This window comes from Luteimonas sp. TWI382 (genome assembly GCF_039674545.1).
Classification (GTDB): domain Bacteria; phylum Pseudomonadota; class Gammaproteobacteria; order Xanthomonadales; family Xanthomonadaceae; genus Luteimonas.
This window is the reverse complement of record NZ_JBDJNS010000013.1, coordinates 1-56,803: the sequence shown is the minus strand read 5'-3', so window position 1 is coordinate 56,803 and position 56,803 is coordinate 1. Positions and strand designations below refer to the sequence as shown.

Genomic DNA, 56,803 nt, shown 5'->3' with positions numbered 1-56,803 from the left:
CTGCTGCCGACGCCGCCGCTGCTGGCACCGACGCTGCTGCCGAGCACGCCGCCGACGCTGCCGACCACGCTGAGACCAAGGCCGAAGACGCCAAGGACGCAGCGCAGGAAGTCGCACCGTAATTCCACGTGGTGGCCCTCGCGCCACTGTGTCGAATTGCAGAAGGCCGCCGGGTGTCCCGGCGGCCTTTTTTCATGGTCGGGCACTGCCCGGCCTTGCCATCGCGCTCACATCGACGCATTCACGCTCCGTCTTCCGTACTTGCCCACAGGAGACCTGCCATGCGTTTCACTCTGTTGACCGCCACGACGATCGCCGCCCTGACGCTGGCCGCCTGCAACAACCACAGCGCCGATGCCGAGCGCGAGCGTGCCGAAGCCTCGGCTGCCGCCGACAATGCCGGCCGCGCAATCTCCGATGCCGCGTCGGCGACCGGCGAGGCCGCGCGCGAAGGCGCCGATGCCGCCGCTGCCGCCTCGTCGGACGCGATGCACCGCGCCCAGGTCGCCGCCGACGACGCCGCGGCGCGCTCCGAAGCCGCCGCCCGCGAGGCTGCCGCCGCCACGGGCCGCGCGACCCAGCGTGCCGGCGAAGCGATCGAGAACACCGGCGAGCGCATGGAAGAACGCGCCGACCGCTGAGTCCTGCGCGATGTCGTTCCCGGGCCCGCCGCAAGGCGGGCTTTTCGTTGGCGGATTGGCCACGCGTTCAAATGATGGAGGGACGCCCAGATCGATGCGTGCTGGCCAGCGCCTGCCGACGGACGGCCGATGAGTAAGCCAAATGCCGGCGCGCGCGCGCCGTCCACCAGGAGCGCCCGCGCCCTTGGCGGTGCGGAACACGCCCCGTAGCGGCCGATACTCGCGGTGGTTGTCGAGTGAACACGAGGCCGGCGCTCGCCCGTCGCCTGCGCCAAAGTGCGTGCTAGTCTCGGCCTTCCGCGTCGTCCCCCGGCGGCGCGGACCGGCCCGTTGGGTGCATCGGGCGGCCCCGTCCATCTCCGAGGTAACGCGCGACATGGCTATTTTTCCAAGTTCCGGTTCCGCCAAGAAGGATCCGCCCGCTCCCGGCAATGACGCCGCGCTTTCGCCTGCGCCGGTCCGCGACGTGACGCCCGCCGTCGCCGACTTCGCGACGCCGACCCCGATGCCACAGCCGCGCAGCGCGCCGGCGCCCGTTGCGAAGGAATCGATCATCGCGGCCGATCTGACGATCGAGGGCAAGATCGAGGGCTCGGGCGATGTCCGCATTGCGGGCCGCTTCAAGGGCGACGTCAACGTCCAGGGCACTCTGACGATCGAACATGGCGCCAAGCTCAACGGCGGCGTGCGCGCCAACCAGGTGCTGGTGTCGGGCGAACTCGACGGCAACATCGATTCGGCCTCGCTGGTCGAACTGCGCGCCTCGGCGGTGATGACCGGCGACCTCAAGGCCGGCTCGCTGACGGTGGCCGCCGGTTCGAAGATCCGCGGGCATGTCGAGTGCGGCTGGGGCGAGGTCAAGGGCGACGAACGCCGCGCCTCCCGCAGCCAGGATGCAGCGGCGTCCGATCGCGTCTGACATGGATCCCCGCACCGGTGCGGCAGGCGCGACCCGCGTCTGCCCGCACTGCAAGACCACGATCCTCGAAAGTTCGGCGCGCTGCCCGGCGTGCCGGCACTATCTGCGCTTCGATGCCGATGCCTCCACCAGCATCGGCACGCAGGACGCCACCACCGCGCTGCAGGTCGAGGGCACGATCCGGCACCCGCCCGAAGGTGGCGCCTGGGAGTACTCGGTGGTGCTGGTCATCCGCGACGAAGCCGGCAAGGAACTCAACCGCCAGGTCGTCGGCGTCGGCGCACTGTTCGCTGGCGACGAACGCAGCTTCAGCCTCGCCGTCGAAGTCGTGCCCACCCGCGACATGCGACGCAGCCCCAACCGCCGCGGCCGGCACTGACCCACGCGATCGAGCAGCACGCCGAATGTCCGAACCGTATTCGTTGTATGCTCGCCTGAGCTTCGCACCCGGCGCGTTCGAGGCGTTCCTGGCGGCCGCGCCTGCCCAGCCGTCTGCCTTCGGCGACTGGCAGACCTGGTTCGATCAGCATCGACTGGCCGGCGACGGGGCGCGTGCCGGCAGGCCTGCTCGCCGATGTGGATGCTGGTCGGGTCGCAGACATCATCGAGGCCTGGCAGCGCGACCCTGCCCTGGGAATGCCGCCGATGGCCTACGACGCCGCGACCGGCGTGTGCCGGATCGCGATGCTCAGCGCGTCGGAGAACGTCGAAGCGCTTGTGCGCATGCTCGCGCCGCTGCGCGGCGCTGCCGCATGGCACCGCGCCGAGGCCGACGACTTCATCGTGGTGCTGGACTTCCTTTGGGGCGGTGATCAGCTTGGCGCGTACGTGGCCCTGCGCGATGGCCGCAGCCAGCTTGGGACCACGGTGCCCCCGGCGCATCGCGCCGAGGCCATCGACTATCTCGAATGCACTTTGGAGGCGTTCGAGCAGGGCGCCTGATCCCGGCCCCGCCCGCGAGCACAGCCGTCGGATTCAACCGCAGCCATCACAGCCGCCGCAGCTCGCACCGCCGCGCGGTGAGGGCGCGATGCGCCGCCCCAGCGCCCGGATCCAGGCAGGCCGTCCCGGCCGCACCAGCGGCACCGCCAGCGCGATACGCAGGCGCCGTGCGGTCGCAGGCGCCTGCTTCTTCAGCACGATCCAGCCGCTGACCGCGACCAGCAGTGCGACCGCAGCGTACTGCAGCGCCAGTTGCAGGTCCGCGCTCACCCCGCCCCCAGCGCACGCGCCACTTGGTAGGTCAGCAGCGAGGCCAGATAGGCCAGCGCAAACAGGTAGCCGGCATTGATCGCCATCAGCCGCCACGAGCCGGTCTCGCGCCGGATCGTCGCCCAGGTCGAGATGCATTGCGGCGCATAGATGAACCACACCAGCAACGATAGACCGGTCGCCAATGACCAGCCGTCGGTGATGATCGGCGTCAGCGCCTGGGCTGCGGCGGCATCGTCGGCGGCCGATAGTGCATAGACGGTCGCCAGCGATGCGACGGCGACTTCGCGCGCGGCCAGGCCGGGGATCAGCGCGATGCAGATCTGCCAGTTGAAGCCGAGCGGCGCGAACACCAGCGCCAGCGCATGGCCGAGGCGGCCACCCAGGCTGTACTCGATCGCCGCCCCGGTGGCGCCGTCGGGCGGCGCCGGGAACGAGAGCAGGACCCACAGCAGCACGGTCAGCGCGAGGATGATCCCGCCCACACGCCGAAGGAAGATCATCGCGCGCTCCTTCAGGCCGATCGCCAGATCGCGCGGATGCGGCAGCCGGTAGGACGGCAGCTCCAGCAGCAGCGGATGCTCGCTGCGATCGCGGCGCCAGCGCTTCATCACGAACGACACCGCCAACGCGCTCAAAATGCCGGCCATGTACAGCGCGAACAGCACCAGCCCCTGCAGGTTGAGCGCTCCCCAGACCTGCCGTTGCGGAATGAACGCACCGATCAGCAACGCATAGACTGGCAGCCGCGCCGAGCACGTCATCAGCGGCGCGACCATGATCGTCGCCAGCCGGTCGCGCGGGTCCTGGATCGAGCGGGTGGCCATGATCCCGGGAATCGCGCACGCGAAGCTCGACAGCAGCGGGATGAACGATCGGCCCGACAGCCCGGCGCCCTTCATCAGCCGATCGAGCAGGAACGCTGCGCGCGGCAGGTAACCCGACTCCTCCAGCGCCAGGATGAAGAGAAACAGGATCAGGATCTGCGGCAGGAAGACGATCACGCCGCCCAAGCCCGCGATGATGCCGTCGGCGAGCAGGCTGGTCAGCGGACCGGGCGGCAAGGTCGCCGACACCCAGGCCCCCAGCGCGGAGGTGCCGGCATCGATCATGTCCATCAACGGCGTCGCCCAGGCGTAGACGGCCTGGAAGATCAGGAACATCACCAGTGCCAGCGCCAGCAGGCCGAATACCGGATGCAGCAGCCAGCGATCGAAGGCATCGTCGATCCGTGCGGTCCGGCGCGGCATGCTCACTGTGGCCGCCAGCAGCGCACGCACCTGGGCGTGCAGGTCGCCTTCGGCGTCGCCGCTCGAGGGCGGCCGCGGTCTTGCGACCGTGTCGGCCAGCCGCTGGCGCAGCGCCTGCGCGCCGTCGCGGTGGATGGCGACGGTTTCGACCACGGGCACGCCGAGTGCGGCCTCCAGCGCCGGGACATCGATGGCGATACCACGCCGTGCCGCGGCATCGGCCATGTTCAGCGCCACCACCATCGGCCGGCCCAGCGTCCGCAGCTCCAGCACGAAACGCAGGTGCAGCCGCAGATTGGTCGCATCGACCACGCAGACCAACACATCGGGGGCCGGCTCGCCTGGATAGAAGCCACGGCACAGGTCGCGGGTGATCTGCTCGTCCAGACTCGCCGGCTGCAGGCTGTAGGCGCCGGGCAGGTCGAGCAGCGCCCAGTGCGCGCCATCGGGGCCGCGCATCCGCCCCTCCTTGCGCTCGACGGTGACGCCGGCGTAGTTGGCGACCTTCTGTCGGCTGCCGGTCAGCAGGTTGAACAGTGCCGTCTTGCCGGCGTTCGGGCTGCCGACCAGGGCCAGCCGCGGGATGGCCGCCGTGGTCATGCCGCGTCGCCAGCGTGGACCTGGACGCGCGCGGCCTCGCTGCGACGCAGCGCGAAGCGGGTAAAGCCCACGCGCACCAGCAACGGGTCGCCGCCGAACGGCGCCAGCGCAACCACCTCGACCGACTCGCCGGGCACGAAGCCCAGTTCGCCCAGGCGGCGGGCGATCGGATCGTGACTGCCGACCGCCTGGACGGCATCGACGAGGCCCGGGGTGCGCGGCGGCAGCTGGCAGAGGTTCAAGGCAGGTCCGGTGCGAATGGGAATGGGTCGCGATTCTACTCCCGCGCGACCGCGACACAGGCGCCCGCCCCACCCTCCGTCATGCCTGGGTCTGTTTCGCCCGCGCAACGCAGTGCCCCGCACTCCGGCCGCGCTCGAGGCTCGGCCCACAGACGCCACGTCACGCGCCTGGGCGCAGGCGCGTGGCCCTGCGTCCGCGCGCCATCGTGCCCGGGCGCAGCGGTTAGACTGCGCGCTTTCGTTTCGAAAGGATCGCGCATGCTCCCCGATTCCGTCCGCGCCATCGTCACCGGTGGGGTCTCCGGCCTCGGCCTGGCCGTCGCCCATCGCATCGTCGCCGATGGCGGCCGTGTCGCGCTGCTGGACGTCAACGACGACAAGGGCGCCGAGGCGGTCGAGGCGCTGGGCGCCGATCGCGCACGCTACCTGCGCACCGACGTCACCGACGAGGCCGGGGTCGCGACCAACATCGAGGCCGCGCACGCGTTTCTGGGTGGCCTCAATGCCGCGGTGAACTGCGCCGGTATCCTCGGCGCCGGCCGCGTGCTCGGACGCGAGGCGCCGATGCCGCTGGAGACCTTCAGCCGCACGGTGATGGTCAATCTGGTCGGCAGCTTCAACGTCGCCAAGGCCGCGGCCGCGGTCATGCAGCACAACGCGCCCGGCGAGGACGGCGAGCGCGGCGCGATCGTCAACACCGCCAGCGTCGCCGCGTACGAAGGTCAGATCGGCCAGGCCGCCTATGCGGCGTCCAAGGGCGGTGTGGTGGGCATGACGCTGCCGATGGCGCGCGAACTCGCGCGTTTCGGCATCCGCGTCAACACGATCGCGCCGGGCATCTTCTGGACCCCCATGGTCGACGGCATGCCCGAGGCGGTGCAGCAGTCGCTGTCGGCCTCGATCCCGTTCCCCTCGCGCCTGGGCCGACCGGACGAATTCGCCGACCTCGTCGCCCACCTCCTGGCCAGCCGCTACCTCAACGGCGAGACCATCCGCCTCGACGGCGCGGTCCGGCTGGCGCCGAAGTAAGCGATGTCCGTTTCGTCGCCCGGCCTGGCCACGGGCCTGCTGCTCGCGCTGCTGTCGCTGGCGCCGGCCCATGCCGGCGACGCGGCGCCCGCCGATGCGGGCGCGCTCACCGGCCTGCTCGCCGCGCGCGGCTACGACACGATCCCGATGCGGCGCTATGGCGCGGCGCATCTCGCGGTCGAAGTCAGCATCAACGGGGTCGCCGGCACCTTCCTGATCGACACCGGCGCTGGGCGGACGGTCATCGACCGGGCGCGCCAAGCGCGCTTTGCCGGTGGACGCCAGGCCGATGCGTCAGGCGGGCTGCAGGCGACCGGCGCCGGTGCCGGCAACCTCGCCATCGAGACCCTGCCAGGCAGCCGACTGACGATCGGCGAGTACCGGGACGACGATTTCACCGCGCACTTTCTCGCACTCGACCACGTCACCACTGCCTTCTCGCAACGCGGGCTGCCGACGATCGACGGCGTGCTCGGCGCCGACGTCCTCGACCGCGGCCAGGCGGTGATCGATTACCCGAACCTGCGGCTGCACCTCCGCAATCCCGCCGCACCCGCGGCATCCGTCTCCCACTGAACAACGCAGACACCGATGAAAGCCTACGACGTCAAGAAAGGAAACGTGGTCGAACACAACGGCGGGGTCTACCAGATCCGCGACATCGAACGCAGCTCGCCGCAAGGCCGCGGCGGCAATGTGCGCTTCCGCTTCACCATGTACAGCGTGCCCGGCGGCAACAAGCTCGATGCGAGCTTCGACGGCGACGACGACCTGCGCGAGGTCGATCTGGCCCGGCGCCAGGCCAGTTTCTCGTACAAGGACGGCGACGCCTTCGTGTTCATGGATGACGAAGACTTCACCCCCTACACCCTCGACGCCGATGTCGTCGGCGACGGGGCGGGCTACATCACCGAAGGCCTGGGCGGCTGCTATGTCCAGGTCATCGACGATGCGCCGGTCGGCCTGCAACTGCCGCAGAGCGTGGCACTCGAAGTCGTCGACACCCCGCCCGAACTCAAGGGCGGCACCGCGACCAAGCGGCCCAAGCCCGCCAAGCTCAGCACCGGCATCGAGATCCAGGTACCCGAGTACATCGGCAACGGCGAGCGCGTCTGGGTCAACACCACGACCGGCGAGTTCGGCGGACGCGCGGACTGATTTTCCGGCTCGGGTCGCGCCGTTGGAAACGCCAGCGACCGAGGCGGCGAATGCTTCAGTCGAGTTGCAGCCCGCCCGCCTCGCGATGCAGTTCACGCAGGTGGGCGCCGAGCATGGCGAGATTGCGCTCAGTCGCCGCCAGGCGTCGTTGCGCGTCCGGCGGCAATGCCGCGCGCCCCTGGGTGTCCAGCGCGTCGCGCAGCGCCCGCAGGCGGTGGCCGAGCGCATCGGCCTGCACCCGCAGCGCCGCGCGCTCGGTCTGCTGGGGCAAGCCGTAGCCACTGTCGAGCAGTTGCGCCGGACGGCTGAGGCCGTCGCCGGCAGCGAGCAGGGCATGCAGGGTGTCGGCCGCGGCGTCCTGCTCTGCAGCCGCGAGATGCCAGCGGCGCTTGAGCATGTTGCGCAGCCGCAGCTCCAGCCGCCGCTGCGCGGCGTGCTCGAGCACCAGCAGCGCTGCGCCGTCACGCTGCCCTGCCGTTGCCAACCACGGCGCGCGCAGATCGGGATCGAGATCGAGCCAGGTGGCGACATCGCCGGTCGGCAATGGCTGCGCCGCCTGGGCGACCGCCAGCAGGGCCGCGTACTCGCGGTCCGCGGCCGGAAAGTAATACCCCTCACGCATGGCGCGATCGGGCGCATCGAGCACCGCGACGTCGGCGATGCCGTCGCGTACAAGCCTGCGCAGCAGGCCGTTGGGCGTGATGCTGCGCAGGCGCGGGCCGTCGAGCCGCGGCACGCCGGCATCGAGCAGTTTCCAGGTCTCCACCGCACAGTTGTTGCCGACGAACCGGTAGCGGCCGTCGTAGCTCCAGTGCACGCTGGCCGCGCGCTCGAGCAATGTCGCGATTTCGCCTGGCGACAAGTGCAGCGGAATCGACTGCAGCCCGCGCAGTTCGATCCTGGTGTACTCGTCGATCACTTGGTCGAGCGGCAGCACGAACAGCCGCGCCGGATAACGTCCCGTCAGCCCGCGCAGGCTGGAGATCTGCACATCGTCGACAAACGCCCGGAACGACAGCACGCGGTGGTGCGCCAGGTCGTAGCGGCAGTCGGGCCCGGGGGTGCGACCCGGCGCGCAGATCACCAGACGCAGCATGCTGTGGCCCCAGCGACTCATCGGCTGCGCGTTCCCCTCGGCGAACAGGTACTCGACCGACCAGACCCGTGCCGGATCGAGCTCCAGCAGCAGGTGGCCGTCCTCCTGCGCCTGCGACTCGGCCTCGATGAACGGCAACCCGCCAGCGCAGTCCGCGGCGGGCGGCGCCCAAGCGAAATGCGCGGTGAAGTACGCGTGCAGTGCGGGCCGTCGGCAGGCGTACTCGGGATCGAGCAGGAAGTGCTCGAGATTGACCGCGACGAATTCCGCCGCAGATGCGGTTTCGTAGGCGTCGGGCCGACGGTCGGTCATCGCATTGTGGCGCGCCCGCAGGCCCAGCCGCAGCGGGGCGCGCGGCCAGCCTGCAAGATCGCGTAGCCGCGGATCGCGCGACAGGCCGCCGTAACGGCTGCGGTCGTAGCGATGCGCGAGCTCGTGCACGAGCGCGGCGGACGCGGCCTGCGTCGCCTGGGCATCCAGGCCATCGGCGGCCACGGCATCGAGCAGCGCCCGGCGCAGCACGATGCGGTCGCCGATCGCACGCCCGTGCACCTGCGGCGGCAGGTCGTCGCGCCAGCTCAGCTGCACGTCGAGTCCCTCGGCGGCGCGCCAGGCCGGCGGCAGGCGCGCAAGTACCGTGTCGATCAGCCGGGCCGAGGCGGCCTGCGCGTCGGCATCGAGCGGCGGCGTGCCGGTTCCTGCGTCGATCCGCCAGGCCTGCGCATGCGCAGCGCCGGCGGCGAGCAACAGCGCGACGCCCACGGCCCGCAGGCGACGGCGCGAAACCATCGGCTCAGAGCGCGAGGATGGCCTGCGCCAGTTGCAGGTCGCTCGCCACCTGCGCATCGGGCCGCGTCTGCCGCAGGTGGCGCAATGCGGCCTCGAGACGGGCGCCACGGATCCGGCCGTCGCTGGCGACGAAGCCGGCAGCATCTTCGCGCGCCTGCAGCACGATCTTGTCCTTGCCCGAACTGCTGCCCGACGACGCCGAGCTGCCAGCGGACGTCGCACCGCCCGTCGTACCGGCGAAACTGCCGGCGAACGCCGACGTGGACAGAACGAGCAGCGCACAGGCGAGCGAGGATCGGGACATCAGGGGGCATCTCCATCAGGGAGGCCACACTCTACCCCGCCCTCACGCCGCCTTCATGGCAACGGCCGACCGACAGTCATGCATCGAACAGCTTGCCGGGATTGAGCACACCGTCCGGGTCGAGCGCACGGCGGATGCCGCGCATCACCGCGATCTCGGCCGCGCTGCGGGTCGATTCGAGATAGGGCTTCTTGACCAGCCCGATGCCGTGCTCGGCCGAGATGCTGCCGCCGTGCGCGTGCAGGGTGTCCGCGAGCAGTTTGGTCACGCGCTCGCATTGCGCGACGAACGCGTCGTTGGCGAGGTCGGCCGGCTTGAGCACGTTGATATGCAGGTTGCCATCGCCGATGTGGCCGAACCACACCACGTCGAACTGCGGGTACTCGCGCGCCAGCAGCGCCTGCGCCGTCTCGAGGAACGCCGGCATCGCCGAGATCCGCACCGAGACGTCGTTCTTGTAGGGCACGTGCGGTGCCAGGCTTTCGGTGATGCCCTCGCGCAACCGCCACAGCTGCGCGGCCTGCGCCTCGCTCTGACCGATCACGCCGTCCTCGACCCAACCCTGCTCGACGCAATGCTCGAACGCCGACAGCATGGCGACCTCGCCGGCCTCGCCTTCGCAGGCGAACTCGGCGACGACATAGAAGGGGTGCGCGGCCTCGAACGGCGCCTGCGCGCCATGCGCGACCACGTGGTGCAGGGCGCGATCGGTGAAGAACTCGAAGGCCTCCAGGGCCAGCCGCGCGCGCAGCGCCTGGAACACCTGCATCAGGCCCTCGAACGACGGCAGCGCCAGCAGCAGCGTGCGCGTGGCCGGCGGCGGCGCGGTCAGTTTCAGGCTGGCTTCGACGATGATGCCCAGCGTGCCCTCCGAGGCGATGGCCAGGTGCCGCAAGTCGTAGCCGCTGGAGTTCTTGACCAGCCCGCGGCCGAGATCGAGCAGCTCGCCGGTGCCGGTCACCAGTTTGAGACCGGCGATCCACTCGCGGGTGTTGCCGTAGCGCAGCACCCGGATGCCGCCGGCGTTGGTCGCGATGTTGCCACCGATCGTGCACGAGCCGCGCGCGGCGAAGTCGACCGGATAGGCCAGCCCATGGCCGCGCGCCGCCTCCTGCACCGCTTCGAGCGCGATGCCCGGCTGCACGGTCAGGATCCGGTCGACCGGGTCGAAGTCGAGCACGCGGTTCATCCGTTGCAGGCTCAACACCAGTTCGCCATGAGCGGCGACCGCGCCGCCCGACAGCCCGGTCCGGCCGCCCGAGGGCACGATCGCCACGCCTTCGTCGCGCGCCCAGCGCACCGTGGCCTGGACCTCGGCGATATCGGCCGGCAGCGCGACCGCCAGCGGCGCGGGGGTCCAGCGCCGCGTCCAGTCGACGCCGAAATAGGCCAGATCGGCCGGATCGGTCCGCACCTGCAGGGTCGGGACGGCGGCTTGCAGCCGGGCGATGCGGGCATCGGACATGGTGTGAAGGAATCGCGGTACGGCGGGCCAGCCTGCCAGCCGCGCCTGCAGGCGTCCAGCGTCCGCGCCGCCTCGGTCCGGGGCCGAAGCGGCTGGCGCGCATCTCTCGGTCCGGCACCATCTGCTGCGCTGCAACAGCGGCGGCCTTCTGGCACCATGATGCGCTCCTCCCGACCGGCGGCCGCAGCCTCGATGAAGACCTCGTTTCCCCGCGCGGACATCCGCGTCCTGCTGCTCGAAGGCGTCAGCCAGAGCGCCGTCGACACCTTCAAGGCCGCCGGCTACACGCAGATCGAGGTGCATCCCAAGTCGCTGCCCGAAGACCAACTGCTGGCCAAGATCGCCGATGCGCACATCGTCGGCATCCGCTCGCGCACCCAGCTCAGCGCCGAGGTCATCGCCCACGCGCGCCGGCTGCTCGCGGTCGGCTGCTTCTGCATCGGCACCAACCAAGTCGACCTGGAAGCAGCCGAACTGGCCGGCATCCCGGTGTTCAATGCGCCCTACTCCAACACCCGCAGCGTCGCCGAACTGGTGGTCGCCGAGGCGATCATGCTGCTGCGCGGCATCCCGCAGAAGAACGCGCAGTGCCATCGCGGCGGCTGGAGCAAGTCCGCGCTGGGCAGCCACGAGGCGCGCGGCAAGACCTTGGGCATCGTCGGCTACGGCCATATCGGCACCCAGGTCGGCGTGCTCGCTGAATCGCTGGGCATGCAGGTGCTGTTCCACGACATCGAGACCAAGCTCTCGCTTGGCAACGCCCGCAGCGCGACCGGGCTGGACGACCTGCTCGCACGCAGCGATGTGGTGACCCTGCACGTACCCGAGACCCCGGCGACCAAGCTGATGTTCGGCGCCGCGGAGCTCGCCGCGATGAAGCCCGGCGCGCACTTGATCAATGCCTCGCGTGGCACCGTGGTCGACATCGACGCGCTCGACGCCGCGCTGCGCACCGGGCATGTCGGCGGCGCGGCGATCGACGTGTTCCCGGTCGAGCCCAAGGGCAACGATGACGTCTTCGACTCCCCGCTGGCCGCCCACGACAACGTGCTGCTGACCCCGCACGTGGGCGGCAGCACGCTCGAGGCGCAGGACAACATCGGCATCGAAGTCGCCGCCAAGCTCGTGCGCTACAGCGACAACGGCAGCACGCTGTCGGCGGTCAATTTCCCCGAGGTCACGCTGCCCGAGCATGTCGGCAGCCACCGCATCCTGCACCTGCACCGCAACGTGCCCGGCGTGCTGGTGAAGATCAACGAGGTGTTCTCGCGCCAGGCGATCAACATCGACGGCCAGTATCTGCGCACCACCGCCAATGTCGGCTACGTGGTCATCGACGTCGGCGCGACCCGCGAGCAGGCCGAGCGCCTGCGCAGCGAATTGTCGAAGATCGACGGCACGCTGCGCACGCGAGTGCTGTACTAGGCCATCGGGATCGGGGCATCGGGCCGGCGGGCCCTCGCGAAGCTCAGCCGACCGGAATCCCCCACCCGTCCAGACACTTGCGCGCCATGCGGCGCAAGGACGCGTCGTACTCGGTGCCGGCGGCGACGTCGGCAAGGGGGCGCCACGCGAGCGCATGGGATTCGGCGCTGACCGCGAAACGCTCGTCGGCACCGGCACGCACGAGATAGCGCACGTCGTAGTGCCAGTGCGCGGGCACGCCCTTGTGCTCGGGGATCCAGTGCCGGTCGAGATCGAAGATCGCCGGCAGCACCGCCACGCCCTGCAGGCCGGTCTCCTCCTCGGTCTCGCGCATCGCCACGCGTGCCAGGTCGATGTCGCCGTCGGCGTGGCCACCCGGCTGCAGCCACAGATTCAGCTTGCGGTGGTGGGTCAGCAAGGTGCGCTGGCCGTCGGCCGAGACCACCAGCGCCGATGCGGTGAAATGGCCCGCGAGGCGTTCGCGCACGAACGGATCGAGCGGATCGTCGAGCAGCGCAACGAACTCATCGACGGTCGCGCGCTCGTCAGGATGCCGAACCGCGTAGTCGGCGAAGGCGGCGGCCAGCGCTGGCGCGCGCGATGGGCGGGAAGCGGACATGCGGTGCGGACCTGGAGCAGCGTGGGGACGCGCAGCATCGGCGCTCGGCCGCGCGGCTGCAAGGTGGCCGGCACCCGAACGCAGGATGCCTGCGGCTTGACCGCACCCCGCCCCGCGCCGAAAATTATCTCTGTATCGCGATATGGAGATATTTATGGACCTGGAAGCCTGGTCGGCGCGGCTCAAGACCCTCGCCGATCCGACCCGCGTCCGGCTGCTGGCGCTGCTCGAAGTCGAGGAACTGACGGTGGCCGAGCTGTCGTCGATCACCCGACTCGCGCAGCCGCGCGTCTCCACGCACCTGGCGCGCCTCAAGGAAGCCGGCCTGGTCCGCGATCGCCGTGCCGGCGTGTCGGCTTACTACCGATTCGACGACGCCGCGCTCGACCCGGCACAGCGCGCATTGTGGCAGGCGCTGAGCACCGGCAGCGACGATCCGTTGCTGCGCCAGGACGCCGAGCGCATCCCGTCGGTGCTGGCGATGCGCGCCGCAGACCAGAACTGGGCCGACAGCGTGGCCGGCGACATGGAGCGGCACTACTCGCCCGGGCGGACCTGGGAAGCCCTCGCGCGCTCGGCACTGCCGTTGCTCGAGACCGGCGACGTGCTCGACATCGCCTCGGGCGATGGCGTCCTCGCCGAACTGCTGGCGCCGCACGCCCATCGCTACGTCTGTCTCGATGCAAGTGCGCGCGTGGTCGCCGCGTCGGCCGAGCGCCTCAAGCGCTTCCGCAACGTCGAGGTCCGCGAAGGCGACATGCACGCGCTGCCGTTCGAGGACGCCAGCTTCGACCTCGTCGTGCTGATGCATGCGCTGACCTATGCCACGCGCCCGGCGCAGGCGGTCACCGAGGCCGCGCGGGTGCTGCGCCCCGGCGGCCGGCTGCTGCTGTCGAGCCTCGACCGCCATGGCCATGAAGCGGTCGTGCAGGCCTACGGCCATGCCAACCTGGGGTTCCCTGACAAGGAACTGCGCCGCTTCGTCACCAAGGCCGGGCTGGAGATCCACAGCGCCGAGACGGTGACGCGCGAGAAGCGGCCGCCGCACTTCCAGGTGATCTCGATCATCGCGAGAAAGCCGTGACCTGGCTGCACCCCGACCGCGTCGCCGCGCTCGAGGCCGCGCTCGCGCAGCGCATCCTCGTGCTCGACGGCGGCATGGGCACGATGATCCAGCAGCATGGACTGACCGAGGCCGATTACCGCGGCACGCGCTTCGCCGGCGGCTTCGACGCGCTGCACGCTGTCGACGGCCATGCCCATGGCGCCGGTTGCGGCTGCGAGGCCGCCGACCAGCGCGGCAACAACGACCTGCTCACGCTGACCCGGCCCGACATCATTGGCGGCATCCACGCCGCCTATCTCGAGGCCGGCGCCGACCTGGTCGAGACCAATACCTTCAACTCGACCGCAGTGTCGCTGGCCGATTACCGCTTGCAGCACCTGGCACGCGAACTCAATCGCGAGGGCGCCGCGCTCGCGCGCGCGGCCTGCGATGCCGCGCAGGCGCGCACGCCCGGGCGGCCGCGCTTCGTCGCCGGCATCCTCGGCCCAACCAGCCGCACCGCATCGATCAGCCCCGACGTCAACGATCCGGGCTTCCGCGCGGTGACGTTCGAGGACCTGGTGCGCATCTACCGCGAGGCCGCCCATGGCCTGATCGAGGGCGGCGCCGACGTGCTGATGGTCGAGACGGTGTTCGACACCCTCAATGCCAAGGCCGCGCTGTTCGCGGTGGAGACGGTGTTCGACGATCTCGGCGGCCGGGTGCCGGTGATGATCTCGGGCACGATCACCGACGCCTCGGGCCGCACGCTGTCGGGACAGACCGCCGAAGCGTTCTGGTACTCGCTGCGCCATGCGCGGCCGCTGTCGATCGGGCTCAACTGCGCACTCGGCGCCAAGGACCTGCGGCCCCACGTCGACACCCTGGCGCAGATCGCCGAGGTCCATGTTTCCTGCCACCCCAATGCCGGGCTGCCCAATGCCTTCGGCGGTTACGACGAAACCCCCGAAGACATGGCCGCGACCCTGCACGAATTCGCGACCGCCGGGCTGCTGAACATCGTCGGCGGCTGCTGCGGCACCACGCCTGCACACATCCGCGCGATTGCCGACGCGATGCGCAATGTCGCCCCGCGCACGCCGGTCGGCCACCGGGCCGACGCCGCATGAGCGCGCCCGCAGGCCAGTCTCCAGCACCGCGTTTCACTCGCCTATCGGGCCTCGAACCGCTGGTGATCACCCCGGAACTGCTGTTCGTCAACGTCGGCGAACGCACCAACGTCACCGGCTCGGCCGCGTTCCGCAAGCTGATCCGCGAAGACCGCTACGCCGAGGCGGTGGAGGTCGCGCGCCAGCAGGTCGAGGGCGGCGCGCAGATCCTCGACGTCAACATGGACGAGGGCATGCTCGACTCCGAGCGGGCGATGACCACGTTTCTGAACCTCATCGCCGCCGAACCCGACATCGCACGTATCCCGGTGATGGTCGACTCCTCGAAGTGGAGCGTGATCGAGGCCGGCTTGCGCTGCCTGCAGGGCAAGGGCGTGGTCAACTCGATCTCGCTCAAGGAGGGCGAGGCGACGTTCCTGGCACAGGCGCGCAAGGTACTGCGCTATGGCGCGGCGGTCGTGGTCATGGCCTTCGACGAGACCGGCCAGGCCGACACCCGCGCGCGCAAGGTCGAGATCTGTACCCGCGCCTACCGACTGTTGACCGAAGTCGTGGGCTTCCCGCCCGAGGACATCGTGTTCGATCCGAACATCTTCGCGATCGCCACCGGCATCCCCGAGCACGACAACTACGCGGTCGACTTCATCGAGGCCACGCGCGAGATCCGCGCCACGCTGCCGCATTGCCATGTCTCGGGTGGCGTGTCGAACGTCTCTTTCTCGTTCCGCGGCAACGAGGTCGTGCGCCAGGCGATCCACGCGGTGTTCCTGTACCACGCGATCGCGGCCGGCATGGACATGGGCATCGTCAACGCCGGCGCGATGCCGATCGTCGACGAACTCGATCCCGAGTTGCGCGCGTGCGTCGAGGATGTCGTGCTCAATCGCCGCTCCGACGCGACCGAACGGCTGCTCGAACTGGCCGAGCGCTACAAGGGCCGCAAGGGTGCGGCCAAGACCGAGACACTCGGCTGGCGCGAAGCGCCGGTCCAGCAACGCCTGACCCATGCCCTGGTGCACGGCATCGACCAGTACGTCGATACCGATACCGAAGAAGCGCGGCTGCAGTTCGCGCGGCCGCTGGAAGTCATCGAAGGGCCGCTGATGGCCGGCATGAACGTCGTCGGCGACCTGTTCGGCGCCGGCAAGATGTTCCTGCCGCAGGTGGTCAAGTCTGCCCGCGTGATGAAGAAGGCGGTCGCCTGGCTGCTGCCGCACATCGAGGCCGAGAAGGCGCGCACCGGCGATGCGGGCAAGTCCAATGGCCGCATCGTGATCGCAACGGTCAAGGGGGATGTGCACGACATCGGCAAGAACATCGTCGGCGTGGTGCTGGCCTGCAACAACTTCGAGGTCGTCGACCTGGGGGTCATGGTGCCGGCGCAGACGATCCTCGACAAAGCCCGTGAGGTGCAGGCCGATGTCATCGGCCTGTCGGGGCTGATCACCCCATCGCTGGAAGAGATGAGCCACGTCGCGCGCGAGATGAAGCGTCAGGGCTTCACGCTGCCGTTGCTGATCGGCGGGGCGACCACCTCGCGCGCGCACACCGCGCTGAAGATCGCGCCGCACTATGGCGCGCCGACCGTCTGGGTCAAGGACGCCTCGCGCGCGGTCGGCGTCGTGCAGTCGCTGATCAGCCCCGAACTGCGACCGGCCTTCGTCGCCGCCAACGATGCCGACTACGCCGAGATCCGCGCGCGCCACGCCAATCGCGGCGACGCCAAGCGGCTGGTCGCACTGGACAAGGCGCGCGCCCAGGCCTTCGACGGCGGCTGGGAGACCTATGTGCCGCCAACGCCGCGCCGCCCCGGCCTGCACGTGTTCGAGGACTACCCGCTCGACGACCTGCTGCCGGTCATCGACTGGACTCCCTTCTTCAATGCCTGGGAGTTGTTCGGCAAGTATCCAGCGATCCTGACCGACGAGATCGTCGGCGCGCAGGCCAGCGAGCTGCTGGCCGATGCACAGGCGATGCTGCGCCGGATCGTCGAGGAGAAATGGCTCACCGCCAAGGCGGTGTTCGGGCTGTGGCCGGCGACCCGCGTCGGCGACGATGTCGACGTGGTCGTCCCCGAGCACGCGCACGGCCGCGTCCGCCTGCACTTTCTGCGCCAGCAGGTCGACAAGCCGGTCGAGCGGCCGGACTTCTGCCTGGCCGACTTCATCGCGCCGGCCGACAGCGGCGTGCAGGACTGGATCGGGGCGTTCGCAGTCACCGCGGGCATCGGGATCGAGCCGCACGTCGCGCGCTTCGAGGCGGCACACGACGACTACAACGCGATTCTGCTCAAGGCGCTGGCAGACCGTCTGGCCGAAGCGCTGGCCGAACGGCTGCACCAGCGCGTGCGGACCGACTACTGGGGCTACGCGGCCGACGAAGCGCTCGACAACGACGCGCTGATCGGCGAGCAATACCGCGGCATCCGCCCTGCCCCCGGCTACCCGGCCTGCCCCGAGCACAGCGAAAAGCGCACGCTGTTCGACCTGCTCGACGCCGAGGCCAACGCCTGTATGACGCTGACCGAGAGCTTCGCGATGCTGCCCACCGCGGCGGTGTCGGGCTACTACTTCAGCCATCCGCGCAGCCAGTACTTCGTCGTCGGCCGGGTTTCCAAGGAGCAGGTGCACGACTACGCCAAGCGCAAGGGCGTGCCGCTGGCGCAGGCCGAACGCTGGCTGGCCTCGAATCTGGACTACGACCCGGATTGAGCGCCGGGCTGCGCATGCCCATCACGACCGCCCCCCTATCCTCGGCGCCTGCTTCGCGCTGAGGATCTGTGCATGCTTCGACGCCGTACCGCCGGCGCCCTGACGTTGGCCGCGATCGGTTGCTTGGCCGCCGCCTGCAGTCCCGTTACCGGCCCATCGGCGACCATGCAAGCCGATGCGCCGCCCTCGCCCCCGCCGATCGTCATCGAGCATGCTCGGGTGTTCGACGGCGAACGCGACCTGGGCCAGGTCACGCTGGTGATCCGCGACGGCCTCGTCGCACGCATCGCGCAGCCGGACGCCGACGACCTGCCCATCGACGCCGAGCGCATCGACTACCGCGGCCGGTTCATCGTGCCCGGCCTGGTCAACGCCCACGCGCACGTCGGCAACACCGAGGGCACTGCCCACGGCGACCGCTTCTACACCCGCACGCACGTCGTGCGCGACCTGCGCCAGTTCCAGGCCTACGGGGTCACCACGGTGATGTCGCTGGGCATGAACGGCGCGGCGTTCGGCGACATTCGCAACGCCGTGACCGGCGATCCGACACTGGGTGCGCAACTGCTCGGCGCAGGCGGCGGCATCGGCGCACCCGGCGGCGCGCCGCCCGCCGCGAACATGGGTCTGGTGCACGATCCAGTGGCGCGCCCGGCGACCGCCGCCGCGGCCCGCACCGCGGTCCGGGCGCAGGCGGAAAGCGGCGTCGACATCGTCAAGTTGTGGGTCGATGCCCTCGGCGGCCAGGTCGCACCGATGGCACCCGAGGTCTATCGCGCCACGATCGACGAGGCCCATCGCCAGAAGCTGCTTGCCGCCGCGCATATCCACGATCTCGCGCCGGCCACCGATCTCGTCGCCAGCGGCCTGGACATCGTCGCCCACGGCGTGCGCGACCAGCCGGTCGACCCGGCGTTCGTCGCCGCGCTGCGCACCTCGAACGCCGGCTACATCGCGACGCTGCAGATCGACGAGGCGAACTACATCTATGCCGAGCATCCCGAGTGGCTGGAAACGCCATTCCTGCGCAACGCGTTGCCCGAGGCAGTCCGCGCCCAGTGGTCCGATCCGCAGTGGCGTGCCGACACGCTGCGCGACCCACAGACCGCGAAGGCGCGCGCCGCGCTCGCCACGAACCTGCGCAATCTGTCGACGCTGCGCGAGGCCGGCGTCCGGATCGGGTTCGGCACCGATGCCGGCGCGCTGCCGCGCCGCGTGCCGGGCTTCGCCGAGCACCGCGAACTCGAACTGATGATGCAGGCCGGTTTCAGCCCGCAACAGGCGCTGACGGTGGCGACCCGCGATTCGGCGCACCTGCTGCGCCTGGACGACCGCGGCCTGCTGCAGCCGGGCCGACGTGCGGACTTCATCGTGGTCGCCGCCGACCCACTGGCCGACATCCGCAACCTGCGCACGATCGCAGCAGTCTGGCAGGCCGGCCGCAGGGTCGCGGGCCCGGTTGCCGAGTACCGCGCGCCTTGAGTCACCCCAGAACCGGGGTCAGAGTCGGATTGTCACGCAGAATCTCGCGTGCTGCCGTGCGCTCGGTCGCCCCCCGCGCCGTCAGCGGAACCCGACCGCAACGCCGAAGCCGCCCTGCCAATCGGGCGCGTCGCCGCCGACACCGCGCAGCAGCGACAAGTCGAACTGCACCCGCGGTTGCGGACGCCAGGTCAGGCCGCTGCCGATGACCGTCCCGGCCTGCGTTCCGCCGCCGACACCCGCCTCGACATAGCCGGCGAACGTGCCGGCCTCGAACAGGTCCAGGCTCGGCGCGATCTGCCAGCCGCTGCCGTCGTCGTCGTGCTGATAGCCGGCGAACAGCGCGTAGCCGCGCCCGCCGTCGGTCTCGCCCTCGACCGACGCGCCAAAGCTGCGCAGGTGGGTGTCGGGACGCAGCCCGCGCGATCCGGTCGCCAGGCCGTAACGCGCCAGCAGCGCCCAGTCGAGCGCACCGGCGCTGGGCAATGCCCACTTCAGGCCGATGCTGCTGTCGCCCGCGCCCTCGGCCACCTGCCGTGCGCCGCCGACAACGCGCGTCGAGCTGCGTTGCCACGGCGTCGCAGACAGCTGCAGTTCCAGCGCTGCGCCCAGGCCCACGCGCAGCGTACTGCCGGAGGTCGTTTCAGTCGTGCGCACGCCTTCGTCGCGATCGCGCTCGAAGTCAGGCAGGCCCTGCTCCCAGGCCACCTGCCCGGGCGCGAGCACGGCCGCCGAGAACCCGATCCCCGGTCGGTCGAATGCGATCTCCTGCGCCCAGGTGGCGCCGACCGGCAACAATGCGAGGCACAGCCCGGCGGCGCGCATGATCACCAGACCAGGTCGTCGGGCACTTGGTACTTGGGATCACTGTAGGGGTCGTCGCCCACCGGTGTGGACGGGTCCACCTTCAGCGCGACCGCCTGCGCAAACATCGTTTCGGCCTCGGCCAGCACCGCCGCGGTCACCAGCAGGTAGCGGCCGTTGACCTGCACCACACCGAGTTCGCCGGCATTGAGCGCGCGCAGTTGCTCGGCATCGACATGGATGCGCTTGATCTTGCCGCCATATTCGAAATGCCGGGCGATATCGGCATCGGCGCGGTTGAGCGCCTTGTCCTTGACGAACGCTTCGAGCTTGGCGCGCGCCTCGCGGCGCAGCCGGGCCTGTTCCTGCCGCTGGCGCTCGGCCTCGATGCGCTCGTCCTTTTCGCGCTGGGCGCGGATCGCATAGGCCTTGGCCAGGTCGATGTCCTCGCGCGGCGGCCGCGGCTTGCGTGGACCCTGTGCATCGCGTCGGCCGGGCGGCCGCGCCGGTCCATCCGGTCGCCCCCCCTCGGCCCGCTTACCGCCACTGCGGCGCTCGTCCGGACGTCCCCGGCGCTCGTCGCGGCGCGGTGGCGGCTTGGCCGGTTTGGCCGGCGCCTTGAAGCCCAGACCGAGCAACTGGTCGCGCAGGGTATCGCTCATGGAGGAAGGACCTCGCCTGGAACGGAAACAGTGGACATGGTGAACAATGAAACAGCGGTGGCGGACACCGACCGGGCACACAGGCCCGGCACTGGACTTTCGATCATGCGGATGCGTCAGTAATGCGGCGGGGGCGGCTCCTGCCCCGGGTCCGGAAACTGCACCGTACGCGCCTGGCGCAGGTCGTCCATGACCCGGCGCAACAGGCCGGTCTGGGCCACGAGTTCGAGCCGCGCGGCGGTGAGCGCGTCGTTGAGCTCGGAGATCGTGTGTTCCTGGAAGGCCAGCCGCGTCTCCAGTTCGGTCACCCGCTGCTCGAGCGCCGAATGGACCTCGGCATCGATCTTGGCACCGGTCATCGCACGGCATCCCCACCGTCGCGGCCCGGCGATGCGCGCCGCGACGGTGCGTGGATCACTTGACGATGTCCTGCAGCTCGACCTCGAAGGTCAGCGCCTGGTTCGGACCGATCGGACCCGAGCCCATCTCGCCGTAGCCGAGCTTGGCCGGGATCCACAGTTCGTACTTGCTGCCGACCGGCATCAGCTGCAGGCCTTCCTGCCAACCCGGGACCACCTGGTTGAGCGCGAACTGCGCCGGCTCACCACGGTCGTAGGAGCTGTCGAAGGTCTCGCCGTTGAGCAGCGTGCCCTTGTAGTGCACGCGCACGGTGTCTTCGGGACCGGGCTTGGCGCCGGTGCCCTGGGTAACGACGCGGTACTGCAGGCCCGACGCCGTGGTCTGCACGCCTTCTCGCTTGGCGTTCTCGGCGAAGAACTTCTCGGCCTCGGCGGCGTTGGTCTTCGCCTTCTCCTGCATCTCGGCAAGCTGCTTGGCCTGCATGCGCTCACCGAAGGACTGCATCACCTTCATCGCCTGCTCGTCGGTGATCTCGATGGCCTTGTCGTCGAGCGTCTCGGCGATTGCGCGCTGCAGGGTCTTGAGGTCGATCTCGTCCTTGACCTGCTTGAGCGACTCGCCCATCTGGTTGCCGATGATGTAGCTCACCTGTTCGCGCTCGGTCTTGAGCCCGGCGATCTCGGTGCTGCTGGCGGCCTCGCCGCTGGCGTCGGCGGCGCCCTGGACCGGCTTGCCGGTCTCCTTGTCGATCGGCTTGCAGGCGATCATCGCCAGCGGCAGCACGGCCACCAGGCCGACGAGGGCGATACGCGATGTGGTCTTCATCTTGAAGGACTCCGGGAAAAAGGATTGCGGAATTGAGCGTGCGAAAGCGGCAGCGAAACGCCGCGGGAATGGAAACGCGATCAGAGAATGTCGATCAGCTCGACGTCGAACACCAGTGTGGCGTTGGCGGGAATGTTGGGCGGGCTGCCCTTCGGCCCGTAGGCCAGGTCGCCCGGGATCCAGAACCGGTACTTGCCGCCGACCGGCATCAGTTGCAGGCCCTCGGTCCAACCGGCGATGACCTGGTCCAGGCCGAACACCGCAGGCGCGCCGCGTCCGTAGGAACTGTCGAACTCGGTGCCGTCGAGCAGCGTGCCGCGGTAATGCACGCGGACGCGATCGCCCGCACGCGGGCGCGGCCCCTGCCCTTGCCGCTCGACGCTGTACTGGATCCCCGACGCGGTGGCGAACACCCCGGGCTTGCCGCGATTGCCGGCCATGAACGCCGCGCCGGCGCGGCGATTGGCCTCGGCGGCATTGGCGGCGCGTGCCTGGGTCCGGCCCGCCATCGCCTCGCGGATCTGCGCGATCCGCGCCTCGTCGAGCGTCGGCGGCCGGCCTGCGATCGAGTCGGCGACCGCACGCACCAGCGGTGCGACCTCGATCTCGTCCTTGAGCGGCGCGAGCGATCGGGCGATATCCACCGCCACCATCTGGCTGACCTTGGTCGTGTCGATCGCGGGCGGCTCGCTGCCCGGCGGCAGGCCCGGCACCGGACGACCGCTGCGCGCCGCGATGCGCTGGGCCAGCGCCACGCCAAGCTGTCGGGTCTCCTCGGGCGGCAGCGACGGCGGCTTGCCGTCGAGCGCGCTCGCGAGCGCCTGCTCGAAAACGCGCATGTCCAGGTCCGCGCCCACCTGGCCCAGCGAGCGGCCGACATCCAGGCCGACCACATAACTGGTCTGGGTGCGATCGGCGGCCGGCTCGGCGGCGCCGGCCTGGGCACCGACGGCGATGAGCAGCGCCACGACCCCGGCGCGCATCAGATTGGACATCCGTTGGTTCTCCTGCCCGGTCAGGGCGATGCAGCCGATTATTGTCGCGGCCAGCGCGGCGCGGGGCAATCTCGACCTGCGACGACTCAGATGCGCTTCAGCGCGCAGCCGGTCGCGGTGCCTGCAGCGCGCGCTCGATGGCAGCGACGATCTGCGGGTCGTCGGGCTTGGTCCGGCTGCCCCATTGCGCCAGCACCCGGCCATCGCGCCCGACCAGATACTTGTGGAAATTCCACTGCGGCGCCTGCCCGGTCGCCGCCGCCAGTTGGCGGTACAGCGGCGCCGCGTCCGGACCGACCACGTGCACTTTCTGGAACATCGGGAACTTCACCCCGTAGGTCAGCGTGCAGAAGTCCTGGATTGCCTGCTCGTCCTCGAACTCCTGTTCCTTGAAATCGCCCGACGGAAATCCAAGCACCGCAAAGCCCTGCCCGCGATAACGCGCATGCAGGCCCTCGAGGGCCTCGAACTGCGGCGTGAAGCCGCACTTGCTGGCGGTGTTGACGATCAGCAGCACGTCGCCGCCGTAGGTCCGTCGCAGATCGACCGGCTCGCGGCCGGCCAGCGGACGAAAGCTGTGGCCGAGCAGGTCGGAGCCTCCCGGCGCCGACTGCGCAATCGCCAGTGACGCGGCCAGCAGGCCCGCCGCACAGGTCGCCAGGATCATGGACAGGTGGATTCTTCGCATCGCGCACTCCCGTGAAGGCACCGGCCTTCGTATGCCATCAGTTGGGTGGACGTCCGCCTCGCGAGGCATTGACACCCCCTGCCGTGGTGTTATAGTTGCCTACAACACCTACCCACCAGAGCAGGACGGTCCCATGACCCGCAGGCTCCAGACCCCGATCATCGCATGTGGCGTTTCCGCTGCGGCCCTGTGCGCCGTGTTGCTGGCCGCTGCCCCCTCGCTGTCGGCCGGCCGCGACGCCACCGCTTCGGCGGCAGGCGGACTGAACGTCGCGACCACGGCCGCCGCCCGCGACGTCGCCATCGGCGATGCCGAACCGCAGGACGCTGCCCCGCGCAGCCGCAGCCGGCGTGGCCGCAGCGCGATCGCGATGCCCTACTTCTCATTCGCCCGGGGCACCGGCGGGAGGGGCTGACATGGCCAACATCGAATGGAGCGACGGCGCCCCGATCTACCGACAGCTCAAGGAGCGGGTGATCGCGATGATGCTCGACGGGGTGCTCAAGCCCGGCGACGCGCTGCCCTCGGTACGCCAGGTCGCCGCCGAATACCAGCTCAACCCGATCACCGTCTCGCGCGCCTACCAGGAACTGGCCGACGAGGCGCTGGTCGAGAAGCGCCGCGGCCTGGGCATGTTCGTGACCGAAGAAGCCTCCCGCAAGCTGCGCACCAGCGAGCGCGAGCGCTTCCTGCACGAAGAATGGCCGCTGGTCGTGGAACGGATCGAACGCCTGGGGCTGTCGGCCCAGGACCTGCTGCAATCCATCGGCCATGGAGCCAATGCATGAACGCCGTGCTCGACGCCCCCGTCATCTCCGCGCGCAACCTCGACAAGACCTACAAGGGCACGCGCGCGCTCGCCGGCGCCAGTTTCCAGATCCCCGCCGGACGCATCGTCGGACTGATCGGCCCCAACGGGGCCGGCAAGACCACCGCGCTCAAGGCGATCCTCGGCCTGATCCGTTGCGATGGCGACCTGTCGGTGTTGGGCCGCGACCCGCGCCGCGAGCGCGATGCGCTGATGAACGATGTGTGCTTCATCGCCGATGTCGCGGTGCTGCCGCGCTGGATGCGGGTCCGCGACGCGATCGACTTCGTCGAGGGCGTGCACCCGCGCTTTGATCGCGCGCGCTGCGAGCGCTTCCTGGCCAATACCAAACTGCGCCCCAAACAGCGCGTGCGCGAAATGTCCAAAGGCATGATCGTGCAGCTGCATCTGGCGCTGGTGATGGCGATCGACGCTCGGCTGCTGGTGCTCGACGAGCCCACGCTCGGCCTGGACATCCTCTACCGCAAGCAGTTCTACCAGCGCCTGTTGGAGGACTACTTCGACGAACAGAAGACCATCGTCGTCACCACCCACCAGGTCGAGGAGATCGAACACATCCTCACCGACGTGCTGTTCATCCGCGACGGCCGGATCGTGCTCGACGCACCGATGGACGATGTCGCCGAGCGCTTCGTCGAGGTCCTGGTCGAGGCCGACCAGCTCGAAGCCGCCCGCGCCCATCGCCCGATCGACGAGCGGTCCCTGCCGTTCGGCAAGACCGTGATGCTGTTCGACAACGTGCCCGCTGCCGCGCTGGCGGCGTATGGCGAGACCCGCACGCCCGGTCTGGCGGATCTGTTCGTGGCCACGATGAAGGGAGCCTACGCATGAATGCCACCATCGAGACCGTCGCCGCGCCCGCACCTGCGCGCACGCCGCCCCATGCCACCCACCGGTTCGGGCTACTGCTGCGCCGCGAATACTGGGAGCACCGCGGCGGCATGCTGTGGGCGCCGCTGATCGCAGGCAGCCTGTCGCTGCTGCTGTCGGTGGGCCTGCTGATCACGATGATCTTCGTCGCACGCCGCCAGATCGCCAGCGGCTCGCGGATCGAGTACGAAGGCGTCACCATCAATGGGCTGGACCTGAGCGCACTGGCCAGCCAGCTCAGCGGCGACGACCTGCGCGAACTCGCCGACGGTCTCTATGCCACCCTGCTGATGTCGGCGGCCTGGCCGTACATGGTGATGATCTTCGTCGCGTTCTTCTATTGCCTGGGCGCGCTCTACGACGACCGTCGCGACCGCAGCGTGCTGTTCTGGAAGTCGCTGCCGGTGTCGGACACCGCGACCGTGCTGTCGAAGGTCGTCACCGCCGCCTTCGTGATCCCGGCAATCTCGACCGCGATCGCCATCGTCGTCATGTTGCTGTTCCTGACGGCGCTGAGCGTGGCCGCCGCCGCGCACGGCGCCAATCCGCTGCCGCTGCTGTGGGGCAACGGCATGGCCTTTCTGCTCGCCGCGCAGTTGGTCGCCGCGATCCCGGTCTACGCCGCATGGGCGCTGCCGACCATCGGTTGGCTGCTGCTGTGCTCGGCCTGGGCGCGCAGCAAGCCGTTCCTGTGGGCGGTGCTGCTGCCGCTGGCCATCGGCGCGGCCGCGTCGATGACCGGGCTGCTGCAGTTGGTGGGCCTGGACCGTCACTGGCTGTGGAACAACGTGATCGCGCGGCTGCTGCTGGGCACCGTGCCGCTGACCGGCGCGGACCTGTCGTATCTGCAGCACGCCGCGGCCAGCGGCGACCAGATCAGCAACCTGCTCAGCGTGACCGGGGTCTACGCGAACTTCACCACGCCCTCGATGTGGGTCGGCATCGTGGCCGGCGCCTTGATGATCGCGCTGGCGATCCGGTTGCGCCGCTGGCGCGAGGAAGGCTGACCACACCCTTGGGCATCCCATTTGACGACCGCAAGGAGCATCCATCCATGAAGTCCGCCGCCTTTTCCGCGCTCGCCGTGTTCGCTCTGGGCCTGTCGCCGGCCGCGTGGTCCGCCCCACCGCAGGACAGCGTCCGCGACGAGGTGCGTCGCGAGCTCGCCGACGCGCGACAGGAGATCAGGGCCGATCTCGCCAAGGCCCGCACCGAGCTGGAGACCGAGGACCTTGATGTCCGCGACAGCCTGCGGTTCGATCGCGACGGGCGCCGCAAGCGCGATCGCGACGCCAAGCTGCCGCGCGCCGCGATCACGCCGCGCGGCGACTTCCTCATCGATGACCGCGCCGTGGCCATCGACGCCCACCAACGTCAGCAACTGCTGGCCTACCGCGGCCTGGTCATCGAGATCGCACGCACCGGCATCGACATGGGCGAGGTCGCGGCGCTGGCGGCTGTGGACGCCGTGGAACGCGGCACGTTCGGGCTCGTGTTCAGCGCCCTGACCGGCAGTCTGGAGCGCCGCATCGAGCGGAACGTACGCCAGATCGTGGAACCCGGCGCACTGCAGATCTGCGCGCGCATGCCGGCGCTGCATGTCGCCCAGCAGCAGTTGGCGGCGGATCTACCCGCGTTCCGTCCCTATGCACGGCTGGAGGCCCGCGATGCCGACTCCTGCCGCGACGAGGTGCGGCGCAGCTTCGCATCGCGCTGACCCGTCCCTGGGCGACGCCTCGGCGCACGTCGCAACGTCCCCGTCCATCCCATCGCCCGCACCATCACCCGAGCACCGGCCCGGGCCAACCACAGGACTCTTGATGATGAAATCGCCTTCCGGTTCCCGCGCCTCCGCCTTCGCCTTCATTGCGTCCATGCTCGCCGCGCCGCTGGGCGCACAGGCCGACGATGCGCCGCAGTGCCGCCACAGCGAACCACGCGAAGCGGCGATGGACTTCGAGGGGGTCCGCATCGTCCGTTTCGAGATCGGTCATCACACCTTGCGCGTCGAGGGCGCCGCACAGCCAGACGCGCACCTGCGCGGCCGCGCCTGCGCATCGAGTTCCTCGGCGCTGGCGTCGTTGACGGTCGATGTCAGCCGCGCCGGCGAAGTGCTGACGGTGAAGCTGGGGCGCGCGCCCACGGGCGGCTTGTTCGGCCCCCGCTATGCCTACCTCGATGTGTCCGGCCAGGTGCCCGCCGATGTGCTGGTGCAGGTCATCGCCGGTTCGGGCGAGGCCTGGGTGACCGGGGTCGCAGCGGCCAGCGCGGATGTCGGCTCGGGCGACGCCGAACTGCGGCGGATCGCCGGCCGCGCGACGGTCAAGACCAGCTCGGGCGACATCGTGGTCGAGGACGCGGGCGAGCTGAAACTGCTGTCGGTGGGCTCGGGCGACGTGAGCGCGCAAGCGATCCGCCACGACGTCGAGGTCGGCAGCGTCGGCTCCGGCGATCTCGAACTGCACCGTGTCGGCGGCGATATCCGCATCGGCAGCATCGGCTCGGGCGATGTCGAGATCCGCGACGCGTCGGGCAGCGTGCGCGTCGATTCGATCGGCTCGGGCGACCTGGATGCGCAACGCGTCGCTGGCGACCTGATCGTCTCGTCGAAGGGCAGCGGCGACGTCCTGGTGCGCGAAGTGCGTGGCACCGTCGATCTCCCGCGCAAGCGCTGACGCTTTCGCCCTCATCCATTCCAGGAGCGGGTCCATGCCTCGTTTTCTTCGCTCGAACACGCTTTCCTTGGCGCTGCTGCTCGCCTGCACCGCCGCACTTCCGGGCTGCAGCCGCGATCCCGCGATCGATGCGACCGCGACTGCGCCTGCGACCGACGAGACCACCGCAGCCGCGGCCGACGATGGCTTCGTTGCACGCACCACGCGTCGCGCGCTCCACGCGGCCCGTGCCGAACTGGCCGAGGGCAACATCGCCATCGGCGGCAAGGGCAGCGGGGGCGTCGATATCAACGGGGTCCGCGTCGGCGACAAGGACGGGCGGACCGCGCACCTGCCCAGGGCCGAGATCAGCCCGGCGGGCGACCTGTTGATCGCAGGCAAGCCTTCGGCCATCGACGCGGCCCAGCGCGAACTGCTGCTGGCGCACCGTGGACATATCCTGGCGATCGCCGATGCCGGCATCGCGATCGGCATGCAGGGGGCGCGGCTCGGTGCGGACGCCGCCAAGGGCGCCATCACCAGCGTGCTGTCGGGCAAGTCCGATGTCTTCGAGGCGCGCATGGAGGCAGAAGGCGCGCGCATCGAGGCCGAGGCGCGCAAGCTGTGCGATCTGCTGCCGCCGTTGCTCCAATCCCAGCAGACGCTGGCGAGCGCCCTGCCGGCGTTCCAACCCTACGCCACGATGACTGCCGCCGACATCGACGATTGCCGCGAGGATGTCGCCGAACACAAGGGCGCGGCGGTGGAGGCCGCAGCGGGCGAGACGACACCGTAGCCCGGTTCGGGTCACCGAGCCGATCCAAGGAAGGCGCGTCCCATGCATCCCGATATCCACCACCGCCTCGATGCGATCGAGCGCCGCCATCGTCTCGCCGTGTTCGGGCTGGGTGCCGTCTGCCTGCTGCTGGCGATTGCCTGCATCGCCCTCTGGCTGCGGTCATCGACAACCGAGCTTCCGGACCGCTTGCGGCTACGCGAACTGGTCGTCGTCGATCTGGCAGGCGTCGAGCGCGTGCGCGTCTCCGGCGATTTGCCCGATGCGGTGATCGACGGCAAACGCGTCGATCGCGGCAGCGCCGCGGCCGGCGTCATGCTCTACGACCGCAGCGGCCAGGAACGCGGCGGCTACGTGACCTGGGACGACGGCGACAACGTCGGCCTGACCCTCGACGGCCGAGAACGCCAGAGTGCGCTGTTCGTCGCCGGCCCCGACGGAGCCGCCGCACTGCAGATCTGGCACGGCGGCCGAATGCTGGATCTGCGCGCGGATGCCGACGGCGCGCGCCTGAGCCAGTCGGTCGATGGCCGCGTGCAGGTGCAACTGCCGGAAGTCGCCGCGTTGTCGGCACCGACCTGCACGCTGTTTCGCGGCGGCCCCGCCGAGGAAGTGCCCGGCGGCCTGCCGCCGGCGCAGGTGCGCGGCCTCTGCGAGGGCCGTTTCAGCGAAGCGGCCTGCACCGCGTGCCTGGGGCGCAACGACACCCCCAGGTAACGCGAACGGCCCCATCGGAAGGCGCGTCGCTGCGACAAGCCCGTGCCCCCACCCGACGCGCTGCACGCATCGCCCCCCCCCCCGCGCTGCGGGGGGAGGTGATCGCCTCCTACGGGGGAATGATTGCCGCCTGTGCCGGACTATCCGCCGCCGCCCGCACCCTCGTGGATGCCACCCCGGGTCAACGCGGCCGGATCGAGCAGCGCGCGCAGATCGGCGGCCGACAGTCCGCTGTCCTCCAGCGCGACATCCAGCACCGGTCGCTCCTCGTTGTAGGCGCGCTTGGCGATCGCGGCGGCCTTCTCGTAGCCGATGATCGGGTTGAGCGCGGTGACCAGGATCGGGTTGCGCGCCAGCGCGGCGTCGACGTTGTCGCGGCGGACCTTGAGGCCGGCGATCGCCTGGTCGGCCAGCAGCCGCGACACGTTGGCGAGCAACTGGATCGAATCGAGCAAGTTGGCTGCGATCAGCGGCAGCGCGACGTTGAGCTGGAAGTTGCCGGTCTGCCCGGCGACCGTGATCGCGGTGTGGTGGCCGATGACCTGGGCGGCCGCCATGACCGTCGCCTCGGGAATCACCGGATTGACCTTGCCGGGCATGATCGAGCTGCCCGGCTGCAGCGCCGGCAGCTCGATCTCGCCCAGGCCGCCGAGCGGGCCGGAGTTCATCCAGCGCAGGTCGTTGGCGATCTTGATCAGCGCGACCGCCAGCGCATTGAACTGGCCCGACAGTTCGACCGCATCGTCCTGGGCCGCGATGCCCTCGAACTTGTCGTCGGCCGATTCGAACCGGGTCCGGGTCAGGGTCGAGAGCGCGCGCGCAACCTTGCGGCCGAACTGCGGATGGGCATTGATGCCGGTACCGATCGCGGTGCCGCCGATCGGCAGCCGGCGCAGACGCTTGAGCGTGTCCTCCAGCCGCGCCTGGGCGGAGGCCAGCTGCGAGGCCCAGGCCCCGAACTCCTGGCCGAAGGTCAGCGGCATCGCATCCATCAGATGCGTGCGCCCGGTCTTGACCACCTTCTGCAGCGACTTGGCGCGGCGCTCGATCGTGCGCCGCAGGTGCTTGAGCGCCGGCTGCAGGTCCTCGACCACCGCCAGTTGCGCCGAGACGCGGATCGCGGTCGGCACGACGTCGTTGGAACTCTGGCCGAGGTTGACGTGGTCGTTGGGGTGCACCGGTCGGCCGGCCCGCGAGGCCAGCGTCGCGATGACCTCGTTGGCGTTCATGTTCGACGACGTGCCAGAACCGGTCTGGTAGACATCGATCGGGAAGTGCGCGTCGTGCGCCCCGTCGGCGACCTCGAGCGCAGCGGCGCGGATCGCCTTGCCCAGCCGGCCCGGCAGCAGGTCCAGGCCGGTATTGACGTCGGCAGCCGCGGCCTTGATCAGGCCCAGCGCGCGGATGAAGCCGCGCGGCATCGGCCGGCCGGAGACCGGGAAGTTCTGCACCGCGCGCTGGGTCTGGGCGCCCCACAGGGCATCGGCGGGGACCTGCAGGTCGCCCATGCTGTCGTGTTCGATCCGGAACGCCGGGGCGTTCGCTGACGTGCTCATTCGTTCGGCTCCTTGGAGGAAAAGGGTCCGGCTGGCGTGGTCGCTGGCGGATGGGATGGTCCTGGGAAGGATACGCGAGCGCCATGCAGGCTAAAATGACCGCTTCGCCCGCCGCGCTCCCGTCCAATGACCGACTCCCGCACCGCCGACGCCGCCCTGCTCGCCCTGTCTCCGCTCGATGGCCGCTATGCCGGCAAGGTCGATGCGCTGCGGCCGATCTTCTCCGAGTACGGCCTGATCCGGGCGCGCGTGCGCGTGGAGATCGAGTGGCTGATCGCGCTGGGCGACGAGCCGGGCATCGCGGAATTGCCGGCGTTCGACGCGGCCGCGCGTGCGACGCTGCAGGCGCTGGCCGAAGACTTCTCGGTCGCCGACGCCGCGCGCGTGAAGGAGATCGAGCGCACCACCAACCACGACGTCAAGGCGGTCGAATACTTCATCAAGGAGCGGCTCAAGGACGATGCCGCACTCGCGCCGGCGCTGGAGTTCGTGCATTTCGCCTGCACCAGCGAGGACATCAACAACCTCTCGTATGCGCTGATGCTCAGCAAGGCGCGCCAGCATGTGCTGCTGCCCACGCTCGACCGGCTGATTGCGACGCTGCGCGAGATGGCGCACACCCATGCGGCGTTGCCGTTGCTCTCGCGCACCCACGGCCAGACCGCGTCGCCCACGACCGTCGGCAAGGAGCTTGCGAACGTCGTCGCGCGGCTGCAGCGCCAGGGCGAGCAGCTCGCGGCGGTGCCGCTGACCGGCAAGATCAACGGCGCGGTCGGCAACTACAACGCCCACATCGCCGCGTATCCGGATATCGACTGGCCGGCGTTCTCGCGCCGCTTCGTCGAGTCCCTGGGCATCGAGTTCAACCCCTACACCACCCAGATCGAGCCGCACGACTGCGTCGCCGAGATCGCCGACGCCACCCGCCGCATGGGCACCATCGGCATCGATCTGTGCCGCGACGTGTGGGGCTACATCTCGCTGGGCTACTTCAAGCAGGCACTCAAGGACGGCGAGATCGGCAGCTCGACGATGCCGCACAAGGTCAACCCGATCGACTTCGAGAATGCCGAGGGCAATTTCGGCATCGCCAATGCGTTGTTCGAGCATTTCGCCGCCAAGCTGCCGATCAGCCGCTGGCAGCGCGACCTCACCGACTCCACCGTGCTGCGCGCCTTGGGCACGGCGTTCGGCCATACCCAGATCGCGCTCGACGCGCTGCTGCGCGGACTGGGCAAGCTCAGCGCCAATCCCGAGCGTCTGGCGCAGGACCTGGATGCGGCCTGGGAAGTGCTGGCCGAGGCCGTGCAGACCGTCATGCGTCGCCATGGGCTGCCCAACCCCTACGAGCAGCTCAAGGCGCTGACCCGCGGCCAGGGCATCACCGCCGAGTCCATGCGCGCCTTCGTCGACGGCCTCGACCTGCCGGAGGCCGACAAGGCGCGGTTGCGCGCGCTGACGCCCGGGGCCTACACCGGGCTGGCCGAGCAGTTGGCCCGCGCGATCTGACCTCCCGCATACGGCGCGCGCCGGTTGGCGCGACGCCGCCTGCACGCACCGCAGCGCAGGCTGCGGTCATCCAGCCCTTGCCCAGGCTTGCCCATGCGCCGCTCCGTGTCCCGCTCGGTCACCGTCCTCGCGCTGCACGTCGTCGCCGCGAGCTTGGTCGCCTGCGGCGGGCCTGCCGACGATGCGACGTCCAGGCCCCGCGAGGAGGCACCGCCGACCGCCTCGGGTGCGTTGCGCGATCCGGCCAGCGGCGCCATGTGCGCCGGGCAGGATGTGCAGGTGACGCGCGACGACTTTCATCTCGTGCTCGACGGGGCCTGCGGTGAGGTCGTGGTGACCGCCTCGCGAGGCGCGATCAACGTCGACCATGCGGCCTCGCTCCGGGTCGACGGCGACCATGTCACCGTCCTCAATCGCCGCGTCGGCGACGTCGTGGTGACCGGCAGCGACAACACCCTCAACCTCACCGAGGCCGGCAACGTGCAGATCGGCGGCGACCGCAACACCGTGCTCGCGCGCAATGTCGCGTCGGTCGAGTTCGAGGGCGCCAGCAATACGGTCAACCCGAGCAACACGCCCGACGTGCACGACGACGGCCACGACAACCGCGTGCTGTAGCCCCAGCGCGCAGCGCAGGCCCGCCTCGGACGAGGCGCCGGCTGCCCGAAAGCGCCCGCCGCGTCCATGCGCGCACGCAATGCGCGCCCCCGGCCGATCACGTACGCTTGCGCGCATGAAAGCCCTCCCCTTCGAGATCGATGCCGGCCGCCACGGCCCGCTCGGCATGCCCCCTGCCCGCTTCCTGCGCGACTACTGGCACAAGCGGCCGCTGCTCATCCGCAACGCCTTTCCCGGCTTCCAATCCCCGCTGCAGCCCGAGGACCTCGCCGGCCTGGCCTGCGAGGAACTGGCACTGTCGCGATTGATCCGCCACGACCGCGCCAACGATGGCTGGCAGGTCGAGACCGGCCCGTTCGACGAGGCCATCTTCCCGGGCCTGGGCGACCGGGACTGGACGCTGCTGGTCCAGGACGTGGACAAGTGGGACGCCGACGTCGCCGCGCTGCTGCCGCACTTCTCGTTCCTGCCGCGCTGGCGCATCGACGACATCATGGTCAGTTTCGCTGCGACCGGCGGCTCGGTCGGCGCGCACGTCGATCACTACGACGTGTTCCTGCTGCAGGGCCTGGGCCATCGCCGCTGGATGATCGACGCCTCGCATTCGCTCGGCCACGGTCTGCCGTCGCAGGACTTCCGCGACGATGTCGAGTTGAAGTTGCTGCGCGAGTTCACGCCGACCCACGACTGGGTGCTCGGTCCCGGCGACATGCTCTATCTGCCACCGATGGTGCCGCATCACGGCGTGGCCGAAGATGCGTGCCTGACGCTGTCGGTGGGCATGCGGGCGCCGTCAGCCGCCGAACTGATGGGCGACTACATCGACACGCTGGCCGCCGAGGCCGACGACGCGGTGCGCTACCACGACGAGACGCTCACGCCGCCCAAGGACCCCAACGAGATCGACGCGGCGACGATGGGCCGCGTGGTCGAGGCGCTCAACGCCATCCGCATGAACGACCCCGACCGCCTGGGCGACTGGTTCGGCCGCTTCATGACCGGGTACCGCAATGCCCACCAGGTGGTCGCGGGCGAAACGCCGCCTCCGCCGGAAGAGGTCGATGCACTGCTCACCAGCGGTCGGGCGGTGTTGCTGCGCAATCCGTTCTCGCGCGCCGCCTGGCGCCGCGCGGCACGCGGCGCACGGCTGTTCGTCTCGGGCAGCGCGTTCGCGCTGTCGATCCGCGACGCCCAGCGCCTGGCCGCCGCTGCCCGCATCGACGCCGCCGACCACGCGGCGCTGTCGCCAGCGGGACGCGCCGCGGTCTACGCCCTGCTCGAACAGGGCCACTACACGCTGGCCCGTCCCGAGGACGCGTGAGCGTGCCGGCGTCGCTCCGGGTCTTTCCGATCGCGAACGACGCCGACATGGCCGCCGCGCAGGCCCTGCGCGAGCAGGTCTTCGTGCAAGAACAGGGCGTGCCGGCCGCGCTGGAGCGCGATGCGCTCGATGCGCAGTGCCGGCACGTGCTGGCGGTCGACACCGACGGCACGGCGGTCGGCACCGGCCGCCTGGCGCCGGACGGCCGGATCGGCCGGCTGGCGGTGCGCGCCGACCGGCGCGGCCGGGGCATCGGCGATGCGCTGCTGCGGGCCTTGCTCGACCTGGCGCAGGCCGACGGCCTGCCCCACACCCATCTGCACGCCCAGTTGCACGCGATGAACCTGTATGCACGCCACGGTTTCGTCGCGGAGGGGCCGCAGGTCGTCGAAGCGGGCATCGTGCATCGTGCGATGCATCGGCATGCGCAGGCCGCTTTCGCAGTGGAGGACCTGGAGACTGCGGTCGCGGCCAGCACGACGGTGATCCTGTCCGCCCGCCGCGGCCTGTGGCTGCGCAGCCACGACCTCGACCCCGGCCTCTACGATCATCCCGAGGTCCTGCGCGCGCTGCAGCGGTTTGCGACCGCCGGGCGCGGCGGCGGCGCACGCATTCTGCTGCAGGACGCGGCCGCGCTGCGGACCGGCCCGCCGCCCCTGGTGGCGCTGGCGCAGCGGTTGCCGAGCGCGTTCGCGATCCGCGAGGTCGACACCGCAGCCGACCGCGGCTTCGCCGGCGCCGTGCTCGTCAACGACGTCGGCGGCTTCGTCGTCCGACCGCTCGCGCACCGAATCGAGGGGGAAGCGGCGACCACGCTGCCTGGCCGGGCGCGCCGACTGGTGCAGGCGTTCGAGACGGTGTGGGAGCGTTCACGTCCGGCGACCGAGCTGCGCGCGCTCGGCCTTTGACCGCCACGCCCGGCACCAGCCTCGGCGCACGGGGTGCGCAGACGCCTTCGACCGCGGCACGAGGCCAGCGCATGCGGCCGCGCGGGGTGCATCGCAGCGGAGGACACGCGTATACTGTCGTGACCTCAATGGCCGCCAGATTCCGGCTTTTTCCGGCTTTCCGGCACGACGCACCCCCCTCCCCAAAGAGTCCGAATCGCCAGACGTGGACAGTCTCCTGAAGCAGTTTGCGCAGTCGTCGCAGTTCGGCGCCAATGCCGCCTATATCGAAGACCTGTACGAGCAGTATCTCGTGGCCCCCGACAGCGTCGGGACGGACTGGAAACGGTGGTTCGACACCTTCAAGGGCCGCGAGGCCGGCGACGTGCCGCACTCGGCGGTGCTGTCGGCGGTCGCCGATGCCGGTCGCCAAGCCGCGCGCGGCGTGGTCCAGGCGCAGGCCTCGGGCGCCGGTGACGAGCGCGAACGCCATGTCGGCCGACTGATCACCGCCTACCGCTCGCGCGGCCACCTGGGCGCCCGGCTCGACCCGCTGGACATGACCCCGCCGGTCAACCCGCCGGACCTGGGGCTGCCGTTCCACCAGCTCACCGAAGCCGACCTCGACGACGAGTTCAGCACCGGCGGCGTGGGCGGCCAGCCGCGCATGAAGCTGCGCGACCTGCTGGCACTGCTCAAGGCGACCTATGCCGGTCCGATCGGTGCCGAGTTCATGCACATCCCGGACTTCGAGCAGCGCAACTGGCTCTACACCCGGCTCGAGAATGCCGGCGGCCGGTTCGCGCGCAGCCCCGAGGAGAAGAAGCGCATCCTCGAGCGGCTGACCGCGGCCGAGGGCCTGGAACGCTATCTGCACACCAAGTACGTCGGCCAGAAGCGCTTCTCGCTCGAAGGCGGCGACGCCCTGATCCCGCTGCTCGACAACGTGATCCAGCGCGCCGGCAAGGACGGCGTCAAGGACATCGTCATCGGCATGGCGCACCGCGGCCGCCTCAACGTGCTGGTCAACACGCTCGGCAAGAATCCGCGCCGGCTGTTCGACGAGTTCGAAGGCAAGTTCGAGCACCAGGACGACGATCGCGCCCACACCGGCGACGTGAAGTACCACATGGGCTTCTCGGCCGACCTGGCCACGCCCGGCGGCGCCGTCCACCTGGCGCTCGCGTTCAATCCCTCGCACCTGGAAATCGTCAACCCGGTGGTCGCCGGCAGCGTTCGTTCGCGCCAGCACCGCCGCCGCGACACCGAGCGCAAGGTCGTGCTGCCGGTGCTGCTGCACGGCGACGCGGCGTTCGCCGGCCAGGGCGTGAACATGGAGCTGTTCCAGATGTCGCAGGCCCGCGGCTTCGCGGTCGGCGGCACGGTCCACGTGGTCATCAACAACCAGGTCGGCTTCACCACCAGCGATCGCCAGGACGCGCGCTCCACGCTGTACTGCACCGATGTCGCCAAGATGGTCGGCGCCCCGGTGCTGCACGTGAACGCGGACGATCCCGAGGCGGTGGTGTTCTGCGCCGAACTGGCCTACGACTTCCGTCAGACCTTCGGCAAGGACGTGGTCATCGATCTGGTGTGCTACCGCCGCCACGGCCACAACGAGGCCGACGAGCCGGCGGCAACCCAGCCGCTGATGTACCAGGTGATCCGCAAGCACAAGACGCCGCGCGAGCTCTACGCAGCGCGACTGGCCGCCGAGGACGTGCTCGCCGAAGCCGACGCCAAGGCGATCGTCGACCGCTACCGCGACAAGCTCGATGCCGGTGAGGTCACCGTGGAGCTGGCCGACGCGAAGCCGTCGGACTACGAACTGACGATCGACTGGGATCCCTATCTTGCCGGCCGGCTCAGCGACACGCTCGACACCCGGGTGTCGGTCGACAAGCTCAAGGCGCTCGCCAAGACGATCACCACCCTGCCCGACTCGGTGCACCTGCACCCGCGCGTGGCCAAGATCTACGAGGACCGCCGCAAGATGGCCGCCGGCGAGCTTCCCGGCGACTGGGGCTTTGCCGAGAACCTCGCCTACGCGACCCTGCTCGATGCCGGCAACCGGCTGCGGCTGGTCGGCCAGGACAGCGGCCGCGGCACGTTCTTCCACCGTCACGCGGTGCTCCACGACCAGCAGGACGGCGAAGACTACATTCCGCTGCGCCAGCTGGTGAAGAACCCTGAGGACGCCACGATCATCGACTCGCTGCTCAGCGAAGAGGCGGTCATGGCGTTCGAGTACGGCTACGCCTCGTCCGAGCCGGGCACGCTGTGCATCTGGGAAGGCCAGTTCGGCGACTTCGCCAACGGCGCCCAGGTCGTCATCGACCAGTTCCTGTCCTCGGGCGAAGCCAAGTGGCAGCGTCTGTGCGGCCTGGCGCTGTTCCTGCCGCACGGCTACGAAGGCCAGGGTCCCGAGCACAGCTCGGCCCGCCTGGAGCGCTTCCTGCAGCTGTGCGCGCTCGACAACATGATGGTCTGCGTACCGACCACGCCGGCCCAGGCGTTCCACATGATCCGGCGCCAGCTGTGCATGACCACCCGCAAGCCGCTGGTCGTCATGACGCCCAAGTCGCTGCTGCGCCACAAGCTCGCCGTGTCGACCCTCGACGAGCTCGCCAACGGCGAATTCCAGCATCTGATCCCGGACAACGACGCCGATCCGGCCAAGGTCAAGCGCGTGGTCGTGTGTTCGGGCAAGGTCTATTACGACCTGCTCGAGGAAGCCCGCAAGCAGTCGCTGGACCACGTCGCGCTGGTCCGCGTCGAGCAGCTCTATCCGTTCCCGCGCGCGCTGCTGACCGCAGAGCTCGAACGCTTCTCCAAGGCCACCGAGGTGGTCTGGTGTCAGGAGGAGCCGCAGAACCAGGGCGCTTGGTACCAGATCAAGCACCACCTCGAGTTCTGCTCCGGGCCCAAGCAGTCGCTGCACTACGCCGGCCGCGCGCGCTCGCCCTCCCCGGCCGTCGGTCATTTCAACGACCACGTCGCCGAGCAGCAGCAGCTCATTGCCGACGCGCTGGTCAACGACCTCGCCGGCAAGGTTCTGTCCGAATAGTTTCCGATCGCATCCCCACATTCCACGCTTTTCCCAGGAAGCCACATGGCCACTGAAATCAAAGTCCCGGTCCTGCCCGAATCCGTGTCCGACGCCACCATCGCCACCTGGCACAAGAAGGCCGGCGATGCGGTCAGCCGCGACGAGAACATCGTCGATCTGGAGACCGACAAGGTCGTGCTCGAAGTGCCCTCGACCGTCGATGGCGTGATCAAGGAGATCAAGTTCGAGGAAGGCGCGACGGTCAACAGCCAGCAGGTCATCGCGATCATCGAGGAAGGCGCCGCCGCGGCCGCGCCGCCGGCCGCCGAGTCGGGCAATCAGGACAAGGAAGCCCCGGCTGCCGGTGCCGAGCAAGTGCAGTCCAAGCCGCAGGCCAAGCAGGCCGACGACAAGGCGCCGTCCTCGACCAAGCCGCAGTCGGTCTCCGGCGACAAGACCGCCGACCTGCCGCCTGGTGCGCGCTTCACCGCCCAGAGCCAGGGCATCGACCCGTCGCAGGTCGAAGGCACCGGCCGCCGCGGCGCGGTGACCAAGGAAGACCTGCTCAACTACGCCGCCGGCAAGACCCCCGGCGTGTCGGGCGGCGCCCGTCCCGAAGAGCGCGTGCCGATGACCCGCATCCGCAAGCGCATCGCCGAGCGCCTGATGCAGTCCAAGGAATCGATTGCGATGCTGACCTCGTTCAACGAGGTCAACCTGGGCAAGGTGATGGCGCTGCGCAAGGAGCTGGGCGAACAGTTCCAGAAGGAACACGGCATCAAGCTCGGCTTCATGAGCTTCTTCGCCAAGGCCGTGGCCAACGCGCTGCAGCGCTACCCGATCATCAACGCCTCGGTCGATGGCGACGACATCATCTACCACGGCTATGCCGACATCTCGATCGCGGTCTCCACCGACAAGGGCCTGGTCACGCCGGTGCTGCGCAACGTCGAGCGCATGGGCTTTGCCGAGATCGAACAGGGCATCGCCGACTACGCCAAGAAGGCGCGCGACGGCAAGCTGGGCCTCGACGACCTGCAGGGCGGCACGTTCACGATCACCAACGGCGGCACCTTCGGCTCGCTGATGTCCACGCCGATCGTCAACCCGCCGCAGTCGGCGATCCTGGGCATGCACGCGATCAAGGAACGCGCGATCGTCGAGAACGGCCAGGTCGTCGCCGCCCCGATGATGTACATCGCGATCTCCTACGACCACCGCATCATCGACGGCAAGGACGCGGTGCTGTTCCTGGTCGACATCAAGAACCAGCTGGAAAATCCGCACCGCATGCTGCTCGGGCTCTAAGCCCGTTGCATGCGATGCCGTGATTGGGGATGCGTGCGTGGTGATGCCGGCCCGTGGCTGTTGAAAGCCCAAGACCGGATCGCCCCGCGCATCGGGCCTGGGCCCTCCCCATCGCGAATCCCCCATCACGTGAGCGAATGAAATGAGCGAACAGCAGAAATTCGATGTCGTCGTCATCGGCGCCGGCCCGGCCGGCTACCACGCCGCCATCCGCGCCGCGCAGCTGGGCATGAAGGTCGCGTGCATCGACGCCGCGCTCGGCAAGGACGGCAAGCCGGCGCTCGGCGGCACATGTCTGCGCGTGGGCTGCATCCCGTCGAAGGCGCTGCTCGATTCTTCGCGCCAGTTCTGGAACATGGGCCACATCTTTGGCGACCACGGCATCAGCTTCAAGGATGCCAAGATCGACGTCGGCGCGATGGTTGGCCGCAAGGACAAGATCGTCAAGCAGTTCACCGGCGGCATCGCGATGCTGTTCAAGGCCAACAAGGTCACGCCGTTCTACGGCTTCGCCACGCTCTACCCCGACCGCGTGGTGAAGGTGAAGCAGCACGACGGCGCGGAGATCGAGCTGACCGGCACGAATGTCATCATCGCCGCGGGCTCCGATTCGATCGAGCTGCCGTTCGCGAAGTTCGACGGCGAGACCATCGTCGACAACGTCGGCGGCCTGGACTTTACCGAGGTGCCCAAGCGCCTGGCGGTGATCGGGGCCGGCGTCATCGGTCTGGAGCTGGGCAGCGTCTGGAAGCGCCTGGGCAGCGAAGTCACGATCCTCGAAGCACTGCCCGACTTCCTCGCCGCCGCCGATGCCGAAGTCGGCAAGGCCGCGCTCAAGGAATTCAAGAAGCAGGGCCTGGACATCAAGCTCGGCGCGAAGGTCTCCAAGACCGAAGTGACCGGCAAGGGCAAGAAGAAGGAAGTCGTCGTCAGCTACGCCGACAAGGACGGCGAGCAGTCGATCACCGTCGACAAGCTGTTGGTCGCCGTCGGCCGCAAGGCCGCCAGCCAGGGCCTGCTGGCCGAAGGCACCGGCGTGAAGCTGACCGACCGCGGCCAGATCCAGGTCGACGACCATTGCCATACCGGCGTCGACGGCGTCTGGGCGGTCGGTGACTGCGTGCGCGGCCCGATGCTGGCGCACAAGGGCTTCGAGGAAGGCATCGCCGTCGCCGAACTCATCGCCGGCCTGCCGGGCCACGTCAATTTCGACACGATCCCGTGGGTCATCTACACCGAGCCCGAACTGGCTTGGGTCGGCAAGACCGAGCAGCAGCTCAAGGCCGAGGGCATCCCGTACAAGGCCGGCAGCTTCCCGTTCGCCGCCAACGGCCGTGCGGTCGCGATGGTCGAGCCGGCCGGCTTCGTGAAGGTGCTCGCGCACGCCGAGACCGACCGCGTGCTGGGCATGCACCTGGTCGGCGCCAATGTCTCCGAGCTCGTACACGAAGGCGTGCTGACGATGGAGTTCAAGGGCTCGGCCGACGACCTGGCGCGTATCTGCCACGCGCATCCCTCGCTGTCGGAAGTCGTCCACGACGCCGCGATGGCCGTCGACAAGCGCGCGATCCACAAGGCGAACTAAAGCGCCCTCGCCTTGCCCCGGAAGGCTCCGCTTTGGCGGAGCCTTCTGCTTTCCGGCCCGGCCCCGCAGATGCGGCCCTGGCGATCACCTGCAAGAGGACACCCTCGCATGAAATCGATCTGCGTCTATTGCGGCTCCAACTCCGGCAGCAAGCCCGTCTACGCCGAACGCGCGATGGCGTTGGGCGATCGCATTGCCCGCGACGGGCTGCAGCTGGTCTACGGCGGCGGCAACGTCGGCCTGATGGGCACGGTGGCCAATGCGGTGCTCGAGGGCGGCGGCTCGGTCACCGGCGTCATTCCCAAGCAGCTCGCCGACTGGGAGGTCGCGCACCGCGGCCTCACCCAGCTGGAGATCGTCGACTCGATGCACGCGCGCAAGATGCGCATGTTCGAGCTGTCGGACGCCTTCGTCGCCCTGCCCGGCGGCTTTGGCACGATGGAAGAGATCTTCGAGATGCTGACCTGGCGGCAGCTGGGCATCGGCAACAAGCCCTGCGCCTTTCTCGATATCGATGGCTTCTACGCGCCGCTGATCGGCATGATCGACCGGATGGTCGAGGAGCGATTCCTGCACCCCGACCAACGCGCCGACCTGTGGTACGGCGACGACATCGACGCGATGCTGGCGTGGATGCGGGGGTATACGCCGGCGCGGGCGGAGAAGTGGATCGATGAGAAGCGGCGGAGTGCGTTGAAGTAGCACCGCATCGCTTGACGTGGTCGGACCAAGCGTCTGGTGGACACGCCGGCCCACATGCGCGCGCCAGCTCAGATGAACAGCGACCGGGCCGATGTCTGGGCCCACACGACGACGCGCTGGCGACTGGAATGGCAAACGGATCTGCCATGACGTCGCTGCAGACGACGCCGGGTTGAGAAGGGCGCGACTGAAGACTGCGCCATAGCACGCCCGCGCCAGTGCTCCGATCCGCATCTGGCGAACACAAGTCGGGGGCCTGGCCCGGCCTGGCGCACCACCAGCGACTCGAACACCTCGGTTCGAGTCACGATGACGGCGTTAACCGGCCAAGCGCAGATGCAGCAAGGGGAAACGACGGCCCTCGCCATCAAGAGGGGACCGGCCGGTTTGAACAAACCCATAATGCAAATAGAACCCGACCGCTTCGGGGTTCTGCTCGTTCACATCCACCGTCATGTCACGACGCGACCCGCGGGCATGATCCAGCAGCGCGCGGCCAATTCCTCGCCCTCGCAGATCCGGCTCGATGAAGAGCATTTCCACGTGGCTTTCATTGAGCCCGATAAACCCTAGCGGTCTGCCCTCGACATCGACCGCCACCCACAATTCAACGGCAGGCAGGTAAGCATCACGGACCTGAGGCAGCAAGGCCGCTATATCGGATGCTTGCAAGAACAGGTGCGTGGCGCGAACCGAGCGCAGCCAAATGCTGAGCAGGTGCGGATGGTCGGCGTCAGTCGCCTGACGAATGGTCATGATCTTTTCACACCGGATATTGGACGCCACCTTCGCGATCAAAGCGTCGCCGAACGCGGACGTGTCATGACGCGTGGCGACGCGCCAAACTAGCGGGCGCCCTTGGTGTCGCCAGGTGCGCTTTCGCCGGAGAAGGCATCGCGCAGCGCCTCGTAGGCGGCCGTCTGCGCGGCGCTGCGCGGCGGCGGCGCCTGGATTTCGAGCTCGACGAGCTGGTCGCCCGCAGGCGCGCCGGCCGTGCCCGGCAGGCCTCGGCCTCGCAGCCGCAACTTGCGGCCGGCTTCCGAGCCCGGCGGGATCTTCAGTTCGACGCGGCCGCCGAGCGTCGCCACGCTCAGTGTCGCGCCGAGCGCCGCATCCCACGGCGCGATCGGCAGCGAATGGATGATGTTGCGGCCATCGACCTCGAAGTCCGGATGCGCCGCGTACTCGATCTCCAGCAGCAGATCGCCGCCCTGCTGGCCTTGCCCGGGCAGACGCACGACCTGGCCCGGGCGGATGCCCTTGGGAATGCGCACGTCGAAGGTCTTGCCCAGCACGGGCACACGGACGCTGTCACCGCGATAGACCGTCTCCAGCGGCACCGCCAGCCGCGCGCGCGTATCGCCCCGCGGCGCCGGCCCGCGGGCACCGGGGCCGGCATGGCCGCCGACACCGCCGGCGCGCCGGCCGAACAGTTCCTCGAAGAAATCGCTGAAGCCGCCGCCGGCGCCGCCACCGGCGAAAATCTCGTCGAAATCAACGCCGCCCGCCCCTGCGCCGCCGAAGCCGCCGGGGGGCGGTCGGACCTCGTCGCCGGGACGGTAGCCCCGCGCGCGCAGCTGATCGTAGGCCTTGCGCTTCTCCGGGTCGCGCAGCGCCTCATAGGCTTCGTTGATCGCCTTGAAGGTCTCCTCGGCGCCCGCCTCCTTGCTGACGTCCGGGTGGTACTTGCGCGCCTTGCGGCGATAGGCGGTCTTGATCTCCGCATCGCCGGCATTGGGCTCGACGCCGAGAATCTCGTAGTAGTCCTTGAACTGCATGTGGGGAGTTCCGATGCGGCGCGCACGGCGCCGCGACAAGGGAAGTCGTCGAATCCAGGAGCCGGATGCGACAGCGGCCCGCAGAATACCTGCAGGCCGCCGTCTCCGTCTTCATCGTGCCGCGCCGGTGCGCGGTGCGATCCCTGCGCCCGCTCAGGCCTGCGTCACGGCCTGGGTCCCGGTGTCCTGGGCCGCGCCGACCTGGATCCGTCGCGGCGTGGTCTCGGGACGCTTGGGAATGCTGATCTCCAGCACGCCGTTGTGGCCGGTCGCGGTGATCGCATTGGCATCGGCGCTGTCGGGCAGCGAGAAGCGACGGTGGAACTGTCCGGTCGCACGTTCGATGCGCGAGAACCGCGGTTCGCTCCGGCCAGCTTCGGCATCGCCAGCAGACTCGCCGCCGACATGGGGCCGGCGCTCGCCCTTCAGGCTCAGGATGCCCTTGTCCATCCAGATCTCGACGTCCTGCGGATCGATGCCCGGCAGGTCGGCCAGGATCACGAACCGGTCGCGCTCTTCGTGGATGTCCACGCGCGGGACCCACTGGCTGGTGACGACCGACGACTCGTCCTGGGCATCGCCGCCCTGCACGAACTGGTCGAAGAATCGCCGCATTTCATCCTGGAACGTCGCACGCCCGGCGAAGGCCGGCTGGCGGGCGACAGCACGATAGGCTTCATGTCGCATGGAGTGGCTCCGTGTTGAAAAGCGGCCCCGTCGGCCGCGATGTCCGAAAATTGGGGAACGGGCCCGACGCTTTCAAGAGCGCTCGCATCGACGCCACGCGCGAGCGGATAGACTGCGTTCACCCTGTTGCTTGCGAGCCCCCCATGACCATCCAGATCGGCGACGCCATCCCCGAAGTCACCCTCAAGCACATCCACGACGGCGTGCGCGTCATCGACACCCCGACCGTGTTCTCCGGCAAGCGCGTACTGCTGTTCGCCGTCCCCGGCGCATTCACGCCGACCTGCTCCGAACGCCACCTGCCCGGCTTCGTCGAACACTTCGAAACGTTCCGCGGCCGCGGCATCGACGTGGTCTGCATCGCCGTCAACGATCCGTTCGTGATGCAGGCCTGGGGCGAAAGCGTCGGGGTGCCGGACGGGCTGCAGATGCTCTCGGACGGCAATGCCGACTTCGTGCGCGCGCTCGGCCTGGAGATGGACGCGACCGCCTACGGCATGGGCACGCGCGCCAAGCGCTTCGCGCTGTACGCCGACGACGGCGTGGTGCGCCATCTGTTCGTCGAGGCCCCGGGCGAGTTCAAGGTGTCTTCGGCCGAGCACGTGCTCGCGCATCTGGACTGAGGCATCGGGCGGCAGCGCCGCCCGATGCTACGGCGCCACGTGGAAGGCGACGCTGCGCCAGGCGCCATCGTCGGCGAGCGCGGTCAGTTCGTGGCGGCCGGGGGTTTCGAGCTCGGTGCGCAGCCAGCGTGCGCCCTGGGTTTCACCGATCCAGCGTCCGTCGAGCAGCCACTGCACCCGCGACTCGGTGCCCAGCGCCCGCAATTGCAGCCGCACGCCATGCGCGCTGCCCGGTGGCCGCACCAGGGTCACGCCGGGCTCCAGGCCCTCGATGTGCAGAGCGGCCGCGGTCTGGCGGCCGTCGGGCCGGCAGTCGGGTGCCAGCGCAGGCAATTGCGAGGCCCGCCGCGTGGCCGCGGGCAGCCAGGGCGAGACCAGGGCCGGCCAGCGCGCGATCTCGCGCGATGCGCGAGGGTGCGGGGCCTCGCACTCGGCCGACAGCCGCTGCCCGCTGCGCGGGTCGATCTCGAAGCGCAGCCGACCTGCGCTCCAACGCCCTGCATCGCGCTCGGCGAACGTTGGCGGCACATTGCCGTCGAGGATCCAGGCGGTCAGCCGGCGCTGGCACAGCGGGGCGGGCTGGGCATCGGCCGCGGTGCCCAGCGGCCAGCAGATATCGAGTTCCCGCACGTTGCGCGGCGGCGGCACGCGCAGCGCGTCGCCCCGCCCGCGCGGGAGGCTGTCGACCGTCTCGAGCAGCAGCGGCAGCGCAGTGATCGCGCCGTACTGTCCCGGCAACGGCGTGCCGTCGGGACGCCCCACCCAGACACCGACCGTGTAGCGATGGGTGCCGCCGATCGCCCAGGCATCGCGATAGCCGTAGCTGGTCCCGGTCTTCCAAGACACCCGCGGCCGGTCGCCGGTGTCGAACGTGTCGGCGCGCTCGCCCGGCCGATCGGCCGCTTCGAGGATTTCGCGCACGATCCAGGCTGCCCCCGGCGACAGCAGTCGGCGGTCGCGCAAGGCCGGGCCCGGGGTATAACGCACGCGCCCGGCGATGCCATCGCGATGCAACGCGGCATGGGTGCCGACCAGTTGCTCGAGCGTCGCGCCGGTGCCGCCCAGAATCAACGACAGGTTCGGCACCGCGCCGCGCGGGAACCGCAGTGTGACCCCGGCATTGTCGAGCCGCGCGGCGAAGCGCGCCGGACCGACTCGGTCGAGCAGGTCCACCGCCGGCACGTTCAACGACAGGCGCAACGCATCGGCGGCCGCGACCGGCCCATTGAACGCGGCATCGAAGTTGCCCGGGCGATAGCCGCCGAACGACTGCGGGGCATCGACCAGCAGGCTGGCCGAGTGGATCAGCCCATCGTCGAGCGCCATGCCGTAGAGGAACGGTTTGAGCGTCGAGCCGGGCGAGCGCCAGGCGCGCACCATGTCGACATGGCCCAACCGCGCACGATCGCCGAAGGCGACCGAGCCGACATAGGCCAACGCCTCCAAGTTGCGATTGTCGACCACCAGCAGCGCCGCGGAAGTGCGCTCGGGCAACTGCGAGAAGTAGCTGGCGACCCGCTGCTCGAGCATGCGCTGCAGACCGATGTCGATCGTCGAAACGATCCGCGCCTGCCCGGGATGGGCGGCCCGCAGCCGCTGCGCGAGCAACGCGGCATGCAACGGCGGCCGCAGGCTGCGCGCCACGACCGGCTCGATCTTCGCATCGTCGACTTCCGCGCGCGTCCAGACCTCCAGCGCGACCATGCGCTCGAGTACCTTGTCGCGCGCCGTGCGCGCCGCCTCGGGTGCGCGGTCGGGGCGCAACCGACTCGGCGCCTGCGGCAACACTGCCAGCAACGCGGCCTCGGCCCGCGACAACCGGGCCGCCGGCTTGCCCAGATACGCCCAACTGGCCGCCTCGACCCCCTCGATGGTGCCGCCGAACGGCGCGCGCGTGAGGTACAGGGTCAGGATCTCGTCCTTGGACAGATGCGCCTCGAGCTGCAATGCCCGCAGCAGCTGCACCAGCTTGCCGCGCAGCGTCCGCCCGCGTGCAGGCTGCGGATCGAGGATGCGCGCGACCTGCATGGTCAGCGTCGAACCGCCCGACACGATCCGCCCGCCCCGCGCCCATTGCCAGGCCGCACGCGCCATCGCCAGCGGATTGACGCCCGGATGGCGCTGGAACCAGCGATCCTCGTAGCCGAGCAGCGCCTGCAGATAGTAAGGCGACACGCTCTGCGGCGTGGCCGGGTGGCGCCAGACCCCATCGGCATCGGCGAACGCGCGCAACGGCGTGCCGTCGCGCGCGACCACCAGCACGCTGGTGTCGTCGCGTGTGGGCAGTTGCGGCGGGAATGCCAGATCGAGTGCGAGCAGCGACAGCAGCAGCGCAACCGTTCCCCAGCGCAGCCCACCCAGCGCGCGGCGCCACCAGAGCTGGCGCGCCGCCGTCCCACGCGCAGGCGGATTCACGCCGACCATCGCACAGCGCGCGCCGCCCCCCGTTGCTTCGCCTGTGCGCTCAGGGCTCGACCACCGTGATCGTCGCAGGCGTCGCAACGCCGACGCCGCGCAGCTGCGGCCGGTACATGTCCTCGACCAGCGGCGGCGGCACGGTGTAGGTGCCGGGGCTGACCGCGCGGACCAGGTAGAACAGGCGTGCGGTGCGGCCGCTGTCGAGCTTGAGCGCGGCGACGAAGCGGTCGTCGCGGTACTCCTCGTGCTGCACCGTCGCCTGGCTGCCACGTTCGGTGATCCGGATGCCGTCGACCACGACGTCGGCCCACTGCTTGCCGTCGCCGAGGTTGAAGTTCTCCACCTCAAGGCCCGCCGGCAACAGGTCGGTCAACAGCGCATCGGGCATGTCGCGGTCGGCGACCACCGAGACCGCGACGATCAGCGCTTCGCCTTCGGTCAGCGGCCCGGGCGTCCACGGCTGGCCGTCGGTGCCGTAGAGCCGACGCTCGACCTTGAGCGCACTGGCATCGGCGGCCGGCGCCTGCAGCGGCACACCCGCGACGTCGATGCTGGCGTACATCGGCGGTTCGCCCTTGGGCACGAAGCGCACGCCGCGACGCAGCCCGGCCTCGTCGAAGGCACGCCCGACGATCGCCGCCGGGGCGATCGCCTCCTCGACCTCACCCTCCTGCAGGGTACCCGACACCCGGCGGCTTTGATCGGCCATCAGCGCCCGGCCCAGCCGCGCGATCGCGATCTGCTCCTGGGTGCTCAGGTACATCCAGCTGCGCTGCCGACGGGCGTCGATCTCGCGGCCGATGTCGACCGCACGGGCGTCGTAGGCGGACTTGGCCATGGCGCGCTCGTGGGTCAGCGCGATCATCAGCGAGGCATCGCGCAGCGGCGAGCCGTAGTCCCACAGATAGCCCGGACGGTCGCCCTTGAACGCGAAACCGGCGTCGATCGCCCGCTCGCCGCGGGCCTTGTCGCCCTGCAGCGACAGCGCCAGGCCCAGATGCACCAGCGGCAGGCCGGTCCGCGTCTTCGCGCGCTCGTTGTCGTAGAGCCCGCGCAGCGTGCCCAGCGGCGCACGGTTGACCCGCGCGAGCACGTAGCCGGCGTAGGCCTGGTAGGCGAAGCGCAGGTGGTCGCGCTCGTTCTGGCCGTAGAATCCGTCGCCGCCCGACAACAGGTCTTCGGACAAGCGCTCGAGCGCCTTCTGCAGCACGGCTTCCGGCACCGCGAAACCTGCGTCGCGGGCGTCGAGCAGGAACTCGACGATGTACGGCGTGAGCATCGGATTGACGTCGCCGTCGTTGCCCCACATCGAGAAGTGGCCGGTGCCGACCTGCATCGCCGCCAGTCGCCCGAACGCGGCCTCGACCACCCGGCGCCGTTTGCCGGCATCGATGTCGCGGATGCCGAGCATCGAGACGGTGGCATCGTCGAGCTGCAGCGCCGCGTAACCGCGACTGGTGGTCTGCTCGGCGCAACCGTAGGGATAGTGCAACGCCCCATCGATCGCGGCCGCGAACGGAATCGGCGGCAGCGCGCTGACCGAAATCCGCGCCGTGACCGAGCCGGCCATCAGCCCGGACATCGTGGTGGTGTCGAGGGTCAGCGGCGCGGCGCCGTCGAGCACCCGCGTGCTCGAGCGCAACACCGCCGGCCACGCCGGCCGCACCGGCAGGTCGTAGCTGCGATCGACCCGGTGGCCGTTGCCATCGACGCGCACGCGGACCTTGGCGACGGTGTAGCCGGGCTGCGCGGTCACCGGGAAGCGCAGCGTTGCCTTGCCGCCAGCCGCCAACGAGACGCGACGACTGCCCTCGCCGACCGCCAGCGGCCCCACGCCGTCGACGCGGACGTCGAAGTCGCCTGCCCGGCCGCTGAAATTGGTCAGGTCCAGGGTCACCGTGCTGCGGTCCCCGGGCGCGAGCACCCGCGGCATGCTGGCCTCGGCGACGACCGGCGCCCGCACCAGGGTCTCGACGTCGCGGCTGCCATAGCGGTCGGCCGAGAACACCAGGGCCGAGACCCGCAGCGTGCCGTTGAAGTCGGGCAGTTGCAGCGGCACGCGCGCATTGCCGCGGGCGTCGAGCTTCACCGGGCCTGCGAACAGATCGACGGTCTGCACGCGTGCGGTGGGGCGACGGGCCTGCGGCAGCGAGGCCAGCGGCGCGTCACCGCCGAAGCGCAGCTTCGCCGTGCCGCCCTCGTAGCTTTCGATGATCCGCCCATAGACATCGTAGGCATCGACGCCGAACCGGCGCTGCGCGAAGAAATGCCGCCAGGCGTCGGGCACCGGGAAGCGGGTGATGTTGAGGATGCCCACATCGACCGCCGACACCGTGACCCAGGCCGACTGGCCGGCCAGTTCCGGTGCGCTCACAGTGACCTGCATCGGGCCCTCGGGGCGGATCTGTTCCGGCGCGCGCAGCCCGACCGCGACCCGGCGCTCGCGGCGCTGCATCGGCACATGCGCGATGCCCACCGCACGCGCCGGCGTGACCGCGCTCGCGGCACTGCCGCCGCGGAACACCAGCGCGGTCACGTAGACGTCGTGACGCTCCCAGTCCTCGGTGACCGGAATCTCGAACGTACTGCCCGGCTTGGCATCGATCTCGTGCAGATAGAGCATGCGGTCGCTTTCGACCATCAGCAGGCCCTTGCCCGGATGCGGCGGCGTGACCGTGACGCGCATCGTGTCACCGGCGCGGTAGCCGGTCTTGTCCAGCGCGACCTTGACCTTGTCGGGGCGCGCGTCGAGCCCGCGGTTGTCGTCGTCCCAGCCCCAGCCGGCGCGGAAGGGATAGCGCGAGACCAGCTTGGTCTGCGGGTCCTCGACATCGATGCGGTACTCGCCCCACTCCACCGGCACATCGAAGCGCGCGGCCGCGGTACCGGCATCGACGCTGCGTGTGTCCACGGTCTCGAAGCGCTGCGTGTACTCGTAGCGCCAGCCATCGTCGTCGTTGCGCCAGTGGTAATCGCGGTGCTCGCGCACCAGCGACACCTTCAGGCCCTGCAGCGGCCGAGGCTTGCCGTCCTGGCCCACGCGCACCAGTTCGAAGCGTGCCGTACCGTTGGCGTCGGCGCCGTCGTCAGGATCGAACAACGGGCGCACGCCGACCAGCGCCTCGGCTGGCCACAGCACCCGCTTGAGCGTGCGGTTGACGCTGCGCCCGCCGGTTTCGAACAGGCTGCCGGAGACGATCGCGGCGATCGGCGTGACCGGTCGGGCCTCGTCGGGCAACGCGATATCGACCTGCAGGCGACCCTGCGCATCGAGCGCCTGATCGACGACATCCTTGGCCTCGCGCGGCAGCGTCACGGTCGGGTCGCCGAAGACGAAGCCCGGCAGGCCTTCGACCGGCGTGCGCTCGACAGCGACCGCCAGCCGGGCGGTGAAGCGGTTGCCCGCCGCCGGTGCGCCGTAGAGATAGGCGCCGGTCGCCTGCAGCCGCAGCGGCTGACCCGGGCGCAGCGTCGCCTGCGCGGCGTCGAGGTCGAGCTTCATCCGCTCAGGCAGGAACTCCTCGATCCGCAAGGTCATGCCCTGCACCGCCTCGCGGCTCGCCGGATCGGTGCGGAACTCCACGCGCCAGCTCCCGGTCGGCGCATCCACCGGAATCTCCTGCTCGAACCGGACGTAGCCGCCCTCGCCCGGTTCGATGCGGCGTTCGAGGAAGGTCTTGCCATCGGGCTGGCGCAGGCGGGCGAACAAGGTCTGCGCGCGGCCGTCCTTCGCCTGCACCGGGCGTCCGTCCTGGTCGCGCAGCAGCGCCGAGACACGGACCGTTTCGCCGGGGCGGTAGAGATCGCGTCCCGACCAGGCGAACACATCGAACCAGGCCTGCGCCCGGCCGCCGACTGCGAACTCCGACAGGTCCAGCGCCGGCTGGTTGAACGGCAGCATCGACACGTCGCCGCCCCGGGTGGCGACCAGCACATGCGCTGCGTCGAGCGTGTAGTCGAGCATTGCATTGCCGCGCGCGTCGGTCTTGGCGCGGAAGACCGTCTCGCCCTTGCCGTCGAGGACCTTGAGCTCGGCATTGCCGATCGGCGCGCCGTCCTGCAGCGACGCGGTATGTACGAACATCCGCTCGCGGTAGGCGCGTGCGTGCAGGCCGATGTCGCTGACGGTGAAGAACGCGGTCTCGAACTGGTCGGCGAACGCACCGGTGCGCTTCATCACCGCGAAGTACAGCCCGGGCTGCTGCAGCTCCTTGATGCCCTGCAGCGGCAGGTAGGTCAGCACGCGCTCGTTGCGCGCACCGTCGATCGAGAAGCGATTGACGTAGACCGGCTGAGCCAGCTTCGACAGCGGCGTGCGGCCGCTGTAGCCGTAGCGATCGTCGAGGTCCCAACTGCCGCGCCGACCGCCGCGCTGGTACTGGGCGAAAAAGGCCGGCAGCGAAGCGTCGTCGACGCGCAGGAACTCGACATCGACCTCGTCGACGTTGATCGAGACGATCGGCAGGCCACGCGATTCCTTCGCCGGCAGCACGCTGCCCTGCGATGCGAAGCCGACCACCGGGTCGAGATCGCCGGTGAACACCTTGCGCTCGAGATCCTGGCCCAGCGTGCTGCCGTCGGCCGCGGTCAGCGTGCCGGAAATGCGCACTGTGTAGTCGCGGTTGGCCTCGACGTGCGGGAAGCGCAGCACCTTGCCGTCATCGTCGAGCGTCCAGCTGCCGTCACGGCCGGCATTGTCGGCCAACGTCACCAGCGCATCGAAATCCTGCGTGCCGACCAAGGGCTGCGAGAACTCGAGCGCCAGCGACAGCGCGCCATCATGCTGGTCGGGAAACGCCCGCGCCAGGCCGAAGCCCTCGACCTGCGCGCGCTCGGTGCGGATCGCCTCGCCGCCTGCGGCGGGTACCTGACCACCGGCATCGCGCCGGCAGCCGGCCACGAACGCGACTGCCGCCACGAGGGCCAGCACCGCGACGCAACGGGCGCCAATGCGCCCCCACACTCTGATCGACATTCCAATTCCCCGCCTGGCAACCGGCGCAGTATAGGAATGCAAAGGGCCCGAAACCGGGGTCAGAGTGCCTTTTCCTTGCGAAAAGCACGCTGACCCCGGTTTCGGGCCCGGTTTGGCGCCGCCGTCAGGCGTCGGGCGTCTGGGCGTCGATGGCGGCGGCCGGGGCGTCGCCCGCAGGCGGCGGTGCGATCGGGTCGGCGGTCTCGTCGTCGATCGCGCCATCGACGCGTTCGATGCCCTGCAGGCGCTCGTCCTTGGACAGGCGCATCAGGGTCACGCCCTGGGTGTTGCGGCCGACCCGGGCGATCTCCGAGGCGCGGGTGCGCACCAGGGTGCCGCCGTTGGAGATCAGCAGCACCTCGTCGGCGTTGCGCAGCAGCACCGCACCGACCAGGCGACCGTTGCGCTCGGTGGTCTGGATGCCGATCACGCCGCGCGTACCGCGGCCCTTGCACGGGTACTCCGACAGCGGCGTGCGCTTGCCGTAGCCGTTCTCGGTCGCGGTGAGGATGTAGCCGATATCCTCGCCGGCGCCGGTTTCGACCACCACGGCCTCGCCGTTGGCCTCACCGCTCGCTTCGGGCGCCGCGTCCTCGACCGTCTCCTCGAAGGTCTCGTCCTCGATGCCGCCCGCGCTCTCGGCGACGATCAGACTCACGACGTGCTCGCCGGCATCGAGCCGGATGCCGCGCACGCCGCCGGCGGTGCGGCCCATCGAGCGCACGCGGTTCTCGCTGAAGCGCACCGTCTTGCCATTGGAGGCGAACAGCAGCACATCGCGGTCGCCGTCGGTCAGCGCGACGCCGACCAGCGCATCGCCATCGTCGAGGCGGATCGCGATCTTGCCGCGCGCCAGCCTGTAGGCGAACTCGGTCAGCGGGGTCTTCTTGACCGTACCGCTGCGGGTGGCGAAGAACACGTACTGGCCTTCGACGTACTCACGCACCGGCACCACGGCCTGCACCTTCTCGTCGGCCTCGAGCGGAATCCAGTTGATGATCGGCCGCCCGCGCGCGTTCGGGCCGGCGTCGGGCAGCTGGTGCACCGGCAGCCAGAACACGCGGCCGGCGCTGGTGAACGTCAGCAGCGTGTCGTGGGTATTGACCAGCCACAGCTGCTCGATGAAATCCTCGTCCTTGGTCGCCGCCGCGTTGCGGCCGCGGCCGCCACGCTTCTGCGCGCGGTAGGCGCTGACCGGCTGGCGCTTGGCGTAGCCCGAATGGGACAACGTGACCACCACGTCCTCGGGCGCGATCAGGTCGAGGATGTCCAGATCCTCTTCGCTGGCGCGGATCTCGCTGCGGCGCTCGTCGCCGAACTCGGCCTTGACGTTGCGCAACTCGGTGCGGATCACCTCCAGCAGCACGTCGGGATCTTCGAGGATCTCGATCAGGCCGCGGATGGTCTCCAGCAGCTGACGGTACTCGTCGGTCAGGCGGTCCTGCTCCAGCCCGGTCAGGCGGTGCAGGCGCATTTCCAGGATCTGCTGCGCCTGGGCCTCGGTCAGCTGGTAGCTGCCGTCGATCAGGCCCACGCCATCGGGCAGGTCCTCGGGACGCGAGGCCTCGGCGCCGCTGGCGGCGAGCAGCGCACCGACCAGCCCGGCGTCCCAGCGCCTGGCGAGCATCCGCTCGCGGGCGACGTTGGGATTCTCCGAGGTCTTGATCAGCTCGATCATCTCGTCGATGTTGGCCAGCGCGACCGTCAGGCCTTCGAGGATGTGCGCGCGGTTGCGGGCGCGGCGCAGCTCGAAGATCGTCCGGCGGGTGACCACCTCGCGGCGATGGCGGACGAACGCCTCGAGGATCTGGCGCAGGTTCAGCAACTGCGGGCGGCCGTCGACCAACGCCACCATGTTGATGCCGAACACCGACTCCATCTGCGTCTGCGAGTAGAGGTTGTTGAGCACGACCTCGGCCGACTCGCCGCGCTTGACCTCGATGTAGATGCGCATGCCGTCCTTGTCCGACTCGTCGCGCAGCTCGCTGATGCCCTCGAGCTTCTTTTCCTTGACCAGCTCGGCGATCTTCTCGATCAACCGCGCCTTGTTCACCTGGTACGGAATCTCGGTGACGATGATCGACTCGCGGCCATTGTCGGCCACCTCGACCTCGGCCTTGGCGCGCATGCGCACGCGGCCACGACCGGTGCGGTAGGCCAGATGGATGCCGCCCACGCCGTTGATGATGCCCGCGGTCGGGAAATCGGGGCCGGGGATGTATTCCATCAACCCGTCGATGTCGATCTCGGGGTTGTCGATCAACGCGATCAGTGCGTCGACGACCTCGCCCAGGTTGTGCGGCGGGATATTGGTCGCCATGCCGACCGCGATACCGGCCGAGCCGTTGACCAGCAGGTTCGGAAAGCGCGTCGGCATCACCGACGGCTCGAGCTCCTTCTCGTCGTAGTTGGGCTGGAAATCGACCGTTTCCTTGTCGATGTCGGCCATCAACTCGTGCGTCAGGCGCGACATGCGCGCCTCGGTGTAACGCATCGCCGCTGCCGAGTCGCCGTCGACCGAACCGAAGTTGCCCTGCCCGTCGACCAGCAGATAGCGCAGCGAGAACGGCTGGGCCATGCGCACCAGCGTGTCGTAGACCGACTGGTCGCCGTGCGGGTGGTACTTACCGATGACGTCACCGACGATACGCGCCGACTTGTAGTACGGCTTGTTGCTGTGCGCGCCGAGCTCGTTCATGGCGAACAGCACGCGGCGGTGGACCGGCTTGAGGCCGTCGCGGACGTCGGGGAGTGCGCGCCCCACGATCACGCTCATCGCGTAATCGAGGTAGCTGCGGCGCATCTCGTCTTCGAGATTGACGGGAATGATTTCTTTCGCGGAATCGACCATCTAGAGGGCTTGCATCCTGTCTGCGCGGCCCGGTTTTTCCGGCATCGACGCAAGGCGCCGACGCTGCGCGTACCGGCCGCCGGCGACGCGATCAAAATGACAGGAAATCATAGCACAAACGCCATGCCCGGCCCAGGGTTTCCGACGTAAAAACAAGCACTTGGCTAATCGCGAGGCCAGGCAACAGGGGCCTGGGGCCCGCTTTCCGGCCCCGTCCCGCAGCCAGCGCGCTGAAACGCACGGTGGTGCAGCGGCGCCGCAACAGGCGCCGCTGTTCAGCCGAACAGCGCGCGCATGGCCTCGGTCGTCGGGCGCTCGACGACCCCGCGCTCGGTCACGATCGCGTCGATCAGCGTTCCCGGCGTCACATCGAACACCGGATTCCAGGCCTGGATACCGTCGGCGACCGTGCGGCTGCCGCCCACGCCGAACAGCTCGCCCGGGTCGCGCTGCTCGATCTCGATCATCTCGCCCGACGCCGTGTCCATGTCGACGGTCGAGGACGGCGCGACGACCATGAACTTCACGCCATGGTGGCGGGCGGCGATCGCCAGCTGATAGGTGCCGATCTTGTTGGCGGTGTCGCCGTTGGCGCAGATGCGGTCGGCGCCGACCACCACCCACTGCACGAAGCCGCCCTTCATCAGGTGCGAGGCGGCGGAATCTGCGATCAGTGTCGCGTCGATGCCGTCCTGCTGCAGCTCCCACACCGTGAGCCGTGCGCCCTGCAGCCACGGCCGTGTTTCGCCAGCGAAGACCTTGGCGATGCGTCCTTGCGCCATGCCCGCGCGAATGACACCCAGTGCGGTGCCGAAGCCGGCAGTGGCCAGCGAGCCGGTGTTGCAATGGGTCAGCACCCCACTGCCCGGCGCGATCAACGCCGCGCCGAGCGCGCCCATGTGGCGGTTCGCGGCGAGGTCTTCGTCGGCGATCGCCTGCGCCTCGCGCGTCAACACGTCGCGCCAGTCGCTGCCTGCAGCCGCCAGCACCCGGCGCATGCGCGCCAAGGCCCAGGCCAGGTTCACCGCAGTCGGGCGCGCAGCGTTCAACCGCTGCAGCGCCGGCTCGAGCTTGGCCAGCGCAGCCGCGCCGTCCTCGACCTCGATCTCGCGCGCCGCCAGCACCGCCCCCCAGGCGGCCGCGATACCGATCGCCGGCGCGCCGCGCACCGTCAACGCGTGGATCGCCTGGGCGACCTCGTCGCTGGTCGTACAGGTCGCATGCTCGACCACGAACGGCAGCTTGCGCTGGTCGAGCAGTTCGAGCGTGTCGCCGGTCCACAGGATCGGACGGATGTGGTCGTAGCGATCGAAATCGAGGGGGGATGCGTTCATGGGGGCATTGTAGTTCGGGGCGGTTGGATTGCTGTTGAGCAGGCTGCATGGGGGCTCCCGCGCCCCGCTCCTACCCCGCCAGACCTCGGTGCCCTGCTCGATTCTGGCTCTGGCTCTGGCTCTGGCTCTGGCTTTGGCTTTGGCTTTGGCTTGGCAGACTCAACTTCCAAGTGCACACCCGGCGGAGTGTAGGGTGTCGCGATGGGAAAACAGTACAGCCACCTGAGCGCGGAAGAGCGCGCAGTGCTTCAGGTCGAGCGCAACCGCGGGACGAGCCTTCAGGAG

Annotated in this window: 51 protein-coding genes (1 of these 51 cut by a window edge); 30 read left to right on the top strand and 21 right to left on the bottom strand. The window is 69.6% G+C overall.

Translation table 11 applies throughout. The features are described 5' to 3' along the window. The 5 genes from ABE505_RS10225 to ABE505_RS10205 form a co-directional block, all read left to right on the top strand. Window positions 1–122, top strand: the 3' portion of a protein-coding gene (locus ABE505_RS10225) for a hypothetical protein (RefSeq protein WP_183426352.1). The gene continues 214 nt to the left of window position 1, outside the view; the window shows 122 of its 336 coding nt (coding positions 215–336); the start codon falls outside the window, past its left edge; it ends in the stop codon at window positions 120–122. A gap of 159 nt (window positions 123–281) precedes the next feature. After that, window positions 282–641, top strand: a complete 360-nt coding sequence (locus ABE505_RS10220) for a hypothetical protein (protein WP_346444371.1) — start codon at window positions 282–284, stop codon at window positions 639–641. Window positions 642–1,017: 376 nt separating this feature from the next. Then, window positions 1,018–1,560: a polymer-forming cytoskeletal protein gene (locus ABE505_RS10215; RefSeq protein WP_346444369.1), complete on the top strand. Its 543-nt coding sequence runs from the start codon at window positions 1,018–1,020 to the stop codon at window positions 1,558–1,560. Between the two features lies 1 nt (window position 1,561). Beyond that, window positions 1,562–1,939: a hypothetical protein gene (locus ABE505_RS10210; RefSeq protein ID WP_346444367.1), complete on the top strand. Its 378-nt coding sequence runs from the start codon at window positions 1,562–1,564 to the stop codon at window positions 1,937–1,939. Between the two features lie 266 nt (window positions 1,940–2,205). After that, window positions 2,206–2,502 (top strand): hypothetical protein, encoded by a 297-nt coding sequence (locus ABE505_RS10205; protein WP_346444365.1) that lies wholly within the window; start codon window positions 2,206–2,208, stop codon window positions 2,500–2,502. 33 nt (window positions 2,503–2,535) lie between these two features. Here the strand turns inward: ABE505_RS10205 and ABE505_RS10200 are convergent, their stop codons facing one another. From ABE505_RS10200 to ABE505_RS10190, 3 genes are read right to left on the bottom strand one after another with little or no spacing between them, the layout of a single operon-like run. Continuing rightward, window positions 2,536–2,760 carry a DUF6587 family protein gene (locus ABE505_RS10200; protein WP_346444418.1) on the bottom strand — a complete coding sequence of 75 codons (225 nt, stop codon included), beginning with the start codon at window positions 2,758–2,760 and terminating at the stop codon, window positions 2,536–2,538. A gap of 8 nt (window positions 2,761–2,768) precedes the next feature. Beyond that, window positions 2,769–4,622 carry a ferrous iron transporter B gene (locus tag ABE505_RS10195; RefSeq protein ID WP_346444363.1) on the bottom strand — a complete coding sequence of 618 codons (1,854 nt, stop codon included), beginning with the start codon at window positions 4,620–4,622 and terminating at the stop codon, window positions 2,769–2,771. Next, entirely contained in the window at window positions 4,619–4,864 is a 246-nt protein-coding gene (locus ABE505_RS10190) for a FeoA family protein (RefSeq protein WP_346444361.1), read from the bottom strand. Before ABE505_RS10190 ends, ABE505_RS10195 begins: the two co-directional genes overlap by 4 nt. Before the next feature lie 258 nt (window positions 4,865–5,122). On the opposite strand from ABE505_RS10190, the gene ABE505_RS10185 reads away from it, so the two are divergent. From ABE505_RS10185 to yeiP, 3 genes are read left to right on the top strand one after another with little or no spacing between them, the layout of a single operon-like run. Continuing rightward, a complete protein-coding gene (locus ABE505_RS10185; RefSeq protein WP_346444359.1) occupies window positions 5,123–5,893 on the top strand; it encodes an SDR family oxidoreductase in 771 nt (256 codons plus the stop codon). 3 nt (window positions 5,894–5,896) lie between these two features. Continuing rightward, the gene (locus ABE505_RS10180) at window positions 5,897–6,469 is read left to right on the top strand and encodes a retropepsin-like aspartic protease (RefSeq protein WP_346444357.1); all 573 of its coding nucleotides are present in this window, start codon (window positions 5,897–5,899) and stop codon (window positions 6,467–6,469) included. Between the two features lie 15 nt (window positions 6,470–6,484). Further along, complete coding sequence (gene yeiP, locus ABE505_RS10175) at window positions 6,485–7,051, top strand: elongation factor P-like protein YeiP (RefSeq protein ID WP_346444355.1); 567 nt, start codon at window positions 6,485–6,487, stop codon at window positions 7,049–7,051. 55 nt (window positions 7,052–7,106) lie between these two features. Here the strand turns inward: yeiP and ABE505_RS10170 are convergent, their stop codons facing one another. The 3 genes from ABE505_RS10170 to ABE505_RS10160 form a co-directional block, all read right to left on the bottom strand. Beyond that, window positions 7,107–8,936: a DUF4105 domain-containing protein gene (locus ABE505_RS10170; RefSeq protein ID WP_346444353.1), complete on the bottom strand. Its 1,830-nt coding sequence runs from the start codon at window positions 8,934–8,936 to the stop codon at window positions 7,107–7,109. A 4-nt stretch (window positions 8,937–8,940) separates the two neighbouring features. Next, a complete protein-coding gene (locus tag ABE505_RS10165) occupies window positions 8,941–9,240 on the bottom strand; it encodes a DUF2388 domain-containing protein (RefSeq protein WP_346444352.1) in 300 nt (99 codons plus the stop codon). 76 nt (window positions 9,241–9,316) lie between these two features. Then, the gene (locus ABE505_RS10160) at window positions 9,317–10,705 is read right to left on the bottom strand and encodes an FAD-binding oxidoreductase (RefSeq protein WP_346444350.1); all 1,389 of its coding nucleotides are present in this window, start codon (window positions 10,703–10,705) and stop codon (window positions 9,317–9,319) included. Between the two features lie 192 nt (window positions 10,706–10,897). On the opposite strand from ABE505_RS10160, the gene serA reads away from it, so the two are divergent. Beyond that, window positions 10,898–12,130 carry a phosphoglycerate dehydrogenase gene (gene serA / locus ABE505_RS10155; RefSeq protein WP_346444417.1) on the top strand — a complete coding sequence of 411 codons (1,233 nt, stop codon included), beginning with the start codon at window positions 10,898–10,900 and terminating at the stop codon, window positions 12,128–12,130. A 43-nt stretch (window positions 12,131–12,173) separates the two neighbouring features. On the opposite strand, the gene ABE505_RS10150 is transcribed toward serA, so the two are convergent. After that, complete coding sequence (locus tag ABE505_RS10150) at window positions 12,174–12,749, bottom strand: NUDIX hydrolase (protein WP_346444348.1); 576 nt, start codon at window positions 12,747–12,749, stop codon at window positions 12,174–12,176. Between the two features lie 154 nt (window positions 12,750–12,903). Between ABE505_RS10150 and ABE505_RS10145 the strand changes: the two genes are divergently transcribed. The 4 genes from ABE505_RS10145 (at window position 12,904) to ABE505_RS10130 (ending at window position 19,117) form a co-directional block, all read left to right on the top strand. Beyond that, window positions 12,904–13,833 (top strand): metalloregulator ArsR/SmtB family transcription factor, encoded by a 930-nt coding sequence (locus ABE505_RS10145; RefSeq protein ID WP_346444346.1) that lies wholly within the window; start codon window positions 12,904–12,906, stop codon window positions 13,831–13,833. After that, entirely contained in the window at window positions 13,830–14,924 is a 1,095-nt protein-coding gene (locus tag ABE505_RS10140; protein WP_346444344.1) for a homocysteine S-methyltransferase family protein, read from the top strand. Before ABE505_RS10145 ends, ABE505_RS10140 begins: the two co-directional genes overlap by 4 nt. Beyond that, a complete protein-coding gene (gene metH / locus ABE505_RS10135; protein ID WP_346444342.1) occupies window positions 14,921–17,635 on the top strand; it encodes a methionine synthase in 2,715 nt (904 codons plus the stop codon). Before ABE505_RS10140 ends, metH begins: the two co-directional genes overlap by 4 nt. Before the next feature lie 72 nt (window positions 17,636–17,707). Then, complete coding sequence (locus ABE505_RS10130; RefSeq protein ID WP_346444341.1) at window positions 17,708–19,117, top strand: amidohydrolase family protein; 1,410 nt, start codon at window positions 17,708–17,710, stop codon at window positions 19,115–19,117. A gap of 81 nt (window positions 19,118–19,198) precedes the next feature. Here the strand turns inward: ABE505_RS10130 and ABE505_RS10125 are convergent, their stop codons facing one another. From ABE505_RS10125 to ABE505_RS10100, 6 genes are all read right to left on the bottom strand, one after another. Then, entirely contained in the window at window positions 19,199–19,942 is a 744-nt protein-coding gene (locus ABE505_RS10125) for a transporter (protein ID WP_346444340.1), read from the bottom strand. Window positions 19,943–19,944: 2 nt separating this feature from the next. After that, entirely contained in the window at window positions 19,945–20,583 is a 639-nt protein-coding gene (locus ABE505_RS10120; protein ID WP_346444339.1) for a DUF2058 family protein, read from the bottom strand. Window positions 20,584–20,699: 116 nt separating this feature from the next. Then, a complete protein-coding gene (locus ABE505_RS10115) occupies window positions 20,700–20,942 on the bottom strand; it encodes a SlyX family protein (protein ID WP_346444338.1) in 243 nt (80 codons plus the stop codon). A 55-nt stretch (window positions 20,943–20,997) separates the two neighbouring features. After that, window positions 20,998–21,768, bottom strand: coding sequence for an FKBP-type peptidyl-prolyl cis-trans isomerase (locus ABE505_RS10110; RefSeq protein ID WP_346444337.1), 771 nt, complete (start codon window positions 21,766–21,768; stop codon window positions 20,998–21,000). A gap of 80 nt (window positions 21,769–21,848) precedes the next feature. After that, entirely contained in the window at window positions 21,849–22,763 is a 915-nt protein-coding gene (locus tag ABE505_RS10105; protein WP_346444335.1) for an FKBP-type peptidyl-prolyl cis-trans isomerase, read from the bottom strand. Between the two features lie 97 nt (window positions 22,764–22,860). After that, entirely contained in the window at window positions 22,861–23,451 is a 591-nt protein-coding gene (locus ABE505_RS10100; RefSeq protein ID WP_346444333.1) for a glutathione peroxidase, read from the bottom strand. A 133-nt stretch (window positions 23,452–23,584) separates the two neighbouring features. On the opposite strand from ABE505_RS10100, the gene ABE505_RS10095 reads away from it, so the two are divergent. The 8 genes from ABE505_RS10095 (at window position 23,585) to ABE505_RS10060 (ending at window position 29,317) form a co-directional block, all read left to right on the top strand. After that, a complete protein-coding gene (locus tag ABE505_RS10095; protein ID WP_346444332.1) occupies window positions 23,585–23,866 on the top strand; it encodes a hypothetical protein in 282 nt (93 codons plus the stop codon). Window position 23,867: 1 nt separating this feature from the next. After that, window positions 23,868–24,239 carry a GntR family transcriptional regulator gene (locus ABE505_RS10090; protein WP_346444331.1) on the top strand — a complete coding sequence of 124 codons (372 nt, stop codon included), beginning with the start codon at window positions 23,868–23,870 and terminating at the stop codon, window positions 24,237–24,239. Beyond that, window positions 24,236–25,111 carry an ABC transporter ATP-binding protein gene (locus ABE505_RS10085; RefSeq protein WP_346444329.1) on the top strand — a complete coding sequence of 292 codons (876 nt, stop codon included), beginning with the start codon at window positions 24,236–24,238 and terminating at the stop codon, window positions 25,109–25,111. The genes ABE505_RS10090 and ABE505_RS10085 overlap by 4 nt, the downstream gene beginning before the upstream one ends. Next, complete coding sequence (locus tag ABE505_RS10080; RefSeq protein WP_346444328.1) at window positions 25,108–26,157, top strand: hypothetical protein; 1,050 nt, start codon at window positions 25,108–25,110, stop codon at window positions 26,155–26,157. Before ABE505_RS10085 ends, ABE505_RS10080 begins: the two co-directional genes overlap by 4 nt. Next, entirely contained in the window at window positions 26,082–26,867 is a 786-nt protein-coding gene (locus ABE505_RS10075; RefSeq protein WP_346444327.1) for a hypothetical protein, read from the top strand. Before ABE505_RS10080 ends, ABE505_RS10075 begins: the two co-directional genes overlap by 76 nt. Window positions 26,868–26,973: 106 nt before the next feature. Then, window positions 26,974–27,825 (top strand): DUF4097 family beta strand repeat-containing protein, encoded by an 852-nt coding sequence (locus ABE505_RS10070; RefSeq protein WP_346444326.1) that lies wholly within the window; start codon window positions 26,974–26,976, stop codon window positions 27,823–27,825. A gap of 34 nt (window positions 27,826–27,859) precedes the next feature. After that, window positions 27,860–28,600 carry a hypothetical protein gene (locus ABE505_RS10065; RefSeq protein ID WP_346444325.1) on the top strand — a complete coding sequence of 247 codons (741 nt, stop codon included), beginning with the start codon at window positions 27,860–27,862 and terminating at the stop codon, window positions 28,598–28,600. Between the two features lie 42 nt (window positions 28,601–28,642). After that, window positions 28,643–29,317, top strand: coding sequence for a hypothetical protein (locus ABE505_RS10060; protein ID WP_346444324.1), 675 nt, complete (start codon window positions 28,643–28,645; stop codon window positions 29,315–29,317). A gap of 140 nt (window positions 29,318–29,457) precedes the next feature. Here the strand turns inward: ABE505_RS10060 and ABE505_RS10055 are convergent, their stop codons facing one another. Beyond that, the gene (locus tag ABE505_RS10055) at window positions 29,458–30,873 is read right to left on the bottom strand and encodes a class II fumarate hydratase (protein ID WP_346444323.1); all 1,416 of its coding nucleotides are present in this window, start codon (window positions 30,871–30,873) and stop codon (window positions 29,458–29,460) included. A 126-nt stretch (window positions 30,874–30,999) separates the two neighbouring features. On the opposite strand from ABE505_RS10055, the gene purB reads away from it, so the two are divergent. From purB to ABE505_RS10015, 8 genes are all read left to right on the top strand, one after another. After that, window positions 31,000–32,382 (top strand): adenylosuccinate lyase, encoded by a 1,383-nt coding sequence (gene purB / locus ABE505_RS10050; protein ID WP_346444322.1) that lies wholly within the window; start codon window positions 31,000–31,002, stop codon window positions 32,380–32,382. A gap of 93 nt (window positions 32,383–32,475) precedes the next feature. Further along, a complete protein-coding gene (locus tag ABE505_RS10045; protein WP_346444321.1) occupies window positions 32,476–33,000 on the top strand; it encodes a DUF3060 domain-containing protein in 525 nt (174 codons plus the stop codon). Window positions 33,001–33,115: 115 nt separating this feature from the next. Next, window positions 33,116–34,321: a cupin domain-containing protein gene (locus ABE505_RS10040; RefSeq protein WP_346444319.1), complete on the top strand. Its 1,206-nt coding sequence runs from the start codon at window positions 33,116–33,118 to the stop codon at window positions 34,319–34,321. A 2-nt stretch (window positions 34,322–34,323) separates the two neighbouring features. After that, window positions 34,324–35,229 (top strand): GNAT family N-acetyltransferase, encoded by a 906-nt coding sequence (locus ABE505_RS10035; protein WP_346444318.1) that lies wholly within the window; start codon window positions 34,324–34,326, stop codon window positions 35,227–35,229. Window positions 35,230–35,434: 205 nt separating this feature from the next. Beyond that, complete coding sequence (locus ABE505_RS10030) at window positions 35,435–38,275, top strand: 2-oxoglutarate dehydrogenase E1 component (RefSeq protein WP_346444316.1); 2,841 nt, start codon at window positions 35,435–35,437, stop codon at window positions 38,273–38,275. Window positions 38,276–38,320: 45 nt separating this feature from the next. Further along, entirely contained in the window at window positions 38,321–39,565 is a 1,245-nt protein-coding gene (sucB, locus tag ABE505_RS10025) for a dihydrolipoyllysine-residue succinyltransferase (RefSeq protein WP_346444314.1), read from the top strand. A 142-nt stretch (window positions 39,566–39,707) separates the two neighbouring features. Beyond that, on the top strand, window positions 39,708–41,150 hold the full coding sequence (gene lpdA / locus ABE505_RS10020; RefSeq protein WP_346444312.1) for a dihydrolipoyl dehydrogenase: 1,443 nt from the start codon (window positions 39,708–39,710) through the stop codon (window positions 41,148–41,150). 108 nt (window positions 41,151–41,258) lie between these two features. Then, a complete protein-coding gene (locus ABE505_RS10015) occupies window positions 41,259–41,852 on the top strand; it encodes a TIGR00730 family Rossman fold protein (protein WP_346444310.1) in 594 nt (197 codons plus the stop codon). 318 nt (window positions 41,853–42,170) lie between these two features. On the opposite strand, the gene ABE505_RS10010 is transcribed toward ABE505_RS10015, so the two are convergent. From ABE505_RS10010 to ABE505_RS10000, 3 genes are all read right to left on the bottom strand, one after another. Continuing rightward, window positions 42,171–42,638: an acetyltransferase gene (locus ABE505_RS10010; RefSeq protein WP_346458275.1), complete on the bottom strand. Its 468-nt coding sequence runs from the start codon at window positions 42,636–42,638 to the stop codon at window positions 42,171–42,173. 59 nt (window positions 42,639–42,697) lie between these two features. Beyond that, window positions 42,698–43,630 carry a DnaJ C-terminal domain-containing protein gene (locus ABE505_RS10005; RefSeq protein ID WP_346444307.1) on the bottom strand — a complete coding sequence of 311 codons (933 nt, stop codon included), beginning with the start codon at window positions 43,628–43,630 and terminating at the stop codon, window positions 42,698–42,700. Window positions 43,631–43,783: 153 nt separating this feature from the next. Continuing rightward, window positions 43,784–44,245, bottom strand: a complete 462-nt coding sequence (locus ABE505_RS10000; protein ID WP_346444416.1) for an Hsp20/alpha crystallin family protein — start codon at window positions 44,243–44,245, stop codon at window positions 43,784–43,786. Between the two features lie 215 nt (window positions 44,246–44,460). Here ABE505_RS10000 and ABE505_RS09995 point away from each other — a divergent pair, with 215 nt between their 5' ends. Beyond that, window positions 44,461–44,940 carry a peroxiredoxin gene (locus ABE505_RS09995; RefSeq protein ID WP_346444306.1) on the top strand — a complete coding sequence of 160 codons (480 nt, stop codon included), beginning with the start codon at window positions 44,461–44,463 and terminating at the stop codon, window positions 44,938–44,940. Between the two features lie 27 nt (window positions 44,941–44,967). On the opposite strand, the gene pbpC is transcribed toward ABE505_RS09995, so the two are convergent. The 4 genes from pbpC to mtnA all read right to left on the bottom strand — a co-directional run bounded on the left by pbpC (window position 44,968) and on the right by mtnA (window position 56,518). Then, window positions 44,968–47,301 (bottom strand): penicillin-binding protein 1C, encoded by a 2,334-nt coding sequence (gene pbpC, locus ABE505_RS09990; RefSeq protein WP_346444414.1) that lies wholly within the window; start codon window positions 47,299–47,301, stop codon window positions 44,968–44,970. 103 nt (window positions 47,302–47,404) lie between these two features. Beyond that, window positions 47,405–52,333, bottom strand: a complete 4,929-nt coding sequence (locus ABE505_RS09985; protein WP_346444305.1) for an alpha-2-macroglobulin — start codon at window positions 52,331–52,333, stop codon at window positions 47,405–47,407. A 124-nt stretch (window positions 52,334–52,457) separates the two neighbouring features. Then, entirely contained in the window at window positions 52,458–55,184 is a 2,727-nt protein-coding gene (gene gyrA / locus ABE505_RS09980; RefSeq protein WP_346444304.1) for a DNA gyrase subunit A, read from the bottom strand. A 275-nt stretch (window positions 55,185–55,459) separates the two neighbouring features. Further along, window positions 55,460–56,518, bottom strand: coding sequence for an S-methyl-5-thioribose-1-phosphate isomerase (gene mtnA, locus ABE505_RS09975; RefSeq protein WP_346444303.1), 1,059 nt, complete (start codon window positions 56,516–56,518; stop codon window positions 55,460–55,462). Window positions 56,519–56,803: the final 285 nt, after the last annotated feature.

Coding starts and splice junctions, on each gene's coding strand:
- ABE505_RS10205 (WP_346444365.1), top strand. CDS start 2,206: ATGGCCTACGACGCCGCGACCGGCGTGTGCCGGATCGCGATGCTCAGC.
- ABE505_RS10170 (WP_346444353.1), bottom strand. CDS start 8,936: ATGGTTTCGCGCCGTCGCCTGCGGGCCGTGGGCGTCGCGCTGTTGCTC.
- ABE505_RS10215 (WP_346444369.1), top strand. CDS start 1,018: ATGGCTATTTTTCCAAGTTCCGGTTCCGCCAAGAAGGATCCGCCCGCT.
- ABE505_RS10125 (WP_346444340.1), bottom strand. CDS start 19,942: ATGCGCGCCGCCGGGCTGTGCCTCGCATTGTTGCCGGTCGGCGCCACC.
- ABE505_RS10110 (WP_346444337.1), bottom strand. CDS start 21,768: ATGAAGACCACATCGCGTATCGCCCTCGTCGGCCTGGTGGCCGTGCTG.
- ABE505_RS09985 (WP_346444305.1), bottom strand. CDS start 52,333: ATGTCGATCAGAGTGTGGGGGCGCATTGGCGCCCGTTGCGTCGCGGTG.
- ABE505_RS10165 (WP_346444352.1), bottom strand. CDS start 9,240: ATGTCCCGATCCTCGCTCGCCTGTGCGCTGCTCGTTCTGTCCACGTCG.
- ABE505_RS10210 (WP_346444367.1), top strand. CDS start 1,562: ATGGATCCCCGCACCGGTGCGGCAGGCGCGACCCGCGTCTGCCCGCAC.
- ABE505_RS10220 (WP_346444371.1), top strand. CDS start 282: ATGCGTTTCACTCTGTTGACCGCCACGACGATCGCCGCCCTGACGCTG.
- gyrA (WP_346444304.1), bottom strand. CDS start 55,184: ATGGTCGATTCCGCGAAAGAAATCATTCCCGTCAATCTCGAAGACGAG.
- ABE505_RS10045 (WP_346444321.1), top strand. CDS start 32,476: ATGCGCCGCTCCGTGTCCCGCTCGGTCACCGTCCTCGCGCTGCACGTC.
- ABE505_RS10015 (WP_346444310.1), top strand. CDS start 41,259: ATGAAATCGATCTGCGTCTATTGCGGCTCCAACTCCGGCAGCAAGCCC.
- ABE505_RS10195 (WP_346444363.1), bottom strand. CDS start 4,622: ATGACCACGGCGGCCATCCCGCGGCTGGCCCTGGTCGGCAGCCCGAAC.
- ABE505_RS10040 (WP_346444319.1), top strand. CDS start 33,116: ATGAAAGCCCTCCCCTTCGAGATCGATGCCGGCCGCCACGGCCCGCTC.
- ABE505_RS10185 (WP_346444359.1), top strand. CDS start 5,123: ATGCTCCCCGATTCCGTCCGCGCCATCGTCACCGGTGGGGTCTCCGGC.
- ABE505_RS10065 (WP_346444325.1), top strand. CDS start 27,860: ATGCCTCGTTTTCTTCGCTCGAACACGCTTTCCTTGGCGCTGCTGCTC.
- ABE505_RS10090 (WP_346444331.1), top strand. CDS start 23,868: ATGGCCAACATCGAATGGAGCGACGGCGCCCCGATCTACCGACAGCTC.
- ABE505_RS10115 (WP_346444338.1), bottom strand. CDS start 20,942: ATGACCGGTGCCAAGATCGATGCCGAGGTCCATTCGGCGCTCGAGCAG.
- metH (WP_346444342.1), top strand. CDS start 14,921: ATGAGCGCGCCCGCAGGCCAGTCTCCAGCACCGCGTTTCACTCGCCTA.
- sucB (WP_346444314.1), top strand. CDS start 38,321: ATGGCCACTGAAATCAAAGTCCCGGTCCTGCCCGAATCCGTGTCCGAC.
- ABE505_RS10105 (WP_346444335.1), bottom strand. CDS start 22,763: ATGTCCAATCTGATGCGCGCCGGGGTCGTGGCGCTGCTCATCGCCGTC.
- ABE505_RS10070 (WP_346444326.1), top strand. CDS start 26,974: ATGAAATCGCCTTCCGGTTCCCGCGCCTCCGCCTTCGCCTTCATTGCG.
- ABE505_RS10060 (WP_346444324.1), top strand. CDS start 28,643: ATGCATCCCGATATCCACCACCGCCTCGATGCGATCGAGCGCCGCCAT.
- ABE505_RS10005 (WP_346444307.1), bottom strand. CDS start 43,630: ATGCAGTTCAAGGACTACTACGAGATTCTCGGCGTCGAGCCCAATGCC.
- ABE505_RS10000 (WP_346444416.1), bottom strand. CDS start 44,245: ATGCGGCGATTCTTCGACCAGTTCGTGCAGGGCGGCGATGCCCAGGAC.
- lpdA (WP_346444312.1), top strand. CDS start 39,708: ATGAGCGAACAGCAGAAATTCGATGTCGTCGTCATCGGCGCCGGCCCG.
- ABE505_RS10080 (WP_346444328.1), top strand. CDS start 25,108: ATGAATGCCACCATCGAGACCGTCGCCGCGCCCGCACCTGCGCGCACG.
- serA (WP_346444417.1), top strand. CDS start 10,898: ATGAAGACCTCGTTTCCCCGCGCGGACATCCGCGTCCTGCTGCTCGAA.
- ABE505_RS10095 (WP_346444332.1), top strand. CDS start 23,585: ATGACCCGCAGGCTCCAGACCCCGATCATCGCATGTGGCGTTTCCGCT.
- ABE505_RS10085 (WP_346444329.1), top strand. CDS start 24,236: ATGAACGCCGTGCTCGACGCCCCCGTCATCTCCGCGCGCAACCTCGAC.
- ABE505_RS10100 (WP_346444333.1), bottom strand. CDS start 23,451: ATGCGAAGAATCCACCTGTCCATGATCCTGGCGACCTGTGCGGCGGGC.
- ABE505_RS10055 (WP_346444323.1), bottom strand. CDS start 30,873: ATGAGCACGTCAGCGAACGCCCCGGCGTTCCGGATCGAACACGACAGC.
- purB (WP_346444322.1), top strand. CDS start 31,000: ATGACCGACTCCCGCACCGCCGACGCCGCCCTGCTCGCCCTGTCTCCG.
- ABE505_RS10120 (WP_346444339.1), bottom strand. CDS start 20,583: ATGAGCGATACCCTGCGCGACCAGTTGCTCGGTCTGGGCTTCAAGGCG.
- ABE505_RS10130 (WP_346444341.1), top strand. CDS start 17,708: ATGCTTCGACGCCGTACCGCCGGCGCCCTGACGTTGGCCGCGATCGGT.
- ABE505_RS10145 (WP_346444346.1), top strand. CDS start 12,904: ATGGACCTGGAAGCCTGGTCGGCGCGGCTCAAGACCCTCGCCGATCCG.
- ABE505_RS10150 (WP_346444348.1), bottom strand. CDS start 12,749: ATGTCCGCTTCCCGCCCATCGCGCGCGCCAGCGCTGGCCGCCGCCTTC.
- ABE505_RS10180 (WP_346444357.1), top strand. CDS start 5,897: ATGTCCGTTTCGTCGCCCGGCCTGGCCACGGGCCTGCTGCTCGCGCTG.
- ABE505_RS10160 (WP_346444350.1), bottom strand. CDS start 10,705: ATGTCCGATGCCCGCATCGCCCGGCTGCAAGCCGCCGTCCCGACCCTG.
- ABE505_RS09995 (WP_346444306.1), top strand. CDS start 44,461: ATGACCATCCAGATCGGCGACGCCATCCCCGAAGTCACCCTCAAGCAC.
- yeiP (WP_346444355.1), top strand. CDS start 6,485: ATGAAAGCCTACGACGTCAAGAAAGGAAACGTGGTCGAACACAACGGC.
- mtnA (WP_346444303.1), bottom strand. CDS start 56,518: ATGAACGCATCCCCCCTCGATTTCGATCGCTACGACCACATCCGTCCG.